This is a genomic window from Bacillus sp. z60-11 (genome assembly GCF_046464135.1).
In the GTDB taxonomy this organism is placed as follows: domain Bacteria; phylum Bacillota; class Bacilli; order Bacillales; family Bacillaceae; genus Bacillus; species Bacillus sonorensis_A.
The window spans coordinates 57,672-114,278 of the sequence record NZ_JBIYSN010000005.1 but is presented as its reverse complement, the minus strand read 5'-3'; the positions used below and the strand labels follow the sequence as shown (position 1 = coordinate 114,278).

The following is a 56,607-nucleotide window of genomic DNA, read 5'->3' as shown; positions in this document are numbered from 1 at the left end:
TTTAGTTTAACGTCATATTTGGCAGTGGGGTTTAGCGGATTTATTTTTTCACCGATTGTCAATCACAGTATTAAGTTGCCATTTATCATAACTCCATTGTTTTCATTGATATTTGCAACTGTCTTCGTATTATTCAGTAAGCCAGCAAAAAAGGCTCGTAATGAAAAATCGATGTGAGTACTTCAAAAAAATAATCATCAGGATATACAGTGATTCAACAAGTCCTGGTTGGAAGATCTGCTAAGAAAACAGAGTTGTGAGCTGATAACATGATATTCGAAAAAAACACCCTCTCCTATATAAATAAGAGCGGGTGCAAATCGTTACACTTTAAACTGCGAAATCTTCTCCTGCAAATCCTGCGCCATGACGGCCAGGTCTTCTGACGCCTTGGCGATTTCCGCCGTAATCGATGACTGTTCTTCTGTTAGAGCGGAAGAATTGTTAATATGCTCGTTTGTGTTGACCGAGTAGTCCTGCACCTGTTTGGCGATGTCGCGCATTTGTTTCGTATTTTGCGTCGCTTTTTGGACATCATCCGTCACCAGCTGAATATTGGAGGTGACATCGCGAATCGATTGATGGATGCTTGAAAAGGATTCTCCCGTTTGTTTGACTTTGGCGATGCCTGTATGGGCTGCTTGCTGGCTTGCCTTCATCGATTCGACAGAATGAGAGATTTCGTCCTGGATCGATTGAATTGTCGCTGTAATGTCTGTAGACGCATTTTTCGTTTCTTCCGCCAGCTTCCGCACTTCCTCTGCGACGACGGCAAATCCTTTTCCGGATTCGCCTGCTCGTGCCGCTTCAATCGCGGCGTTTAAGGCGAGCAGATTGGTCTGTTCAGAAATGATTGATATCAGGCTGGCCATCTTGTTAATATCCGCCGATTTTTGTTCAAGCAGTTCGATTTTTTCTGCTGTTTCCGTCATTTTTTCATGCAAATGTGTAATATCTTGTATGACTTCTTTGACCGTCTCACTTCCTTTGTTTGCCAGAGCGGTTGAGTGGGCGGATTTTTTGCTGACCTCCTGGACCGCTTCCGATATCGTGCTGATTTCATCTAGCAGCGTATCGCTTGTCGAAGACATCTCAAGTGCCAGATTGGTTTGCGAACCTGCGTCGTTTGCGACTTCCTGCATCGTGTTGGCTGTTTCATGGACCGCCGAGTGAATTTCTTCGGCGCTTGCGGACAGCTCTTCGGCAGTTGAAGCGACTGTTTCCGCCCCGCCGGCAACATCAGACATCATCGTTTGCAAGGCTGCTGCTGATTGGTTGTAGTATGCCGCCATTTGTCCGAATTCATCGTTGGTATCAGCTGCTGCGCGATGTGTCAAATCCCCTGTCGATAAATGTTTTAAATAACCGTTGATCATCTTGGCTTCTTTCGATACTCTTCTTCCGAGAAAGACGATGATGAGAATCATGATGATGATGGCACCCAAGCTCAGCAGGATCAGCCGCTGAACCAATTGTGACAGCGATTCGTACAGTTCCTCATCGGGAGCGACAAGAACGAGCTTCCAATTTGTTTTAGGGAGCGTGTTGTAATATAGCTCATATTTTTTCCCGGCTGAAGTGGAGACGATCATTCCTTGTTTCTTTTGCGCGGTTTCCTTCCATTGCTCCGCCGTGAGAAGATCGGAAGAAATCGACTGCTCGAGCCGTTTGTCTTTGTCAGGATTGGATAAATATGTGCCATTTTCATCAAGCAAAACGGCATAGCCTGTCTTTTGAACCTTGATGCCGGATACTAGCTGCTGGACTGAATCCAGAACATAGTCGCTTGTAATAACCCCTGTATTTTTTCCATCTGCATTTTTAAACGACAGCGCAGTGGTAATAAATGTTTGTTTTAGATTGTCGTCATAATAGGGAGCAGACCAAATGATGTCATCGGTTTTAATGGCTTCTTTATACCAATCCTGGCTGAAATAATCGTATGAAGGCTCTTCATAGTCCCGCGTGTATACAAGCTGATCGCCGTCTTTATATACGTAAGGTCCGGCAAACTTTTCTTTTTTGCTGTACGCATATGGTTCATACCAGATGCCGATTCCGAAAGTTTGTTGATTGAGGGGCAGCAAGTTTTCAAAGTAACGTTTGTATTCCGTTCGGCTCAATGGAGTGCGCTGTGCCTCGGCAGCCGCTTTAACCCCCGTCAGATTCCGTTCGTGTACGGTAAGACTCTTATCCATTTGCTCGATTGTCTTTGCAAGCGATTCATTCATTTGCTTCGAAATCATTGAATTCAGCTGTCTTTCCGATTCTTTATAGCTGATCAACATGATCACGGATAAAACCACAGCGAGGAGCGGTATCAAGATCATGATTTTCCAAAGAGTCGGCAAGTTTTTAAAGTTCATGTACTTCAATTTGTAACCTCCTTAACCCCCTTGATTATGATTAATATCGTCTATGTATCAGACGGTTTTCACTGGATAATCCCACCTGTTGGTCTGAAACGGTGCATGCGGGCGTTCTTGGCACTTAAAAGAAATTTTTGCGGAATGGATATTGACACTGCAGGGTGGATCAGATAATCTAAATGATAATGAATATCATTTAGAAAAGGAGATCATCGATGAAACGTCTGAAATGGATGACGCTGCTTGCTGTGCTTGTCCTCTTATTGGCCGCTTGCGGAAATCAAAATACAGATACGTCTGCGGACAAGGATGGCAAAGGGTCTTATACCGTAAAACATGCAATGGGGAACACAAAGATTAAAGGTACACCGAAAAAGGTTGTTGTATTGACCAACGAAGCGACAGAAGCAGTTCTCGCCTTAGGGATCAAGCCTGTCGGAGCTGTGCAGTCATGGCTTGGAGACCCGTGGTACGACCATATTAAAGATCAAATGGACGGCGTCGAGAATGTCGGAACAGAGACAGCGCCGAATATTGAGAAAATCGCCAGCCTCAAGCCCGATCTGATTATCGGCAACAAAGTGCGCCAGGAGGAAGTGTATGACAAGTTAAGTGCGATCGCGCCGACCGTCTTTGCTGAAACATTGTCAGGAGAATGGAAAAGCAATTTTGAACTGGCGGCGGAAGCCCTCAACAAAAAAGATGAAGGCGAAAAAGTCATCGCCGATTTCGATCAGCGGGTCAAAGACATTCATGACAAGCTCGGCGACAAAGTGAAACAAAAAATCTCACTCGTCCGCTTTACAGATGCCGATGCCCGCATCTATCATAAAGCATCTTTTGCGGGAACGATTTTGGACGAACTCGGTTTTGAAAGGCCAAAAAGCCAGCAGGCCAATGATTTGGGACAAATGGAAGTAACGAAAGAGCAGATCCCTGATATGGATGGAGACGTGCTTTTCTACTACACCTATGAGACAGGCGATGACAAGGCAAGCGCCATTGAAAAAGATTATGTCAATGATCCGCTTTTTAAAAACTTAAGCGTCTATCAAAAAGGTCGAGTACATAAGGTGAGCGATGCCATCTGGAATACAGCCGGCGGCGTCCTGGCGGCGAACTTGCTGCTCGATGATATCGAAAAATACTTTTTAAAATAGTCTTATTCGAAAAAACCAAACAGAGCTCTGAGCATCTGTTTGGTTTTTCTAATGTGATCCAGCAGCTAAAAAATAAATTCCTCCTTACGATAAATATAGTATAAAATGATTATGTGAGGTTTTTATAATAGGAGGAAAGTCATGAATTTTTGTAAAGAATGCGGCAGGGAATTAACTGCTAAAGCCCGTTTTTGCAAACATTGCGGGTTTCAGGCGGACGGCAGCGGAACATCTATATCTGAAGAATCCGCACGCCAAGACATACATAAGCCGAAGATGTCCAAGAAAAAAATAATCGTACTGGGTGCCATTGTCGCATGCTGTGTCCTGCTGTTTGCAGGCTATAAAACGGGTGAAGCCCTGACGTCAAAGGAAAAGTTAATCAGCGATTTTGAAAATGCGCTCGACCATGAAGATGCCGAGAAAGCGGCGCAGCTGCTGCAATCTTCAGATGTCGACCTGGCCATCACAAAAGAAAATGTCAAACCGCTGCTGACATATTTAAAAGAGAATCCAGATGATGAAAAGGAACTCATTTCTTCTTTGAAAAGCGATTCCGGCAATCAACTTGTCTCAATCGAAAAATCAGGCAGGCACTTTTTTATTTATGACCGCTATGTTTTAAATGTAGCCCCTGTTTATTTAACGATCAAGACGAACTATAAAGATACGGATCTATTTGTAAACGGCAAAAAGGTCATGACAACCCAAAAAGAGAACTTTGAGAGAAAGTTCGGGCCGTATGTTCCGGGTGTATATGAAGTTAAAGCCAAGCTGAAGAACGATCTGACCGAGCTGAAAAAGACAGAAAAGGTCGAGGCGTTGGAAAGCGATGTCAACGTTGATGTAGCTGTCGACGGTCACAAGGCGAAGCTGGTGTTCGAAGACGGATATGAAAAGCTGAAAGGGACGCTCTGGATTGATGGGCAAAAAACGAACATCGATCCATTTAAAGGAACATCCTTCGGGCCCGTGCTGACAGACGGTTCAATGTCTGCCGAAGTTGAAGGGGAATTTCCGTGGGGAACCTTAAAAAGCGCAAAAACGCCGATTGACAGTTCTGACATTCAAGTCAATCTTGCTTCAGATCAAACATTTATGGATCAGATGATGAAGACGCTTGTGAAGCATACGAAAGAAGAGATGAAGGCTTTGGCAAGCGGAAATGTCAACGATCTGACCGTTGCCGCCCCGTCGTATAAAAGCGATTTGAAAGAGATCATTGCCGGTTATAAAAGCTCTGGCACGTATTACAAAGGCACTTATCTATCCACCGTATTTGATCTCGATTCTTTCCGGCTGTACAACGAGGATGGCAAATGGAAAACCGATATTGACGGGGTTGAAAAGCACAAATCAGCCTATTTTGACGACTACAGCTCACCTGATATGGCAGAAAACGAAAACGGATTTACGTATACGCTGGTCTATTCCGGCGACCAACACAAGTGGCTGGTCGAACAAGCCGACCCCTCGAGCTTTATAAACATCGAAAACAAAAAAGAAATCAAAAACGACAAGCCGCAGGAATATACATCGGCATGGGCTTCTGAAAAAGGGGCTTCCAAAAATACTTCATCAGGCGAAGAGCTGACAGACCGCAAAGTCGAGTCAGCGATAGAAGGCTATTTGTATAGTTTGCAGGATGCCATCAATGAGAATGATTTTTCATTGGTCGCCGACAATTTGCAAAAAGGAAGCTCGCTTTACAATGATCAAAAAGAATTGGTGAAAAAATTAAACGGAAGCGGGACACAGGAGGAAGTCGTTGATTTCAGCGTTACCAGCTGGAAGCAAAACGGTTCTGCTGTCACGATCAAAACTGAGGAGAAAATCAATATTATCAAAAATGGCAAAGAGCAAGTGAAAACATACCATTGGACATACCAGGCCGTTGTTGAAGACGGCGAGGTGTTATTGACCTCGATACAATAGTAAAAAGCCTTTTTTCCCCACGTGGAAAAAAGGCTTTTTTTCTTAAAATATCCGGTTTAGAATAGAGCCGCCAATATTGGCGAAATAATCGAGAAACAGATTGCTCATCACCCGGACTGCAATCAATGTCATCAAATAAACGAGCAGTGTTGAATAAATCATATCGACGGCGCCTTTCGCCTTTTCATGGTAGCTGTAAAGAACGGCCGGCGGAATCAAAAAGACAATGCCGCAAAGCGCGAACAATAAAACACTTAAAAACAAGGCCGTTTTCATCAATGATAACAGAAAAGCGATAACGAGAAGCGCTGTAAATGGGACTAAGAGCGCCCCAAAACGTCCCATGACTTCTTTAAATGGCGCCTGAGCCCCTTGGATTCTCACACCTGCGTATGTAAAAACAAATAATAAGAAAATATAAATAGCAAAGGTAAAAGCGGGTTTGACTACGATATCAAAAAACGTCGGCATCATGTCAGAGCCGCTCCAAATCCCGGAATAGCGCCCTAAAGAATCGAAAAAGCCCTTTAACCCGAAATAAAATGTCAATGGAACGATAATCGCAAAGACAACCATCGTGATGATGCTGTTAGTGAAATGCTGTTCTCCGGCGTTTTTCATCTCTTTGTACGGGCGTTTCAACGCTCTTAAACAAAATGAAAAGTACATGGATGAAGCTTTTTTCGCCGCTTCCACATACATTTGCGTCTGCGCCGTCTCCGCTTTAGTCCCGGCGCTGTCACTCTCTGCGGACAGATTTGCACCGCAGTTCTCGCAAAATCTTCCGCCATCTGTTTGATGGCCGCATTTTGAACATGTCATTAAATACATTCTCCTTTAAACTAGTTATTTTGTCCTATCTGAAAATTCATTATAAATGAAAATGGAGCGGAATGTAATAGCTTTAAAAAAGTTTCAGCAAGCATCATCCGAGGTAAAAACAGAATATCTGTTGATGATTTTGTGTTCAGAAAGGAGCGACCTTATGTTTAGTTCTATCATTCATGTTTTTGTTTCCTTGTTCGCCGTCACAAATCCGATCGGCAACGTTCCCATCTTTCTTGCCCTTACGGAAGGATATCAGGCGGAGGAACGCACCGTTTTAGCGAGAAGGGCTGCCACATTATCCTTTCTCATTATGATCGGGTTTTTGCTTTTCGGTGAACTGATCTTTCAGGTATTCGATATTAACATTCACGCATTTCGGGTGGCAGGCGGGATTTTTATATTCGGAATCGCCTATAACCTGCTGAATGCCAAACAATCGCATGTTCAGACGCTCCATCATGAAGAACATCGGGAAAGCAGGGAAAAGGAGGATATTTCTGTGACACCGCTGAGCATTCCGATCATTTCAGGACCGGGAACGATTGCGACTGTCATGAGTCTCTCGGCCGGAAGCCGATCACTGCTTCATTTCGGCGAAATGATCATCGGCATTGCCGCCGTGCTTTTATTGACCTTTGCAGCGTTTCACTATTCAACATTGATCAGCAGCAAACTGGGCCGGACGGAAATGAATGTCATCACAAGGCTGATGGGACTGATTTTAGCCGTGGTGGCCGTTGGCATGATCGGGACGGGGCTGAAAGGGTTGTTTCCGATATTGGCCGGGTGAGGAAAAGTGAAAAGCTGCACGGCTGTGCAGCTTTTTGGCGATTATGATGGCTTTGGCACATATTTGAAAATGTCTTCGCTTTCGAAAAACTCGATCAAGTTGTCAAGCCACTGATAGTAGTCGAGCCACTGTTTTGTTTCTTTCAGAAGGTCGTTGATTTTTTCTTCCGTTTCAGGGGAAATGTGTTCCTCTTCAAGCGCTTCTAAAAGCTCTTTTCTGATCTTTTTTCCGATCATCCGGTTTTTTTTGACGACCTTGCTCCAGTTGGCGGCAAACAGTGAAATAAATGTCTGATAATAATCCTGTTCAACATCGTATAAGTCTTTGCGGACGCCTTTTTCAAAAACCTTTTCAGCGATATTCAAATCGAGCATTTCGCGGACGACCTGGCTCATTCTCGTTTTGCTCATCCCCGTTGCATCAGATAGTTCATTTAAGGTCATCGGCTTTCTGTTCATATAGATGATTCCCAGCACGCGGCCGACAGTTGATGATATAGCATATGTATTCATGTTTTCGGCAATTTTTTCTATAAAATATTCTTCAGCTTGTTTAATCGTTTTTAAAACGTTTTCTTCCAAAGCGCATCACCCCAAGGACAGCCAATTTTATTGTCAATATATCATAATTTGGTTAGCGGTTGAAAACAATAAAATGAAAGCAAAACTAAGGATTCGGCCGCTATCTTAAGAATAAGCGGCTTTTGAAAGAAGTAAACATATTTTTTTAAGCATTATTCATACATTTTAAACACTTTATAAACTTTTTATTTTACAAAGTGTATCCTATAATAAACGAGATGTTGAAATATTTAAATAATAGTTGGAGGTGTGCTGATTGCTAAAGCTAGAAAATGTATCCAAGGTTTATAAAGGCGGCAAAAAAGCCGTCAACAGCATTAACCTTGATATCGCAAAAGGGGAATTCATCGTTTTTATCGGGCCCAGCGGCTGCGGGAAAACGACGACGATGAAAATGATCAACCGGCTCATTGAGCCTACTTCAGGAAGCATTTACATCGACGGAGAAAATATTTTGGATCAGGACCCGGTTGAGCTGCGCCGCAAGATCGGCTATGTCATTCAGCAGATCGGCCTTTTCCCGCATATGACGATTCAGCAAAATATCACGCTCGTGCCAAGGCTGTTGAAATGGCCGGAAGAAAAAAGAAAAAAACGGGCAAAAGAGCTGCTCCAGCTCGTCGACATGGGGCCGGAATATTTGAGCCGCTATCCCCACGAGCTAAGCGGCGGACAGCAGCAGAGAATCGGCGTGCTGCGGGCGCTTGCGGCGGAACCGCCGCTGATTTTAATGGATGAGCCATTTGGGGCGCTTGATCCGATTACCCGCGATTCGCTTCAGGAAGAATTTAAGAAGCTGCAGAAATCATTGAACAAAACGATCGTCTTTGTCACGCACGATATGGACGAAGCGATTAAACTCGCCGACCGGATCGTTATTTTGCGCGCGGGTGAAGTCGTGCAGGTCGGTACGCCTGATGAGATTTTGCGCAATCCGGCGGACGATTTTGTCGAGGAATTTATCGGAAAAGAGCGGCTGCTTCAATCGCGCCCTGATGTCGAGCATGTCGAACAAGTGATGAACTCCAACCCGGTTACGGTGACAAGCGAAAAAACCTTGTCAGAAGCGATTCAAATCATGAGGGAGCATCGCGTCGACTCGCTGCTTGTCGTTGATGATAACCATGTCTTAGAAGGGTATATCGATGTTGAAATCATTGATCAAAACCGCAAAAAAGCCGGAACGGTCGGAGATGTTCTCAGCCGGGATATCTACTCTGTTCAGAAGGGCACAATGATCAGGGATACCGTCAGAAAGATTTTAAAAAGAGGGTTTAAATATGTTCCGGTTCTTGATGAAAAGGGACGCCTTGTCGGCATTGTAACAAGGGCAAGCCTTGTGGACATCGTCTATGACTCCATCTGGGGAGACGAAAACCATCTTGTCCAGAGTTAATGGAAGGAGAGGGCACCAATCATGAATGAAATCATTCAATTTTTGCAGAAGAATGGCGGAGAAATGCTTTATAAAACAGGTGAGCATTTATATATTTCGGTCATAGCCGTTCTGCTTGGCATCATCGTGGCTGTTCCGCTCGGTGTATTGCTGACGAGAATGAAAAAAGGGGCGGGCGTTGTCATCGGTGTTGTCAACATTGTTCAGACGTTGCCAAGTCTCGCGATACTGGCATTTTTCATTCCAATGCTCGGCGTGGGAAAGATCCCCGCAATTGTCGCGTTATTTTTCTATTCAGTCCTACCGATTCTAAGAAATACGTATACAGGTGTAAAAGGCGTCAACCAAAACTTGCTGGAGTCCGGAAAGGGAATCGGTATGACTGCATGGGAACAAATCCGCCTTGTCGAGCTGCCGCTGTCGGTTCCGGTGATCATGGCGGGTATCCGCACGTCAACCGTTTATTTAATCGGTTGGGCGACGCTCGCTTCATTCATCGGCGGCGGCGGCCTCGGCGACTATATTTTCATCGGGCTCAACCTGTACCAGCCTGAATATATCATCGCCGGCGCGGTGCCTGTCACGATATTGGCGATTCTGATCGATTACATTCTCTCGAAAACCGAAGACAAAGTCACACCTGAAGGATTGAAAGGGATGAAGGAAGTATCATAAGGAGTTGGCATTCATGCAGAAGAAAAAACGAAGATTAGTCACAGCCTTCGTGCTGGTGTTTGCGCTTTTATTAAGCGGCTGCAGCCTGCCCGGTCTCGGCGGGGCTTCCAAAAACACGATCAAAATCGGATCGCAAAGCTTTACGGAATCTGAAATTATGGCGAATATGCTCGCCCAGCTGATCGAGCATGACACCGATTTAAATACGGCGCTTGTCAAGAACCTCGGCTCAAACTATGTCCAGCACCAGGCGATGCTCGGCGGCGACATCGACATTTCGGCCACGCGCTATTCCGGCACAGACTTGACGAGCACGCTTGGCAGGGAAGCGGAAAAAGATCCGGAAAAAGCGCTTAAAATCGTCCAAAAGGATTTTAAAAAGAAATTTAACTATAAATGGTATGATTCCTACGGATTTGATAATACGTACGCGTTTACCATCACGAAAGAAATGGCTGAAAAAGAGCACTATGACACGATTTCCGATTTGAAAAAAGACGCCGACAAGCTGAAGCTCGGGGTGGATAACGCCTGGCTGAAAAGAAAAGGCGACGGATACCAAGGATTTAAACAAACATACGGTTTCGCATTTGGTTCAACCTTTCCAATGCAAATCGGTCTCGTTTATGACGCCGTCAAGAACGGCAAGATGGACATCGTCCTCGCCTATTCGACGGACGGCCGGATCAAGGCCTATAATCTGAAAATATTAAAGGATGACAAACATTTTTTCCCTCCGTACGACTGTTCTCCTGTCGTCCCGGAAAAAGTGCTGAAGGCCCATCCGGAACTTGAGGGTGTCATCAGCAAGCTGATCGGGAAGATCGACACCGAGACGATGCAGGAGCTGAACTATGAAGTCGATGGAAAGCTGAAAGAACCTTCTGTCGTCGCAGAAGAATTTTTGAAAAAGCATCATTATTTTGAGTGATCAGGGAGGGATGATTGAAATGGAAATGCTGAAACAGCTTTGGACGTACTATGCGCAAAACGGCGGCTATGTGCTGCACGAATTTTACCGCCATTTTCTCATGTCGGCCTACGGCGTCTTGTTTGCGGCGATCGTCGGGATTCCGATCGGGATTTTCATCGCCAGATACAGAAAGGCGAGCAGATGGATCTTTTCCATTACAAATGTGATCCAGACGATTCCGGCATTGGCGATGCTTGCCGTCCTCATGCTCGTGATGGGCCTCGGGGCGAACACGGTCATCCTTTCATTGTTTTTGTATTCGCTCTTGCCGATCATCAGAAATACGTATACGGGAATCGTCAGCATTGAGCACGCCTATCTCGAATCGGGAAAAGCGATGGGGATGACGAAGTTTCAAGTGCTGCGGATGGTCGAGCTTCCCCTGGCATTATCCGTCATTATGGCGGGTCTCAGAACCGCTTTGGTGATCGCGATCGGCATTACCGCGATCGGAACCTTCATCGGCGCCGGCGGTCTCGGCGACATCATCGTCAGAGGGTCAAACGCGACGAACGGAACAGCGATTATCCTGGCGGGCGCGATTCCGACCGCGCTGATGGCTGTCATCGCCGACCTGATTATGGGATGGCTCGAGGGCGTCTTGAGCCCGGTCAAAAACCGCAAAGGCCAAGCGCCGAATCCAGATGGTGTCTAGAAAAATAAAAGCCCGAGTTTCTGTTTAAAGGAAACTCGGGCTTTTTATGATTTCCGCTTCTCGGCTTCACTCACCAAAAAGTGAAAATACTGCTCAAGATTTAATATATCTTCTCGTGACAAGCTGTCCCATTTGCGCGCGTCAAACAGCCACAGGTCTTCCGCGTCGTGTTTTGCCGCAATATCATATATGGTGAGGTACTCCGGCTGCTCTTCACAGATTTCCCCCGGCGCCATATAACCGGCGATGTCCATCAGCTGTTCATATGGGATCTTCAAGGCAGCGGCCAACTTTCTGATCGTCGCCGGCTTCGGCACTCCGCGATGCCCGTTTTCGATTCTGGAAATGGTCGCGGCGCTCACCCCGGCGTACATCGCAAGCTGATTGACCGACAATCCTCTTTGTTCGCGCAGCTCTTTCAACTGCTCGCCGAATGTTGTTTTCATCACCATCACCTCGCCGTCATCGTGTTATGTAACATTTTAATACAAATGTTGACTAAAGGAAACAGTTCAGGTGGAAAAATATTGACAAAAGTTAACATAAGGTATAAAATAGCAGCAAGAAAAGTGTACAGGCTTACAAGAGGAAAAGCGGAGGGAGCTGGAATCAGGAGTTGTTCCGTCTGCGTGCTTCCTGCACGAGAAAATTGAAATATTTCTCGAGGTTCTCGATGTCAGCCTTTGACAGAAGCCTCCATTTTTCCGCGTCAAATAATGAAAGGTTCTCAAGCTGATATTGAGAAACGATGTTGTTGATGGTATCGTAGCCGCTTCTTGACTCATTGACGGCGGCCGCGCTGATATAGCCGGCTGATGCCATCAGCTCCTCATACGGAATTTTCAAGGCGTCGGCCAGCTTTCTGATCGTCGCCGGCTTCGGTACACCGCGGTGGCCGTTTTCGATTCTTGAAATGCCGGCGGAACTGACGCCGGAATACATCGCGAGCTGATTGACAGTCAGCTTTTTCCGCTCCCTTAACTCCCTCAATCGACTTCCAAAATCCGTCATCTTCAAAACCTCACAATCTCTTATATTCAATATTTTAGTATGAATATTGACTACAGGAAACATATGGATGATAAAAGTATTGACAAAAGTTAACATATCAATTATGGTTGATATAGATAAAAAGAAATATAAAACAAAAGGAAGGGGAGTCATAATGGTAAAAAAGATTCATATCAGGAGAGATTTTGTTCTTCAGTATATGGTTGAGCATAATCTTTCCTTAAATCAGCTTGCCATTGAAATCGGTGTATCCCCGGCAACACTTAGCAGAGTCCTTAATGGGGAAAGGAGGCCGGGTCAGCTTGTCATTGGAAAAATGATTCAGTATTTCAACAAAAAATTCGAAGATCTCTTCTATTACAAAGATGTTGACAAAAGTCAATGAAACAAGGAAAAAAGGAGGCCGCACAAATTATGAAAAATACGGGAATTGTCCGGAGAATCGATGAGCTTGGAAGGGTGGTGCTCCCGGTGGAAATGCGGAAGGTGCTGAACATCAATGAAAAGGACCCGCTGGAAATATACAGTGAAGGTGAAAGCATCATTTTGACAAAATACGCCGCCAACATGGCCTGCCTGATGACAGGGGAAATCACGACGCAGAACAAAACGTACGCGGGCGGCAAGATCGTGCTCAGTCCCCGCGGTGCAGAGATGCTTTTGCAAGAGATGAAGGAGGTCTTGAAACAGAAACACCATGCTGCATATTGAATTAAAGCGGAGCCTTTCCAATCATGTGTGTATACGCCTTTCCGGGGCTGGCAAAAAATAAACAAGACGGTCGATTCAGCCCGTGACAGCAACTTCGTTTTCATGTAAAATAAAACTATTGTCAGCCAGTTTGCCTGGAGGTGTAGGAAATGACCGCATTTTTAACGGTCTTATTAGTGATTGTTTGCGTTGCACTTATCGTTGTCGTGCTGCTGCAATCCAGCAAAAGCGCAGGATTATCGGGCGCGATTTCCGGAGGAGCCGAGCAGCTTTTTGGAAAGCAGAAAGCAAGAGGATTGGATTTAATTCTTCACCGGATTACGGTTGTTTTAACCGTGCTTTTCTTTTTCTTAACGATTGCGCTTGCTTACTTTGTATAAGACAATGAAGCATGAGGTCTGATGTTGAAGTCAGGCCTTTTTCCTATTTGCCGGCCTCTGTCTTGCGGCCGGTTCTATTTATTAAGTTTGTTTCCAGATCAAACGTGGAAGAATACATATGAAAAGGAGACAGTGAATCATGAAAATCGTCAAACCACAACCTTTCACATTTAAAGGCGGAAAAAAAGCCGTCCTGCTGCTGCACGGATTTACGGGAAACACAGCAGATGTGAGAATGCTCGGGAGATATTTAAATGAAAGGGGCTATACGTGCCACGCTCCTCAATATCAAGGACACGGCGTCCCGCCGGAAGAACTTCTTTCCACAGGCCCTGAAGACTGGTGGAAAGACGTCATGGACGGTTACGAATATTTGAAATCGGAAGGATATGAACAAATAGCGGCTTGCGGACTGTCTCTCGGAGGGGTTTTTTCTCTGAAATTGGGTTACACTGTACCCGTAAGGGGAATTGTTCCAATGTGCGCGCCGATGTATATCAAAAGCGAAGAGACGATGTATCAAGGTGTGCTTGATTATGCCCGCAATTATAAAAAATTTGAAGGCAAAACACCGGAACAGATTGACGCCGAAATGGAAGAATTCAAAAAAACGCCGATGAACACATTAAAGGCTTTACAGGAGCTTATCGCCGATGTCAGACATCATGTAGACATGATCTACTCGCCGACGTTTGTAGTGCAGGCCCGCCATGATCATATGATCAATACGGACAGCGCAAACATCATCTACAATGAAGTCGAGACGGATGATAAAAAACTGAAATGGTATGAAGAATCAGGGCATGCCATCACTTTGGATAAAGAGCGTGAAACATTGCACGAAGATGTGTATCAATTTTTAGAAACGTTGGATTGGCAGCCTTAAGGAGGTCTGGTTAGTGGAAAAAGAAGAATTTATGGATAAGCTTCTTTCCTTTATGAAGGAAGAAGCATATAAACCTCTGACAGTTCAGGAACTGGAGGAGATGCTTGAGATTACAGATGCAGATGAATATAAAGAGCTTGTCAAGGCATTGGTGAGCCTTGAAGAAAAAGGGCTTGTCGTCCGAACGAGAAGCAACCGGTACGGATTGCCGGAAAAAATGAATTTAATCAAAGGAAAGATTTCGGCGCACGCCAAGGGCTTTGCGTTTCTCCTTCCTGAAGACGCCGCGCTTGATGACGTCTTTATTCCGCCTTCCGAGCTGAATACGGCGATGAACGGAGATACGGTGCTCGTCCGCATGAGCACGGCAACCGGAGGCACAAAAAAAGAAGGCTCTGTCATCCGCATCATTGAGCGGAACGTTCAGAAAATCGTCGGTACGTATACGGAGACGAGAAATTTCGGGTTTGTCATTCCGGACGATAAAAAAATCACAAACGACATCTTTATTCCGAAACACGCCAAAAACGGCGCTGTCGAGGGCCATAAGGTCGTCGTCCGCCTGACAAGCTACCCTGAAGGACGGATGAGCGCCGAGGGGGAAGTCGTTGAAATTCTCGGCCATAAAAACGATCCCGGTATTGATATCCTATCGATCATTCATAAACACGGTCTTCCCGGGGAATTTCCGAGGGAAGCGTTGGAACAGGCCGGCGCCACACCGGAAACGATCGATGAAAAGGATCTTCAGAATAGACGCGATTTGCGCGATCAAACGATCGTCACGATCGATGGCGCGGATGCCAAAGATCTCGATGACGCCGTTACCGTTACAAAACTTGAGAACGGGCATTATAAACTCGGCGTTCACATTGCCGATGTCAGTCACTATGTAACAGAAGGATCGCCGATTGATCAAGAGGCGTATGAACGGGGAACGAGCGTTTATTTGGTCGACAGGGTCATTCCGATGATCCCGCATCGGCTCTCGAACGGCATCTGCTCTTTAAATCCGAAAGTCGACCGCTTGACGATGTCGTGTGAAATGGAAATTAACGGCCAAGGACAAGTCGTAAAGCATGATATTTTTCAAAGCGTGATTAAGACGACTGAACGGATGACATATTCGGACGTCAACAAAATTTTAGTTGATGATGATGAAGAGCTGAAGCAAAAATATGAAGCTCTTGTGCCGCTGTTTAAAGATATGGAAGAGCTTGCCGCCATTTTACGCGACAAGCGGATGAACCGCGGAGCCGTCGATTTTGATTTTAAGGAAGCGAAGGTTCTTGTCGATGAGGAAGGCAAGGCGAAAGACGTCGTGATCAGAGAGAGGTCAACGGCGGAAAAGCTGATTGAAGAGTTTATGCTTGTGGCCAATGAAACGGTCGCTGAGCACTTTCATTGGATGAACGTGCCGTTTATTTACCGGATTCACGAGGACCCGGATCAGGAGAAGCTGCAGAGATTTTTGGAGTTTGTCGCCACATTTGGCTATGTGGTCAAAGGGACGGCCGGCAGCATCCATCCGAAGGCGCTCCAGAACGTGCTCGATGAAGTGAGAGACCGCCCGGAAGAAGCCGTCATTTCTACGGTGATGCTCAGGTCGATGAAACAGGCGAAATATGACCCGCAAAGCCTCGGCCACTTCGGGTTGTCAACTGAATTTTACACCCACTTTACATCGCCGATTCGCCGCTATCCTGATTTGATCGTCCACAGGCTGATCAGGACATACTTGATTCAGGGCAAGACCGATGAAGCAACAAGGGAAAAATGGGCGGAGAAGCTTCCGGATATTGCCGAGCATACGTCAAATATGGAACGCAATGCCGTCGACGCGGAGCGGGAAACTGACGACCTGAAAAAAGCGGAATATATGATGGATAAGATCGGTGAGGAATTTGACGGCATGATCAGTTCGGTCACGAACTTCGGCATGTTTGTCGAGCTTCCGAATACGATTGAAGGACTGGTCCATGTCAGCTTTATGACGGATGATTTCTACCGCTATGATGAACAGCATTACGCGATGATCGGAGAAAGGACGGGCAATGTCTACCGGATCGGCGACGAGATTACGGTCCGCGTCGTCGACGTCAATAAGGACGAACGGAACATCGACTTTGAAATCGTCGGAATGAAAGGATCGCGCCGCAGGCCGAAACCTGAAGGCAAACAGAAGGGGAAAGATTCCAAAAAGACGGCGCCTGCTTCTGACAAAGGGGAATGGTTCACAAAGCCGAAAAAGAAAAAAGTAAAGAAAAAACGCGGTTTCCAAAACGCACCGAAGCAGAAAAGAAAGAAAAAGAAAAAATAATCCCGGCACGCGTCACAAAAGGGGCGGCGAAATTGTAAGAAAGGCGTTCATTTGGTAGAATAAAACGTATTCGCCGCCTTTTCGAAAATGAAAGACTTCAGGCGGGAGGAGGTTGCCGTATGCCAAAGGGAGAAGGGAAGGTTGTTTCCCAAAATAAAAAAGCAAACCACGATTATTTTATAGAAGAAACATATGAAACAGGCATTGTGCTTCAAGGGACCGAAATCAAATCGATCCGCGCCGGCCGCGTCAATTTAAAGGACGCGTTCGCCAAAATTGAGAGGGGAGAAGTGTTCCTTCACAATATGCATATCAGCCCGTACGAGCAGGGAAACCGCTACAACCATGATCCTTTGCGGACGAGGAAGCTTTTGATGCACAGAAAGCAGATCAACAAGCTGATCGGTCTCACAAAAGAACAGGGCTATTCGCTTGTACCGCTTAAGCTTTATTTAAAAAACGGCTTTGCCAAAGTGCTGCTCGGCCTTGGAAAAGGGAAGAAGAAATTTGACAAGCGCGAGGACTTGAAGCGCAAAGACGCCAAACGAGAAATTGAACGGGCGTTCCGCGACCGTCAAAAAGGCTTGATCTAAGCCTCTGGCCATGTTATTCTATATAAACGCGGTCACAAAGATTACCATTTGAATTGATGTGTAATCTTGATATAATAGGAATACAGCCAGTTTTTCCGACATCCTTCACAAGGGGACGTTACGGATTCGACAGGGATGGATCGAGCTTGAGTTGCGAGCCGAGAGGCGATCTCGTAAACACGCACCTAAATATAACTGGCAAATCTAATAACCAGAACTTAGCACTAGCTGCCTAATATAGCGCAGCGAGCTCTTGCCCGCATCGCCTATGTGCCGGTTAAGAGCCCATAACGAAGTAGGCTACGCTTGCGCTTCCGTCTGAGAGCGCAGGAAGAGACCCATCAGACTAGCTCTCTGAGGGCCCGCCCGCAGGCACGAAGATGAGCGAATCCAAATATGCAGGGCTACGCTCGTAGACGCTGAAGCAATCGACGTTTCTGGACGTGGGTTCGACTCCCACCGTCTCCACCATACATATGATGGTGGTTTTTTTGTTTTTTGGGGATTTTTTATGTTTGTGTAAGAGCGGTGAACGGCTTCATGAACATATGAATGATACTGCTGGAGGACGCCGGGCTCATGCCATGAGAAAATTCAAGGACGTTTTCCATATTGTAAGAGATTTTCAACATTCCCTGCACAGACATTACACCAAGATATATCAGGAACATTCATAAAGAGACAATTGACAGACAATGGACGGCAGCTTTGCCGATCAGCGTTGAAATGTATGTCGAAAAGACGGCGAGATTCACAGTGAAACGGTTTAAAATGCCGCTGAATTGATCGCTGAATCATCAAACAGAAAAAATCACCATACATGTCCGGCAATAAACCCGTCCTACAGATTTAGGAGGCGCTGGCTGCCCTTTATTACTAGGCGCCAAAAATAACGGTATTGATGGCTTTTACGGGCCGAAGACGGCTAAGACGGTCAAACGGTTCTAGCTGATGCACGGGCTGTCTCCTGACGGCATTTACGTTCCAAAGACAAAGGCAAAACTTGAATCACTATTGAAATAATACAAAAAGGCCCTCTTTCACGAGGGCTCAGCTTTTTAAAATTTAACTCGTCTATAGGTATTCATTAATGTCCAATTCCCATACTGTCTGACCATCTACTAAAATTATATTTGGCGGATCATCATAAAGAGAGATCTCAACCAAGGAGCTTTCCCCTTGACTTAACCAATCATATACACTGCCTTCGTTATTAGTAGGGTGGGATATAATGTTATTCACTCTAAAGGCAACTGCATAATATTCTGTGTAATTGATATCATCATCCTCTAATCCAGTATCTGTTTCGCTCCGCTCATTCAATCAAACCGTTGACGCTTTGGCGATGTTCTTATACTCCTTTTTCTTTCCGCGATTATGAACCACTTCTACTCAACATACGGATGTTTACAAAACAAACCTTTGTCCTGTTTTCTTTTAAATAAAATGAAATTAGTTCATAAGAATTAATTTTTAGATTTGTGAAAAAGAAATGATAAAAGACACTTAATAAGCTAAAAAAATTATGGTAAGTTTTTGAAGGTGTTAAATGTAAAAGTTTGTATGACTAACACTTATGACAGAACGGTGGTCAAAAACTTTAAGTCGGTTATTAAATATGAACTGCAGGAGGGGATGTGAGAAAGAAGAGCAAAGCGCCGGCAGATAAATCACCGGTCAGGTTACTGCGGTTGATTGAAGACGGCCAAGATTCAGAACGCGTTCTTCCGGAAGAGACTTATGCTCGGCTTCGCGAAGGAATGGAGCTCTGAAAGAAGCCGCTTCAAGATCAGAAATCGCCCCAAATCCGGATCACACTTTCCAAAGACAGGGGCTGCCGCCGGAAAAATCAGCAACTCACCTGATTTTATAGATAAAAGGAGGATGTTGGTTATGAAAATGAAGTGCAGTGCATGTTTATTGGTTCTGGCGCTATTCATAAGCTGTATACCTGGGAAGTCTGCACTTGCTGCCAGCACTACCATTGCAAAGCATGTAGGAAATTCAAATCCGCTAATAGACCATCATTTAGGAGCGGATCCCTTTGTGCTGACCTATAACGGAAGAGTCTACATCTATATGTCCAGTGATGATTATGAATATAACAGCGACGGAACGATTAAGGATAATTCATTCGCCAATTTGAACAAAGTGTTCGTCATATCTTCAGCGGATATGGTGAATTGGACAGACCACGGAGCCATTCCGGTAGCGGGTGCCAATGGCATCAATGGAGGCCGGGGGATTGCGAAATGGGCAGGCGCGTCCTGGGCCCCGTCAGTCGCAGTTAAAAAGATAAATGGTAAGGATAAATTCTTCCTTTACTTTGCAAACGGCGGCGGAGGCATCGGGGTTCTCACCGCAGACAGCCCGACCGGGCCGTGGACAGATCCGATCGGAAAAGCGTTGGTTACAACGAGTACACCAGGAATGAACGGCGTTGTTTGGCTTTTTGATCCGGCAGTGTTCGTAGATGACGATAGCCAAGGTTATCTGTATGCCGGCGGAGGCATCCCTGGCGGTTCAAATCCAACACAGGATCAATGGGCAAATCCTAAAACAGCACGAGTCATCAAATTGGGGGCCGATATGACCAGCGTTGTTGGAAGCGCGTCTGTGATTGATGCGCCTTTCATGTTTGAAGACTCGGGAATGCATAAGTATAACGGGAAATATTACTATTCCTATTGCATCAATTTCAGCGGTGCGCACCCGGCCGATATACTTCCGGGTGAAATCGGTTACATGACCAGCTCAAGCCCAATGGGTCCTTTTACGTATCAAGGGCATTTTCTGAAAAATCCGGGTGCATACTTTGGAGCCGGGGGTAACAACCATCATGCAGTTTTCAATTTTAAAAATGAGTGGTATGTGGTGTACCATGCTCAAACTGTCAGTTTCGCTTTGTTCGGAGCCGGCAAAGGATACCGTTCTCCCCATATTAATAAGCTGGTGCATAATCTGGATGGGTCCATTCAAGAGGTTGCAGCAAATTATAAAGGTGTAGGACAGCTTGCCAATCTGAATCCATATAACCGGATAGAAGCTGAAACGTTTGCCTGGAATGGACGCATTTTGGCAGAGAAATCTTCAGCATCTGGTGGGCCGGTAAATAATCAAAACATCACAAGCATTCATAACGGAGACTGGATCGCTGTAGGAAATGCCGACTTCGGCGCGCGCGGAGCCAGGACGTTTAAAGCAAATGTGGCATCCGCTGTAGGCGGGGAAATTGAAGTGCGTCTTGACAGTGTGACCGGAAAGCTTGTGGGAACGCTGAATGTACCTTCAACAGGAGGAACGCAAACCTGGAGAGAAGTCGAAACTGCTGTAAGCGGCGCGACCGGTGTTCACAACGTCTACTTTGTATTTACCGGAAACAGTTCAGGCAACTTGTTTAATTTTGATTACTGGCAGTTTACACAAAATTAGCACCGGTGCCGGCAAAAAGGCGGTTTCAGAGGTGAGAAAAACTTTCGGCTGCAGTGAAAGAGTCATATACCGCAACCGAAAACGAAGTTTCAAAAGACATCGTTTTATGGAGAATATGTTGTTTATGAGAGGATGAAAGCGTGTGAAAAAATGTATTTGTGTATTGTTGGCATATGTAACGATGCTGTCGCTCATGTTAACCGGGCCGGCCGCTGCTGAAGTTTTAGCAGCCAGTGACGCGAAAGTTAATTTATCAGCAGAAAAACAAGTGATTCGCGGTTTTGGAGGAATGAACCACCCGGCTTGGATTGGGGATCTGACAGCAGCTCAAAGAGAAACCGCTTTTGGTAATGGAGGGAATCAGTTAGGATTTTCAATCTTAAGAATTCATGTGGATGAAAACAGAAATAATTGGCACAGAGAAGTGGAGACGGCAAAGAGTGCGATTCAACATGGAGCAATCGTTTTTGCTTCCCCCTGGAATCCTCCAAGCGATATGGTTGAGACCTTCAATCGTAATGGTGACACATCCGCTAAACGGCTGAGATACGATAAGTATGCCGCATACGCGCAGCATCTTAACGATTTCGTTACCTATATGAAGAATCATGGTGTGAATCTGTATGCGATTTCCGTACAAAACGAGCCCGATTACGCACATGATTGGACGTGGTGGACGCCGCAAGAAATGCTCCGCTTTATGAGAGAAAATGCCGGCTCGATTAATACCCGTGTCATCGCGCCTGAGTCATTTCAATACTTGAAAAATATGTCGGACCCGATTTTGAACGATCCGCAGGCGCTTGCCAATATGGATATTCTTGGCGCACATCTTTATGGTACACAGCTTAGCAATTTCGCTTATCCTCTGTTCAAACAAAAAGGCGCGGGAAAAGATCTTTGGATGACGGAAGTATACTATCCGAACAGTGACAACAACTCTGCGGATCGCTGGCCAGAGGCATTGGATGTCTCCTACCATATTCACAATGCGATGGTAGAGGGGGATTTTCAAGCCTATGTTTGGTGGTACATCCGCAGATCATACGGTCCTATGAAAGAGGACGGCACGATCAGCAAACGCGGTTACAATATGGCTCATTTCTCAAAATTTGTTCGCCCCGGCTATGTAAGGGTTGATGCAACGAAGAACCCTGATACAAACGTTTACGTATCTGCCTATAAAGGTAACAACAAAGTCGTTATTGTTGCCATTAACAAAAACAACTCAGGGGTCAATCAAAACTTTGTTCTGCAGAATGGCGCTGTTTCACAGGTTTCCAGATGGATAACGAGCAGCAGCACCAATCTTCAGCCTGGAACGAATCTCAATGTAACAGGCAATCATTTTTGGGCTCATCTTCCAGCTCAAAGCGTGACAACATTTGTAGCTGACCTCCGCTAACTTTCACGACACTACGTATGAAGCGGAGCCGAAACCTGTTATTCGGGCTAAACAGGTTCTGGTTATACGACTGAATCTGATGCAGCCATTGCGTTGAAGATAGGAGCAGGCAATCAGGGCATTGATGTTAATGAGAGAAGGTGCCGCTTTCACTGGCGGCGCCTATCCCGTAAATTTAGGTTTATTTTTTCGGAAACTTCACCTCCGGATATGACGGATTCGGCTTCTTGAGCAAATCCCCGCCGACTCCTTTTAAATGCTTATTAAAAAAATCCAAAACATACTGATTGACGATGTCTGCGCCTCGTCCGCCATCGATTTCTCCCGTCATGCCGATCCATTTCAAAACCTTTGAAAATAGCTGAAAGTCGGTGAAATTGTAATGCTCCGTTCCTTTTATATATACCATTGATGCGTTGTCGATGATGCTGTATTCCTTTTTTCTTTCCTCAATCATGTTGTGAAACGCTTCTTTCGTTAACCCCGAATTTTTGATTTCTTCCTCGGATATATTGCCGCTCAGAGCCTTGTTCCTTATCGTGATAAAACTGCTTGATTCCATAAACAAAAACGGTTTTGAAACGGCTTGTTTATCGCCTATATTGTAAAGCGACCCGTCCATATTGATTCCGGCTTTAATGTTTTGATTCGAATAAGCGGTGTTAAAAGCGGTGGCTCCGCCAAATGAATGTCCCATCATGCCGATGTTGTCGAGATCGATTTTTCCTTTGAAGCTTCTGCCGTTCAAGTTCTTTAACTGATCGATGACAAATTCGGCGTCCTGCGTCCAAATGTTTCCGAGCTTTGCGCTGTTCTCGGAAACACCGTTCATGTATTGTTCCGTTGTTAAGCCTGTGACCCGTCCGTCGGGAAAAGCGGTCGCCATCGTGCTGTATGTATGATCAATCGCGACTGCGATAAATCCGTGGCTGGCCAGATTCTCGGCTTGTGAAGCGTGCAGCAGCCGGCTTGTTCCGAATCCGTGGCTGATCACGACAACCGGATAACGATTTTCCGATGAGGAGATTTCAGCATTATCATATGAGTTGGTTCGAATGTAGCGCCAATAGTCCAAAGCAAATGCAGGCACGTGTAATTGCTCAGCGAAATTTCCGATATACTGATCGAAAAAACGATCTTCAGGGAAGAGGGGCTGTAGCTTTTCGCCATTCTGCTGTTGTGCCGGATACCAGACCTGAATCATCAGCTCTCTTTTGTCATCGGGATCTTTCGTCAGCACTTCATCTCTGTTCTGATCGACCAAATGAAATGTTTTCGTCCCAACCGCATATGCGCCGTCAGGCTTCGGCAGGTGAAACACAGGGAGATAAACAGCCAGAAAGACAGAGAGGAGCAGCAGGGCGAACATGAGAAAAGACAAACCGTATCTTAACGGCTTCCACATGCTCATGCGCAGCTTTTTACCAAAAAACACAGTGAGCGAGAGGAAAAGGGCAATCAAATAAACAAACACCATTTGCCATCTATAGCCTTCGAAAACGAGCTGTCCGGCTAAGAGACCGATGCTGGCCACGGCGAGTGGAAACGCCCATTTTTTCGGCATCTTTTGCTGAAAGAACAGCAGAAAAGCGGAGAGAGTTAATAATATTTCCAATATTCTCATTATGCTTCTCCTTAAATTGATTATTTTGTCTTATATATAACGGATTTCCCATTCTTTTGGTTGCAGTGATATTTTTGTACACAAAAAAACGCCGGATGACCCGGCGGCTACAGCTTATATTTGACGAGCTTTCTAAAAATGAAAACCAAAGCACATACAGCAGCGAACGACAAAAGGAATTTGAGGAAGAAAACAGAAGCAAGCCATTCTTTGTTTAAGATTGCGAGTATTACTTGACCCGCAAACACGGCGGCAAATATTGATAAAATGATTCTCAAACCTTTCCCCTCCTGAAAATATGCTCCATTTTCCTCAATATAACATATTTTTTCATTTTGGACATTAGGTCTGTTTGATCTGTTTGATGGCTGCGACAATCGGTTCTCTGGCCGTTTCTTCTAATGTGTCAATCTTCGGGGCGAGAGGTACATCAAATCCGGCATGGGAGTGATAGAAATCAAACAGCAGCGTGCCGACCGGATGTTGTTGCTGATCACCGATGACCGTCCAAAACACTCTGGAGCGGCAGTTTTCAGCTCCCCATTTTTCCATGGATTGTCTGAAATTCAGTCCTTTCCCAATGAAAAAATCGCCTTTTTTCGCGGTTTGAATCATTGTAAAGCCGGACTGTTCGAGACTTGCAAATACAGGCGGAAGCAGTTTATCCAAGTAAAGTCCGTAAGTCGCATCCTCCAATTCGGGAAACGCTTTTAAGAATTCGTCCCGATGATCTTCAAGCGTTTGTTTCCAATGGGCATCCACATAGCTTTGCACTTGTTCGCCGATTTCTTTCATCGACATGTCCTGTCTGAAACGAATTGTTTCCATCAACGAAAACCTCCTTTTCATCACTGTATATTCAGTTTATAACATTCATGCAAATGATAAAGTTTGTCAGAATATTGATTCCTGCGATGAAGAAAACTTTATCATGCGGTTTAGAATGGATCGTCAATATGAGAGCGAACCGGACCTCTGCCGCGGATAAAGGATTTTATCGATTGTAAAAAAGGAAACGGCAATCATGATTTCCGCCGAAGTCGTCAGCAGAACGTCGTCCAGCAATTCGTCCGCTGTATAAATGGCGGCCCATAAACAGCCGATTGTGATCATTTCGGCGGCAAAAAACGTGATCCTTCGATTGAAGCGCAATAATTGAATGCTCTGGATGAGCAGCTTTTCGGCCGGTTCCATGACGAAGGTCAGCACGATATAAAAAAGGGTAAACATTAGCAGGGACCCGACCGTTTGGTAAAATGCGCCCGACAGATGAAACAGAATCGAGATCCCGAGAAAGTGGGCGAAATAAACGAATATAACCGATAAGCAGCAAATAACGAAATGTTTCATGACACAGCTCCTTTACGATATGTACACACAGCCGTAGGCTTGCAGGATATGTCTCCTGCAAGCCTGGCTGGTTATTTCTTAGCAAATTTCACGACCGGATGCTTTTCTTTAGAGAGCATTTTTGTAAACTCGCTGCCAACGTCAAGATGCTGGCGGACAAGCTCTTCTGGTACGAGGGCAAGCCACTGGTTTAAAGAAATGTCAGCATAATGGTCGTCTTTAAAGATTTCCAGGAAGCGAAGCGGTTCGTCTCCTGTATTTTGGATATAGTGCCCCATCGCAAACGGCACATAGCCGACATCACCGGCCTGATAATTAAATGTTCTGGCATGTCCGTCAGCCGCGAAAACCGTCATTTTCGCTTTGCCGGAAATATAGTACTGCCACTCGTCTGTATTCGGATGCCAGTGCAGCTCCCGGACGCCTCCGGGTTCGACTTCCACCAACGCCGAGGCGATCGTTTTCGACGCTTTAAAATTGGTGGAATCGGCAATCCGTACTTTGCCGCCGCTTGAGACGATCGGTTCCTGTTCAAGCAATTTGTAGCTGAAAGATTCCGGAACCGTTCCGTTCGGGCTTTCAACCTTGTCTTTCTCAAGCGAGCCCGGAACCGCTTTTTGGAAAATATATTTTTCCTCAGGCGGAAGTGATGCGACGACGTCTTTAGAGATGCCGAAGTTTGCGGCAATGACATCATCTGGTGTATGGGCGAGCCAATCTGTCACCTGGAAGGTGCTGTTTTCAGAGAAGGAGCCGTCATCGAAGACGAGCAGGAATTCACAGCCGTCTTCAAGGCCTTGAAGCGAATGCGGAATCCCGGACGGAAAATACCATAAATCGCCCGCCTTCACATCATCAATAAAGTTTCTGCCGTCCTGGTCGACAGCTGTAATTCTTGCTGATCCATAAATTACATAAGCCCATTCGGCTTCCTTATGCCAGTGCAGTTCTCTGATGGCACCCGGTTTCAGCCTCATGTTGACAGACGCGATATTATCGGAGATCGGCAGCTCGCGGACGGTGACTTCCCGTGCGTATCCGCCCTTTTCGAGACGGTTATGGACATCGGAAAATGAAAATTTCATGTTTGGTACTGTTCCGTGGTCGGTTTCAGGCGGCACGAGCATGTCCGGATTTTGCCGGTCGCGCTCAACGTTGTGCGGAATTTTCGTTTCCGCTCCTTCTTCTCCTCTGATCGGCTGCGGAATTTGTTTGTTTTTTTCCATGTGATATCCCCTCTTTCTAAAATGTAAAGGAGAGCTGAAAGGCCTTTCGTTTTCCCCTTCTGTCATGTTAAGTGAAAAAAGTGAGGCCGATGTCAATCCTCGGTGTCATTTTTTTCTTTGATCAATTCGATCAGTTCATCGATCTTCTTTTCAAAACGCGTGAGCAGGTAAATTGCCAATACAGCGGGAAAGCCGACATTGCCGATTTGCTTCGCTGCTTCCTCAATGAATGTGCTGTCCATATATACCACCTCCTATCTTATGAAGTGACGAAAGTTTAAAAAATGTAAGCAAAGAACTATTTTCTCTAGATGGGAACTTATGTTTGCATGTTAATAGAGGAGATGAGTTTACTTTTTTTTCATTTCTTTCATCTAAATAAATAGGAGGCGGTTTTTATGATTGATCAAACGTTACTGCGTTCGAAAATCAAGGAGATCACAAGGCATCCGCTTGTGAAGCATTTTTTGAGCAACCCCCGGTATGAACGGCTTTTCAACCACGTATTGGACCATCCGGATTCAAAAGAGGCAGAATGTCTCGATCGTGAATTTAAACGGTTTTACAAAAACATCCGCATGATCAAATACATCAACTCGATGATCCGGATTTTCTCCGTTGACTTTGATAAAAGAGTCCGGAAAAACCGAGAACGCTTTCCGCTGATGATCGACGACAGTCCAACCTTGCCTGAGCCGCCCCACGGGGACCTGTTAGATGACGTTTTGGAACACGAAGAGGATTTAAGCGAGCATCTGCAGGACCGGTTGCTTTACGAGGCGTTTTTACAATTGACGGACAAGCAGAAACAAGTGCTGGCGCAAGTTTATCTTCACGGGAAATCCATGCAGGAAATTGCTGACTCCTTGGGAGAATCGAGGCAAAATATTTCGAGAATTCATAAGAGGGCGATCGAAAAAATAAGAATGCTGCTGAATTCTAAGGCAGAGGGGAATGATAACAGTGAGTCTGCACGATGAAAAAGATATTGAAAAATTGCTGGAAAACTTCACACCGATGATCAAAAGCAAGTTAAACAACACATCCTATCAAGAGAGGGAAGATCTTGAGCAGGAGCTGAAGATGAAGATTTGCGAAAAAGCGGAGATGCTTTTAGGTCAAGAGGTGCCTGGTTTTTGGGAGTTTATCGCGGAATTGCTGAAAGTCCTTTAATCTGAGCTGTTTTGCTTGCGTTAAGCGGTCGGAAGTGATAAAATTTTTAACATTTGATTAATGGAATGTCCAAGCTGCTTTCATTGAAATCATGGTGATGATTTGTTTTCATATGACTGAAGGTTTAACAATGTAAATGGATGAGGGTTCCATTTTTTATCTTATAAAAACATGGATCAGATAGGTGGTAAGATATCATGAAAAATCAATACCGAGTATTGTTGTACTATAAATATGTTCATATCGAAGATCCCGAACGGTTTGCACAAGAACACCTTGAGTTCTGCAAAAGCCTGGGATTAAAAGGTCGCATCCTTGTCGCAGAAGAAGGAATAAATGGCACCGTATCGGGAACGGTTGAGCAGACAGAGGAATATATGAATGCCATGAACAACGATCCGCGCTTTGCAGATATGGTCTTTAAAGTGGATGAAGCCGATCAGCACGCTTTCAAAAAAATGCATGTCCGCCATCGCGATGAGCTTGTGACACTGCGCCTTGAAGATGATATTGACCCGAATGAATTAACGGGGAAATACCTCGAGCCAAAGGAATTTTATGAAGCGATGCAGAATGAAGACACGGTCGTCGTCGACGCCCGAAATGACTATGAATATGACTTAGGCCATTTTCGCGGGGCGATCAGACCCGACATTAAAGCATTCCGCGATTTGCCTGAATGGATCCGTGATAACAAAGAAAAGCTCGAAGGCAAGAAAATTTTGACCTACTGCACGGGCGGAGTCCGCTGTGAGAAATTTTCCGGCTGGCTGAAAAAAGAAGGCTTTGAAGATGTTTCCCAATTGCACGGGGGGATCGTAACTTATGGCAAAGATCCCGAGGTTCAAGGAGAGCTGTGGGACGGCAAATGCTATGTCTTCGATGAAAGGATCAGCGTTCCGGTCAATCAAAAGGAACACGTCGTGGTCGGACGGGACTACTTTACCGGAGAACCTTGCGAGCGCTATGTCAACTGTGCCAATCCGGAATGCAACAAGCAGATTATCTGCTCAGAAGAAAATGAGCACCGCTATTTGCGCGGCTGCACACATGAATGCCGGGTCCATCCGCGAAATCTGTATGTAAAAGAACATGGGCTGTCTGATGAAGACGTCCGGATGAGACTTGAAAAGTTAAAAGAGGAAGAACATACAGCAAAGGGATAAAAGAGCAGATCTTTTATCCCTTCTTTTTTACCTTGCGGACGGATCCTCTCTTGGATCAAGCAGTGAACTGCATTCCCGGCCTCTTGGAAAAGGAATCACCTGTCTGTAAGGCGGCGGAGGGAGATCAGCGTCGCGGTCTTCCAATTCCGGTATATCGATTCTGACCATGTCCGAATCGCGCTGACTTTTCAGTTCATTGACGATGATCCGGCCAATTTGCCTTCCAAGTCTGAGGCCGCCTTCACCGTTTACATTGTAATGTACCCCGCCGTATACCCTTGACATCGCGTTTTCCTCGGCGAGCTCTCGCAATCTTTCCGCTTCCGTCGGGAAGTAATAGCTTAAGACGACTTCCGCACATCCGGAAATACCGGCATGGCCTGAAGGGTATGAAGGAAACTTCGGTGTGCAAATGATGGTCCGTAAGCTTTGATCAAACTGATTCGGCCGCGGAATCTCCCAAAGATATTTGAAGTACCAGACGACAACAAATGTATCATTGATGGCCGCATGGACATTCGCGAGCAACCTGGCCGCTCTCGCCGGCGTTAAGCCGTACGTATCAATGAGACGGTCGATGATCGGCGTCCATTGCTTTGTGGCCGGACCTGATCCCCAATACTCGGCGATCGTGATCTGTTCAGGGGTGAGGTTTCGCAAGATTTGCCTCACATTGTCAAGCTCTTCACCTTCAAAATCGATCGTATCGGGGTGACGGATGTCAAAAGCGATCGGACATCCGCCCGGATCGAGAAAATCGCCGGATGGACTCCGTTTTAAGAAAAAGGTCGGCCAGGAGCCTGCGGTCGAATCGACCGGCTGAGGAACACGCTTTTCTCCTGCATAGGCTAATTCAGACCATAGACGCGGCAGGTTTTTGCACTCATTTTTGCATTTTAGCATCGCAAAACTTCCTTTTTGTGTAAAATATTGGAACGTTATATTATATAAAATAAAATCGGTGATGCAATGGACAAATTCTATCAAAGGAATGCCTTTTTTTTCGGCTACCCGAATATTTGTCCTGCTGTTTTCCATACTAACAAACAACAAACGAAAGGCAGGTAGCAAAAATGGCAAAGACTCTTTATATCACAGCACATCCTCATGATGAGAGAGCATCGTACAGCATGGCCGCTGGAAAAGCATTTATTGATTCCTACAAAGAAGCGCACCCGGATGATGAAGTGACTCACCTTGATCTCTATCGGGAAAACATTCCGCAAATTGACGCGGATGTTTTCAGCGGATGGGGAAAGCTTCAGTCAGGTTCGGGTTTTGATCAGCTTTCCGATGACGAAAAGGCCAAGGTCGGCCGTCTGAACGAGCTGAGCGAACAATTTATCGCACAAGATCAATATGTCTTCGTCACACCGCTGTGGAATTTCTCTTTTCCGCCGGTGATGAAAGCTTACTTTGACGCGGTCGCTGTGGCAGGGAAAACATTTAAGTATACAGAAGAAGGTCCGATCGGACTGTTAACAGATAAAAAAGCGCTCCACATTCAAGCGAGAGGCGGTTATTATTCAGAAGGACCTGCGGCAGAACTGGAAATGGGACACCGTTATATCAGCGTCATGATGCAGTTTTTCGGCGTGCCGTCATTTGAAGGCTTGTTTATAGAAGGCCATAATGCAGAGCCGGATAAAGCCGAAGAGATCAAACAAAATGCGATCGCCCGGGCGAAGGAATTGGGACGGAGATTTTAAAAAAACCGCGGAGATATTTCCGCGGTTTTCTTTATTCGTTGAAGAAAATGGTTTTGTTCAAGTTGCTGCTTTTTTGCGCGGCTTCGATGATCCGGATGACGGCGAGGCCATCCTCGGCAGAGACCGGCGGTTTGCTGCCTTCAAGGATGCTTGAAGCAAGCTGTTTGTAAAAGGTAACATAAGAGCCTTTCAGCGTCTCAACGGTTTCTTGTTTGACTTCATCCCCGTCGATCACCGTCAGCTCTCCGAAATTCTCGGCGGCATCTTTTCCCCAATCATCGCCGGCCGGTTGTTTTCCTGCTCTCAGCGCATCTTCCTGGCCGTCAATTCCGTATTTGATAAAGCTGCCTTTTGACCCGTGCACTAAGTAGCGGGGGCCGTTTGCCGCAACGATTGAGCCGGAGTGCAAAACCGCCTGAAGCTTGCCGTAATGCAGGACGACATGAAAATAGTCGTCTGTTTCCGCATGGTCCCGTTGAGCTGTCACTTGAGCGGTGATGCTGGCCGGCATACCGAATAAATGCAGAGCCTGATCGATCAGGTGCGAGCCCAAATCATAAAGCGCACCGGAACCCGGTCCTTTCTGCTCTCTCCAGCGCTGTCTGACATTTGGCCGGAAGCGGTCCCAATAAGCATGGAAGGTGTTGACTTCTCCGAGACGGTCGTCCTTGATCAGCTGCTTGATCGTCAAAAAGTCATTGTCCCATCGTCTGTTGTGGTATACGCTGAGGACGACGCCTTTTTCTTCAGCTATTGCAATCAGTTCTTCCGCTTCCTGAGGCGAGGCCGTCATCGGCTTTTCCAGGACGACATGCTTGCCGGCGAGAAGGCATTCCTTTGCCATTTCATAATGGAGTCCGCTCGGCGTTGTCACGATGGCGAGGTCAATGTCGGGATCACCGGCGATCTCTTCGATTGAACGGACGGTTTCCGCCTCCGGAATGTCCTGCTCGACTTGTTCTCTTCTTGATGTCATCACTTTTTTGATCGCAAATTCCTCTAATACCGAAAGTAAAGGCGCGTGAAAAACAGAGCCTGACAACCCGTATCCCAACAAGCCTGTGCGAATTTTGTCCACTTTCATTCTCCTCCCTTTATGTTTGTGTGATATGTAATCAACTGTGTCTCTCATATTTATTTTACCCTGTTTCCGCGGATGAACAAACCGTTCCGCATTCCTTCTAAATGCCCTTCAACTTTCAGACTTTAGTTGGTGGACAGCAGCTGGTTTTAATCTGTAAAATTTTACATAGTGAAAGGAGTGAGAGAGCATGGCAAACATTTTAATGATCAATGTTCCGGCAGAGGGGCATGTGAATCCGACTCTCGGCATCGCCAAGGCTTTTGCAGAAAGAGGTGACAATGTTCACTATATTACAACAGAGAAATTTAAAGAAAGGCTTGAAGCCCTCGGTGTCAACGTTCACCTTCAGCCTGATTTGATGGGGATGCTGGAAGGCGAAGAATCAGTGCTGAAGCTTTTTATTCGGATCGCGCAGGATACTTTGCGTGCCGCTAAGGAATTGGCGGGAGAGATCGATTTTGATTTTGTTTATTATGATACATTCGGCGCGGGCAAGCTGGTGCGCGACTACCTGGGGATTCCGGGTGTTTCTTCGTCAGCCTCATTTTTATTCAGCGAAGAATTTATGAAATCCCACGGTCCGATCAAAGCCGCCCAGGGAAACACGGAAGTTGAAGCTCTCATCAGGGAGATCAAAGACGAGTACGGTGTAGAACCGGAAAGTCCGGCACAATTCATGAGAAATGACGGCGAGCTAAACATCGTCTATACAAGCCGCTATTTTCAGCCGGACAGCAGCCGTTACGGCGGCCAATACGTCTTTGTCGGCCCGAGCTTTCCCGAGCGAAAAGGTTCACGCCGCGGCTTCCCGTTGGAGGAGCTCCGCGGAGAGCGGGTCCTTTATATCTCAATGGGGACCGTTCTGGACAATAAAGAAGACTTTTTCAATATGTGCATTGATGCATTTTCGGACTTTCAAGGGAAGGTGGTCATCGCCGCCGGGGAAAGGACCGATCAAAGCAAGCTGAAAGAAGCGCCTGACCATTTTATGATTTCCGCTTATGTGCCTCAATTAGAGGTGCTGAAAGCTGCCGACGTCTTCATCACACACGGTGGAATGAACAGCGTGAATGAAGGGATTCATTTCGAAGTGCCGCTCGTCGTCATTCCGCACGACAAAGACCAGCCCATCGTCGCCGGCCGTGTAACCGAGCTTGGCGCCGGCTGTGCACTGAGCGAGGATGAAGTGAACGCTGAAACCTTAAAGAAGGCTGTACATGAAGCATTGGCGAATGAAGCCTATTTACAGGGCATTCGAAAGATCAAGGACAGCTTTCAAAACGCAGGCGGAGTCGAGCGGGCGCTGGAGGCTATTGACCGGTTTGTAGAAGAAAAGAAGCTCGGACGATCGGCTGACCATTCTAGCATCTCTTAAAAGCCATGGAATATTTCTTCCTGAAAATCTAAAATGGAAGATTTTATCACCATTTTGTTTCCTCAACTGTCTGCCGCAGGTTATCGTTGAAGCAGGCTTGCTGAAGGGGGATGTCAGATGGAGAAGCATTGGGATGCATTTATAGATGAGAAGCTTGAAATGGCACCAGAGAACAGCGCTGGAAGCTTAAAGAATACGATTTTTGCGGTTAAGGACGTTTTTGCCGTAAAAGGTCATGCGAATGCCGCGGGAAATTCGGATTGGCTGAGGACGCACGGTCCTTCTGAAAAAAATGCCGCAGTGATTGACCTTCTGCTTATGGAAGGGGCGAGGCTGAAAGGGGCGACACATACAGATGAACTGATGTACAGCCTGAACGGGGAAAATGCCCACTATGGAACACCGGTGAATCCAGCAGCCGAACAGAAGATTCCCGGAGGCTCATCAAGCGGTTCTGCCGTAGCGGCCGCTAGCGGTTTGGCCGATTTTGCCCTCGGTACGGATACGGGCGGCTCTGTCAGGATTCCTGCGTCATACTGCGGCATCTTCGGATTTCGACCGACTCACGGAGCGGTATCGACAGAGGGTGTGATCCCGCTTGCCAAAAGCTTTGATACAGTTGGCTGGATGGCGAAGGATATCGGCGTCTTGCATACTGTAGGCCGCGTCCTGCTGGGCGGAGGAAACAGCGTCCGGAAGGGGTTTGACAGACTTTATTTTGAAAAAGAGGCATGGGGGATGCTTGAAGATCAAGATTTGGCGCAAGTCTATGCGTACGCCAAGGATTTGATCGGCGGCGAAATGGCTTGGATCAATGCGGCGGACCATGGGCTGCCTGAGTGGCAAGAGATGTTCAGGGTGTTGCAAGGCTTGGAAATTTGGGAAGAACACGGAGAGTGGATCACACGTGAAAAGCCGGTGTTCGGCCCGGGAATAGCAGAGCGGTTTCAATGGGCCGCAACGCTAAAAAAAAGCGATCATGAACACGCGTTGACAAAAAGAGAAGCGATCAAAAGAAGGCTTTCTGATTTGCTCGGAGACACCGGCCTGCTTGTCATTCCGACGGCACCCGGCACTCCGCCGCTCCGGGGATTGCAGGAATCAGAATTAGAGGAAAGAAGGGCCCGCACCATTCAGCTGACATGTATAGCCGGACTGGCCGGGCTGCCGCAGATTACGATCCCTTTGTCCGCCAAAAATGGAGAGCCGCTCGGATTATCATTGATTGCCGGTTGGAGACAAGACTTAAAGCTTCTGTCGTGGGCGGAAAGGCTCGTGTTGTCGCTTCAACCGTGAATTGAAAGCATATGATGCCTCCGCATCATATGCTTTTTTTGTCAAGATGCTTGCGGAAAACATTGTTAACTGGTAAACTATAAAATAGTTAACCGGTTAACGATAAAGAGAAAGGAAATGAAAAGAGTGGAAAACAGCACATATGAACAGGCATTTCAAGCCGTACAGGAATTTATCCTGAAAAGGGAAAAGCGGGCTCAGCACGAACAGCAGACGCTTGCGAAGGAAGCTTTTCAAAATGATGAAGTGATGCACAAGAATTGGACGCTGACACAGCTTCACATCGTCTCGATCATCAATGAGAGCGAAACCCAGGTCAACAATGCTTTACTTGCCGCACAATTGCATGTGTCAAAGGCGGCCATTACAAAAGCCGTCAATGTTCTGATGAAGCACAACATGATCGAGTCGCACAAAAAACCAAACAACAACAAAGAATTATATTACACATTAACAGAGGAAGGAAAAAAGCTGGCTCGTGTCCATGACCGCATGCATGAAATCGCCAAACAGCGCTACAGCAGTCTGTTTGCGCAGTTCTCAGAATCTGAGCTGCAAACGGTCATCCGCTTTTTATATGAATGGGCAAAACACATCTGACAGCGAGAGAGGTATTCTGATGAATAGAGAAGAAGCAAAACAATTTTTAAGCCGAATGTATCAAGATATCGTTTCAGAAATGAATATTGAAAAGATTCCTGCGTACTTCAGCAGCGGCTATGTTCAAGTGACAGACGGCAAAAAAATGGATCTTGGCGAATTGACAGAGCACATGCTGACATTAAAGGAAGTGACCCGTTCGATATCGGTTTCACCTTTTCAGCTATTTTTATTTGATGAGGATCTACAAAGTGCAACATTGAGATATATGGTCGAGGTCGCCAAAAAGGATGGAAGCAGCGGGAAGATCGAATTAATCGCCATTTTCAAGCTGGACAATCATCAAATCATTTCCTGCCATGAACTCTCAAAGGTAATGGAAGGAGGAGGCGGTTTTGCCGGGATGGCCAGTATAAATGAAGGGAAAGCCTCCCCGTGGGAGGGGGAGGCCTTGTCATAAGCTAACGTTTTTGATCAAACAATATTCGAAGTGAGACGGGGCCGCGCGTATACAGACCTGTCTCGCGGTAAACGAAGTCTTTCTCCAGCTTAATGTTCCGCATATGGTCCAGGACGATGTTTGCGACAATCTCGATTTCCGTCTTGGCAAAACCGGCTCCTACACAATTGTGGACGCCTGAACCAAATGCGAGATGCCGGGCCGCGCCGCTGAATGCGCTTTTGATATCAAGATCGCCGCGGTGGATGTTGAATTCATCCGGCCGTTCAAATGCCTCAGGATCGCGGTTGGCGGCGCCGATCATACAGAATACAGTCGTTCCTTCCTTCAGTTTGACACCGCCGATTTCCGCGTCTTGAGACAACTGCCGCGGTATCAGCTGAACCGGCGGCTTATAGCGCAATGTCTCGGCAATCGCTTTCGGCAAAAGTGTACGGTCTAAAAGGACAGCGTCCATTTGCTCGGGATGGTGCAGCAAATGGTAGATCATCAGCGCGAGCGTCTTGTCAGCCGGTTCTGTAGCGGCAAGCAGGATGTTGAGGATCAGCGCGCGGATATCCCTGTCCGACATGGCCACACCTTCGTAATCTGAAGTACAGAGAATGGATATTAAATCTTGTCCGGGATTTTCGCGCCTTTCCGCGATGATTGGATTCAAATATTCAGCAAGCTGTTCGCTGCAAGTCAGGGAATGCTTGCGGTCTTCCGGCGACTGATTCAAACTGGTGATGAAATCGGCGACCCCGCTGTGCCAATGTCTGACCGTTTTATGATCAGTCTTGTCCAAACCTAAAATGTCCATTGTGACGCAAACAGCGAAGGTTTTGCCAAAATCGTTGACAAGGTCGATCCGCCCTTTGTCCAAATGCGGCGCCAAAAGCCTTTCGGCGTTCTCTTTGATGAGCGGAGTAAGGTGATCAAGGGATTTGCCCATAAAACGGCGCAGCACAATTCTGCGTTTCGCCGCATGTTCTTTGCCTTTCATCTGCGCCAGTACAGGTCCGCGCATCACAGGCTCCGCCCGTTTGGCGAGCGATTTCGTCGTAAAGACGTCCTGATTCTGAAGCACGTGGCGGACATCCTGATATCGGCTGATGAAATAGCTGTCAAGCGATTCTTCATAATGCACGGGATCTGATTCGCGAAGGTATGAGAAATATTTGTACGGATCCTCATGGTATTGTTCAGACAACACGCTGAATGTTTTAAGCGATTGATTCATACTCGTTCCTCCTGCATGTTTTTAGATTCCATGCTGCCGTCCGGTTCGGAAACCATCAGATACCCTTGATTCGGGCGCATTCTGACGGCAAATTCATTTCTTGAAATCCGTTCACCCAGCTTCCAGGGCCGGTGGTAAGCAAGAAGTGTTTCTTCCACGCCTAAAATATCCGGAGCGCCGATGAAAAACGGAAGCTCGGCAATGACGTATTCAACTGCAAGATTCAGCATGGCGTCATTCACATCTCCAATGGCAAGCTGAGTCCCGCGGGCTCGTCCAAGGATCGCCGCATGGGACATGTCCAAGCATGCCTGGCGGAAATGCGGCTGCTCGCTAAAGGCGTGCTCAACTTCCTGACGCAGGCTAATGTATGCGGTCTGTTCTGCAAAATCCGAGAATGTATGGATCGCTTCCGGGTTTCCGCCGTGCGCCACGAGCGCTCTTTCAGCAAATCTTCTGTTTCGGGAGACCTCTTTTCTCACCTTTCGTTCGGCTTTTCCTTTTGGAGTGCCGAGCGCTTCAAGGAGGTTGGCGGCTTCCTTACCCGCCAGAAGGACGGAAACATCTTGAAATTCATCGAGCGCCCAGCCGATGAGACGGTATATATAGTCGTCAGAGAATCGGCTGTTAAAAGGGCTGATCCCAATTAAAACATGGCGGCGGCGCGTCAATATTTCATGGCAGTTTTGAGACAGCGTCTCTGTTTTGAATAAGCTGTGCTTGCTCTCAATCATAAGCTCTGTCATTGATTTCCTCCTTAGCGGATATAAGATTTTAAAATCAATGATGCATCGTCATACGGCTGATCGAGCTGGGAATAGGCTGATTTCGTTTCGGCATAAATCATGAAGAAAGTGTGGGGGTATGGACATTTGTTCAAGTGAAACATAAAGGTTTACTAGTAAACAATAGTCATTTTATCCCTAACTTTTCCAAGTGTCAACACGATTCTATGCAAAAATATGAAAATATTCGCAATATACCTCATTGAAACTGAGCATATGTAATTAGATGTAAAGCGGGATTCTTCATGATTCAAGGTGTCTTCGCTTGAAGAGGACGCAAATATAAAAGGTATGTAAATAGACGTAAAAATTGTTAAAAATCCCATCGTTGACATTTATTATTGGGGAGGTTACAATTAATTTTGTTAACTGGTAAACAAAAGTTGTGAAAGAAGATCATATTGTTCACGAATAAACAAAATAAGGCAGGCGGTTTTCAAATGAAACCCTTGAAATTAAATTCTTCTTTTGTCTTGTATTTAGTGTGTATGAGCGCGTTTTTTGCTTCATTAAATCAAAATATTTATTCACCTATCATTCCTTTGATTAGAGATTCGTTTCACGTTTCGGTTGCGATGGTGAATTTGTCCGTTTCCCTATTTATTTTCATTACAGCGGTGATGCAGATCATTCTTGGCTCGCTTGTCGATTTTAAAGGTGCGAGGTTTGTTGTGATCGCAAGCATTATCCTGACCGTCATCGCCACGATCGGCTGTGCCGCCGCTCAGGATTTTACTTCGTTTCTTATCTTCAGGGTGCTTCAGGCTGTCGGGACGGCAGCGCTTCCTCTCGTCGCAGCCACGACGATCGGCCGATTGTTTGAAGGAACGAAGCGGGGCAGTGCAATGGGTACTTATCAAATGCTGCTTTCCGTAGCGCCCGCAGCGGCGCCGATTCTGGGCGGCTTCATCGGCGAACGCTTTAACTATCCGGGTATTTTTTGGTTTTTGGCCGTGCTGTCCGTCATTTTGTTTTTGGCGAACGCGTTTTTCTTTCCGCGGGAGAACGGAAGAAAGAAGACGAACCTGACCGTAAACAAACTATTGTCACACTACAGGGACATATTCAAAAACAGGACGGGGAACGCGATTCTCATTTTAAGCTTTTTCATTTTTTTCATTTATTTCTCCATCATCGTTTATTTGCCGATTTTATTAACGGACAGGTATCACCTTGATCTGAACATCGTCGGTCTTCTTTATTTGCCGGTAGCGGTCAGCACGATTGTCGGCAGCATACTGTTCAAATCGATTCAAAAGAAAGTAAAGCTCGGACGCCTGTTTTTGTACGGCAATTTAACGGCGGCCGGAGGCATCGTGTTTTTCGGCTTTACGCATACGTTCTCACTTGTTTTCATGTCCGTCGCCCTGGTCCTTTTCGGCATCACAATGGGGCTCATCCCGCCGCTGTTCTCGACGATGATGACGAACGAATTTGAGGAAAGCAGAGGCAGTGCGATGGGGCTGTTTAATTTTATCAGATATACGGGTATGGCCGCAGGACCTGTCCTGTCGGGGATTTTTTTAGAAAGGCTGTCATCGGTTTTTGTATTTGGCTGTTTCGGAATCGCATATGCGGCCGTCAGTCTGGTGATGTTGATGGCTGTGCTGAAAACGCGGCAAACAAACACAACAAAACAGCATGAAAAAGCTGCCAGATCATGAGTCTGGCAGCTTTTTTTGTCACATTCGCTCTGTTTCCCACATCGCTTTCGTCTGTCTTTTTTCAGACGCATAAGCAAACATCGTCAGCATCAGGCCGCATAAGGTCATCAGCGCACCGCCTGTGGCAAGGTATGTGTAATAGCCGGACGCATTGAGAATGAGTCCGCCGATCCATGCCCCAAGCGCATTGGCCAAATTAAAAGCCGCAATGCTGACAGAAGTGGCAATCGTTGTTCCGTATTCGGACGCGGCCACGACTTTTGTTTGCAACAGCGGCACCGTTCCAAAGGCACCTGCCCCGAATAAAAAGGTAACGATGATGGCGCCGGCCGGATGTCCGGTTACAAAAGGAAAGACGGCAAGGATCGACATCAATGCGATCATCACGCCGATCATCGTGCGGGTTAATAAATGAAACGGAACTTTCCCCGCATAGAAATTGCCGACGACACCGCCAAAGCCATAAGCAAAAAGGGAAGCGGTAATCCCAAGGCTCCCAAAGCCGGCTGAGTGCCTCAGCATCGGTTCGATAAACGTATACGCGATGAAAACGCCTGAATAGCCGAAGATCGTAATGGCAAAAGAAAAGAGAACCTGTTTATTTTTAAACACACCCCATTCGTGGATCAGTTTTGGCACTACTTTTGGCTTTCTGTGCGGCACGGTCATAAGAATGCCGATAAAACCGATCAACCCGAGGCATGCGACCATCGCAAAAACAACCCGCCAGTTGAAAAGGTCGCCCAAAAAAGAACCGAAAGGAACGCCCAGCATCAGTGCGATGGTCAAGCCGCCATTCATGGAGGCTGCGGCGGCAGCGCGTTTTTCAGGCGGCACCATTTCGCTGACGAATACCATTGTCGTCGCAAAAAATGCGCCATGGATGGATGCGGATAAAATTCTGGATATCAATAAAACGGTGAAATTTGGCGCAAATATACTGAGTGTATTGGCTATTATAAAAATCCCCATCAAGCCCAGCAATACCGGTTTGCGCGGCAGTTTCACCGATAAGATCGTCACGATCGGCCCCGTCAGACAAACGCTTCCCGCATAAGCCGTGACCAAAAGGCCGGTGGAAGAAATCGGGATAGAGAGATCGTTTGAAATAGAGGTTAATATGCCCATCACAACGTATTCCGTAAAGCCGATGGAAAACGTGCAGATCATAAAAATCATGATGATCAGTTTGACTGGTGTGTTGTGTTTTCTGTTCATCGCTATCCCTCCTCTTTAAAAACATGAATTTATATATTAAAAAATGAAAAGGAGGATTTCAAGAGCCTTATGCAGCCGAATGTCTTCTGCCGAGCTAACGGCTGGCGGCAAAAAAAGCACTGACAAGAATGTCAGCGCTTTCCGCGAATTTCAATTTTTTTATTTTGGCTGCTTGGTCTTCTTTACATGCCCGTCTTTAGATCAATTCGATCTGACCAGGACGGAAGACACTTCATCATTCCACGTTCTCGATCCGTCGCCGACCGGCCCCAGCAGATTATACAGACCGCCGGTGTTGGCGAGCGCAAGGGCATTGCCGCCGCCATTGGCATCGATGTAAACATATGTGTAATTGCCGTGAGGATGGGTTCTGACAGATGAAACGGCATCATTGGCGTTTCCGGCAAGGTTGGTCATGACATTGGCATATGCCTGAATGGACCATCCTCCTCCGTTGATGTTTTCATAAAGTGTACTGTAAATCCGGTCTGCCGGGAAAAATTTGTGTTTCGGTTTTACGGGATGCTGTTTGACATATTGGTCAAATGCGATTTTGTTGTTAAAACTAACGGCCGTCTGTGTGCCATCTTCATCTTGAGTAAGTACTTGATAATGTGAAATCTTCTTGTTCCCCTCTTTAGCCTGTGCGCTGTGTTGGACGCTTCCGAACAGCACGAGACCGAATAGGCTGAGAAAAGCGAGCAGTCTGACAGCAATTTTCATGTTTAAAACCTCCTTATTTTCCACACGTCTTTGGTGTGGTCTATGCAAGGTTACTATAAGTAATGATAGATTACAATATATACCATGTAAAATAATTCTATTTTCTTACGGAAATATAAATTATGATATGTTGTTCCTTGTTTAACAAAATCGCGCGTTAAAAAAACGCTTACAAAATAAATCAATATATGATACTCTAAAAACAAAAATATTCAAAAATAAACAAACGAAAACGGAGTGATTGATATGGTGGAATATTTATGGTCTGATGAGAAAGCTGCCGAATGCACCGGTCTTGCTGAACTCGTGTACCGCTCCAACCTGATCGGCTCTGACCGTTCGGTTTGCAACTGGGGCGGCGGCAATACTTCGATGAAAACGGTAGAAAAAGATTTTCGCGGCCGTGACATTGATGTGATGTGGGTCAAGGGCAGCGGATCAGACTTGGCGGCCATGACAGCCGAGCAGTTTACCGGATTGAAACTCGACGACATTCAGCCGCTGATCGAGCGCGAGCATATGACTGACGAAGAAATGACAGCTTATCTATCCCATTGCATGATCGACGGCAGACACCCGCGGCCATCGATTGAAACGCTTTTGCATGCTTTTCTGCCCTTTCCGCACGTGGACCACACACATCCGGATGCCATCATCAGCATTTGTTGCGCTGAAAACGGGAAGCAGCATGCAGAAGAGATTTTCGGCAGCCGTTTTGTATGGGTTCCTTATGTACGGCCTGGATTTGCTTTATCCAAAATGATCGCCCAAGGGGTGAAGAACAACCCGAATGCGGAGCTTGTGCTGATGGAAAAGCACGGTCTTGTCACATGGGGCAAAACGGCAAAAGAAAGCTATGATCAGACAATTGCCGTGATCAGGGAAGCGGAAGCGTATATTAAACGGCGGTCAGCCGAGACTCAACCGTTCGGAGGCAAGGCGTGTGATGCGCTTCCGGCTGATGAACGAAAGCGCATCTTTGCAGACATCATGCCCGTTATCCGCGGCCTTGTCAGTGATCAAAAAAATCTGCTCTTGACATGGAGCGATTCGGATGAAGTGCTGGAATTCGTGTCAAGCAAACATGCTCCGGCGCTTTCACAAATCGGCGCCGCCTGCCCGGATCACCTCGTTCATACAAAGCGCGTTCCGGCATACATCCCGTGGAACCCGTCTGAAAACGACTCAAACCGCCTGATTGAATTGATCAAAACAGAGATCGCCAGATTTAAAGATGAATATAAAGCCTATTTTGAGCGAAACAAGCAGGAAGGAGACCGCATGTTTGAACCGGCGCCGCGCGTCATCCTCATCCCGGGACTCGGTATGGTCACAACCGGAAAAAGCCTGGCGATGGCGAAGGTGACCAGGGATTTATACCATCGGGCGATCGCCGTCATGAAAGGGGCGGAAGCCCTTGGAAACTTTGTTTCTCTTCATGAAGAAGAGTCCTACAATGTTGAATATTGGCCGCTTGAACTTTATAAGCTGACACTTGCTCCGCCGGAAGCCGAATTTTCCCGCAAGACGGCCTTTGTGACGGGAGGAGCTGGAGGAATCGGCAGTGAGACGTGCCGCCGCCTTGCTGCTGAAGGAGCGCACGTCATCGTCGCTGATATTAATCAGGAAGGTGCAGAAAAAACGGCGGCGGAGATTAATGAACAGTACGGAGGGGAGCGGGCGGCGGCCGTCCGGCTCGACGTGACGAAAGAAGAGGAAGTGCGGCAGGCTTTCAAAACAAGCGTCCTCAAGTACGGGGGAATCGACATTCTTGTCAATAATGCGGGGCTTGCCACATCAAGCCCGCTTGATGACACGAGCCTTGAAGAATGGAATCTGAATATGAATGTGTTGGGAACAGGATATTTCTTAGTCGCCAGAGAAGCTTTTAAACAAATGAAAAAACAAAATAACGGTGGAACCATGGTGTTCGTCGGCTCCAAAAATTCCGTCTATGCAGGCAGGAACGCTTCGGCATACAGTTCCGCAAAAGCGCTGGAAGTCCATCTGGCGCGGTGTATCGCCGCCGAAGGCGGAGCGTACGGAATCCGCGTGAACTCCGTTCTTCCTGATGCCGTTCTTCAAGGATCGGCGATCTGGGATTCGAAATGGCGTGAAGAAAGGGCGGCCGCTTACGGGATTGAGCCGGACCGTCTTGAGGAGCATTACCGGAAGCGGACGGCTCTGTCCGTCAATATTTATCCCGCTGACATTGCTGAAGCGATCGCTTATTTTGCTTCGGATAAGGCGGCAAAAACAACTGGGTGTATGCTGACGGTTGACGGAGGCGTACCGGCTGCATTTTCAAGATAATCGAAAAAGCGGCCTGAGGGCCGCTTTTGAAGACAAAGGGGGAAAAGGGAGATGAAAGGTGAAAGGCATTGGATCATACCGGACGGCTTTATCCCGCCTCAAAGCTCCGGGAGTCTCACCAGCCATGAATCGATTTGCGTTTTGAATTGCCATGAGGAGGATGCGGAGCTTCACATCACAGTCTATTTTGAGGATCGGCCGCCGCTTGAGGGGATGGTGGAGACGGTTGGCGGCAGAAGAACAAAACATATCCGCACAAGCTCGCTGGAGACATCGGGAGCGCGTATTCCCGAAAATGTTCCTTATGCCATTGAGATTGAAAGCAATCTGCCCGTTATCGTCCAGTACAGCCGGATGGATACAACACAGCCTGAACTGGCTTTAATGTCGACAATGGCGTATCCGCTACCAATAAAATAAAGGGGATGGGTGTACAATGAGTGATCAATCTTACGCTTTATTTGAACAGCAGCAGAAAGACAGGGGGATCAGCCTGACGGAAGCAATCGAAAAAATGAAAGCGCTTAAAATCGAAACGCCTTCATGGGGGTACGGAGATTCGGGCACACGTTTTAAAGTGTTTCAGCAAGAAGGTGTGCCAAGAGATCCTTTTGAAAAAATGGAGGATGCCGCAGTTGTCCATAAGCTGACTGGCGTTTGTCCGTCCGTTGCCATCCATATTCCATGGGACAGGGTCGATGATTATGCAAAGCTGAAAGCACACGCCGAAGATCTGGGTGTTGCGATCGGGGCCGTCAATCCGAACCTGTTCCAAGACGATGACTACAAATTCGGCAGCATTACCAATGTAAAAACGGAGATTCGCAAGAAAGCGACAGACCATCTGCTTGCATGCGTGGACATCGCAAAACAAACCGGCTCAAAGGAAATCAGCCTCTGGCTTGCCGACGGAACCAACTATCCGGGGCAGGCTGACATGAGAAAGAGGAAAAGCTGGATGTATGAATGCCTGAAGGAAGTGTACGCGGCGCTTGCTGATGATATGCGGCTTCTGATTGAGTATAAATTTTTTGAGCCGGCTTTTTACCATACCGATTTGGCGGACTGGGGCATGGCCTTCAATCTGGCGCAAAAGCTCGGTCCAAAGGCTGATGTGCTCGTCGATACCGGCCACCATCCGCAAGGAACGAACATTGAACATATTGTTGCCTATTTACTCGATGAGCAGCGTTTGGGCGGCTTTCATTTCAACAGCCGCAAATATGCGGATGACGATTTAATCGTCGGCGCCCACAATCCGTACGAATTGTTTCTCATTTTTTATCAAATTTTAGACGCCTCCCGCGATACTGACCCACATGTGAGGAGGAAAGCGGAACAGATTTCCTACATGCTTGACCAATGCCATAATCTTGAGCCGAAAATCCCGGCTGTGCTGCGCTCGGTCGTCAATGTACAGACCTATTATGCAAAAGCGCTTCTCATCAATTTTGAAGAAGTCAAAGAAGCGCAGGAAAACCACGATGTCCTTGCTTGTGAGGCGGCGGTGCGCGAAGCTTTTGAACTGGATGTGAAGCCGCTTCTTCATGCCGTACGCGAGGAGATGAATGTCCCGGCCGATCCGCTGAAAGCCTATCAGGAAAGCGGATATGCCAAAGAAATCCTCGTGCGCGGCAAAGGCGGTGCAAGCTGGTGACAATCTTGGCATTTGATCTCGGGGCGGGCAGCGGAAGAGCTTTTGCAGGGTATGTTGACGACAGCCTGATCAAAGTGCGGGAAATTCACCGTTTCGCAAATGAGCCCGTTCAAGCGGGGAAGCATCTGTATTGGGACATTCTCCGCCTCTTTCATGAAATCAAACAAGGGGTGTTGAAAGCGAAAAACGGCTGCGGCCGAATCAGCTGCATCGGGATCGATTCCTGGGCGGTTGATTTCGGCCTCCTTGATCAAAACGGAGAATTGCTGGGAAATCCTTATCATTACCGCGATCCCCGCACAGAGGGTGTGATGGAGGAAGTATTTGAAAAAATAAGAAGGGAAAAGATATTTGCACATACGGGCATTCAGATGCTGCCCTTCAATACGATGTTTCAGCTTTACGCGCTGAAACGGGCGAATTCTCCACTCCTCGAGCGCGCTGAGACGCTTTTAATGATCCCCGACTTGCTCCGTTACTTCTTGACAGGCGAGAAAAAAAGCGAATGGACCAATGCGACAACCACCCAGCTGTTTAATCCGACAATCTCCGGCTGGGATCGTGAACTGATCAGCCGCCTCGGTCTTCCGGCTGCGATTTTCCCAAACGACATCCTCAAACCCGGAAGTGAAGCAGGGCGCCTTACATCATCTGTATGCGCAGAATTGGATGTTCCGGCAGTGCCGGTGATCGCGGTCGGTGAACACGATACGGCTTCGGCGGTTGTCGGCGTTCCCGCGGAAACGAAAGACTTCGTCTACTTGATCTGCGGGACGTGGTCGCTGATCGGAACGGAGCTCGACAGGCCGATCATGAGTAAGGACGCTTTAGACTGGAACTTTACAAATGAAGGCGGTGTCGGCGGGACATTCCGTTTCCTGAAAAACATTATGGGATTATGGCTTTTTCAGCGCTGCCAAGCCGATTGGGAAAAAAGGGGGCTTATGTTTACGAACGAAGAACTTGTCAGGCTTGCCGGACGGTCCGCTCGTTTTAAAGCGGTGCTCGATCCTGATGACAGCATGTTTCTCAATCCCGTCAATATGCCTGAAGCGATTCAGACCTACTGTCGGAACACAAACCAGGAGGTGCCGGAAACGCCTGGAGAGATCATCCGCTGTGTCCTGGAAAGCCTTGCGTTCAAATACCGTTTTACCTTGGAGCGGATCGAGCGGCTGACCGGAAAACAGTACGAAGGGCTTCACATGGTTGGGGGAGGCATTCATAATGAGCTGCTCTGCCAGTACACGGCGAATGTATTGGCCAAAAAGGTCTGGGCGGGGCCTTCCGAGGCGAGTGCGATCGGCAATGTTGCCGTTCAGGCGATGGCGCTTGACATGTTTTGGGATGTTCAGGAAGCGCGTCATGCCATTAAAGCCTCCTTTCCGCAAAAAACGTACACACCTGAAGATGTGCGGGCCTGGGAAGCGGCTTATCAACATTATTACGAACATATTCTGTAGCGTCTCTTCCCGCTGAACCGCTGATGCGCTATCATGGAGAAAACAGTGATTTTTCAATAGAGGAAGGAAGTAAACGGATGCTTGTAGCTGAAAGACACCAAAAAATCGTTGAGCTTGTCAATCTGCGTTCGAGCGTGCGCGTCACCGAGCTGAGTGAAATTTTCTCCGTCACGGAGGAAACGATCAGGCGCGATTTAGAAAAGCTTGAAAAAGAAAACAAGCTGAAAAGAAGCCATGGGGGCGCCGTCAGTGTACAGACCGAGGAAGCCGAGATTCATTTTCGAAAACGGGAGATTACAAACGTCGCGGAAAAGAAAATGATTGCCTATGAAGCCGTCAAGCTTGTGGAAAGCGGGGAACGGATCATCCTCGATGCCAGCACGACGGCGTGGTATATGGCCAAAACGCTCGGAAACATCCCGCTGACCGTCATTACGAATTCAGTCAGAGTGGCGATGGAGCTTGCGAAAAAAGAAAAGATAACGGTGATTTCCACCGGAGGGATGCTGCTTCCTGAATCGATGTCATTTGTCGGGCCTCTGGCGGAACGTTCCCTTGATTTGTATCACGTCAACAAAACGTTTCTCTCATGCAAAGGCGTCGATCCCGAGAGCGGCTTAAGCGATTCAAACGAATGGCAGGCCCTCTTGAAAAAGCGTATGATCGACATCGCCGACCAGACGATTTTAATGGCGGACAGCAGCAAATTCGGCAAGCGGGCATTTTCGCAGATCGACCGGCTTCACGACGGATATCACATCATCGCGGATTCAGGGATCGATCAAGGAAGCCTCGAAGAGCTGAAGGAGAAAACCGAACAGATCACCATTGTCGGCTAAATCAGGTCTGAGCACTTTGGTTTTAAATTACAGCCCGATTCAGATAAAATAGAAGAGTAAAAAAAGAAAGGAGATGTTTTTGATGGCGAAGAAAGTGTTGATTGTAACAGGTGACGCTGTGGAGGCATTAGAGGTGTATTACCCTTATTACCGCTGTCTTGAAGAAGGTTTTGAAACAACGATTGCCGCGCCTAAAAAGAAAAAAATCCATACGGTTGTTCATGACTTCTTAGATTGGGATACATATACGGAAAAACCGGGCTATTTAATTGATGCGCACGCTTCATTTGACGAGGTCGACCCTTCCGAGTATGACGGCCTGATCATCCCCGGCGGACGAGCGCCTGAGTTCATCCGGATGTATGATTCCTTATTAAAGATCGTCGCCCATTTCTTTGAAGAAAATAAACCTGTCGGTGCCATCTGCCATGCGAGCCTGATTTTCACAAGCCTGAGAGAACATCTGAAAGGCCGTGAGCTGACGGCTTACATTGCCTGCAAACCTGAAGTTGAAGCGGCTGGCGCGACATACATCGAAGAAAAGCTGCATGTGGAAGGAAACCTTGTTTCAGGACACGATTGGTCGAATCTTCCTGAGTTTATGAGGGAATTCTTCAAAGCATTAAACAAATAAAAGCGAAACAGACACACCCCGCAGTCAATGCGGGGTATCTTTTTTTAGACATGTTTCCTTTTGCATTTTATAATGGTAACAAGGTTGTGGCAGACTATAACTGAAAGAGAGGTGTTCCGATGTCAGAACATCATGATGATCATATGCTTAACCCTAAAAGTTCCAAAGAAAAGGAACAGATCAAAAACCGCTTGAAAAGAATCGAGGGACAAGTCAGAGGTATTCAAAACATGATTGAAAACGACCGCTATTGCGTCGATATTTTGGTGCAAATCTCCGCCGTTCAGGCGGCCATGCAAAAGGTGGCTTTCAGCCTGCTGGAAAATCATACACACCACTGTGTAGCCAACGCCGTGAAAAAGGGCGAGGGAGATGAAGCCATTGAAGAGCTTCTCGATGTATTTAAACGGTTTTCAAAATCATAACGTATTGAAATACCCTACAGGGGTATGGTAATATAAAATCAAGGAGGTTTTCAATATGGAACAAAAAACGTTGAAAGTCGAAGGAATGTCTTGCAATCATTGTGTTCAAGCTGTTGAAGGAAGCGTCGGCGAGCTTGGCGGCGTTGAAGCGGTAAAGGTGGATCTGGGCGCCGGCACTGTCGAAGTTTCTTTTGACTCTGACATTGTATCGCTGAAGGAGATCGTTGATACCATCGAGGATCAGGGGTATGATGTCGCAAGCTAGGAAAAACGTTCGCGCTTTATCAAGCGCGGTTTTTTCTGCACTGAATATACCTGTTAGGGGTATATAAGGAGTGATAAACATGGATGGACAAAAGGAGGCCACACTGCAAATATCCGGCATGACGTGTGCAGCATGTGCAGCGCGGATTGAAAAAGGGCTGAAACGGCTTGACGGAGTTGAAGACGCAAATGTGAATTTAGCTTTGGAAAAATCCAAAGTCGTCTATGATCCCGCTCAAGTCGATGTCGGACAGCTGGCTGAAAAGGTGGAGTCGCTCGGTTATCAAGTAGCTGTCGAAAAAGCCGAATTTTCCATCTCGGGCATGTCATGTGCGGCTTGTGCAAACCGGATCGAAAAGCGCCTCAACAAACTGCCTGGCGTCAAAAGCGCCGCCGTAAATTTCGCGCTTGAAACGGCTGCAGTCGAATACCATCCCGGCGCGGTTTCTCCGGAAGATATGGAAGAAGCTGCACAAAAGCTCGGCTACAAGCTGGAGTTGAAAAAGGACCGCACCCGGGACAGCTCGGCCGAGCAAAGAGAAAAAGACATTGAAAATCAAACAGGCAAATTGATTTTTTCCGTGATCTTGTCTTTTCCTCTCCTTTGGGCAATGGTCAGCCATTTCAAATTCACGGCTTTTATCTGGCTGCCGGACATGTTCATGGATCCATGGGTGCAGTTCGCTTTGGCTACACCGGTGCAGTTTATCGTCGGCAGGCAGTTTTATATCGGGGCCTATAAAGCGCTCCGCAACAAAAGCGCAAACATGGATGTGCTGGTTGCGCTGGGGACGTCGGCCGCTTATTTCTACAGCTTTTATTTAAGTATTGAAAGTCTAGGACGCGGCCATCACGCCGAAGGCCTCTACTATGAAACGAGCGCCATTCTTCTGACACTGATTATTTTAGGAAAGCTGTTTGAAGCGAAAGCGAAAGGCCGCTCATCAGAAGCGATCAAAAAGCTGATGGGGCTGCAGGCGAAAACGGCGACCGTTGTCAGAAACGGCGCGGAAATCACGGTGCCGATTGAAGAGGTTTTAGCCGGTGATATCATGCATGTCAAACCGGGGGAAAAAGTTCCCGCCGACGGAGAAATCGTCGAAGGACGTTCAGCCTTGGATGAATCGATGATTACCGGTGAAAGCATCCCTGTTGACAAAACGGTTGGAGACACGGTGATTGGCGCCACCATCAATAAAAACGGATTTATCAAAGTCAAAGCCGAAAAAGTCGGCAAAGATACCGCTTTAGCGCAAATTATTAAAGTGGTGGAAGAGGCGCAAGGATCAAAAGCGCCGATTCAGCGCCTGGCCGACCGGATTTCAGGAGTATTCGTGCCGATCGTTGTGGCGATCGCCATTGTGACGTTTATCGTTTGGTACCTTTTGGTGAGCCCCGGAGAATTCGGGACAGCGCTGGAAAAATTGATCGCGGTGCTTGTAATCGCGTGTCCTTGTGCGCTCGGGCTGGCGACGCCGACTTCGATTATGGCGGGGTCCGGCCGCGCCGCTGAATACGGCATTTTATTTAAAGGCGGCGAACATTTGGAGACGGCCCACCGTTTGGAGACGATCGTGCTCGATAAAACAGGAACCGTAACAAATGGAAAGCCGCAGCTGACCGATGTCCGTCCGGCACCGTGGATTGAGGAAGCACAATTTCTCAAACTGGCCGGTTCGGCGGAAAAAAACTCCGAGCATCCTCTTGCCGAAGCGATTGTTGAAGGAATCAGCGAAAAAGGGATTGAGCTGACAGGTCCTGAAAGCTTTGAAGCGATACCCGGATACGGTATTGAGGCGGTTGCCGGCGGCCAACCGATTTTGATCGGTACAAGACGCCTCATGGAGCGGCATGATATTGACATTCATGAAGCAAGCACCGAGATGGAAAAGCTTGAAAGCCAAGGAAAGACGGCGATGCTTGTCGCTGTTGACGGACGCTATGCCGGGCTGATTGCCGTGGCTGATACGATCAAAGATACGTCAAAAGCGGCTGTCGAAAGGCTGAAAAACATGGGGCTGGAGGTCGTGATGATGACCGGCGACAACCGGAAGACGGCTGAGGCGATTGCGGCTGAAGCGGGGATTGAGCATGTGATTGCCGAAGTTCTCCCGGAAGGAAAAGCAGATCAGGTGAAAAAGATCCAGGCGGAAGGCAAAAAAGTCGCCATGGTTGGCGATGGAATCAATGATGCTCCGGCACTGGCGGCGGCCGACACCGGAATGGCGATCGGAACCGGAGCAGACGTCGCCATGGAAGCAGCCGATATTACCTTGATCCGCGGCGATTTGAACAGCATTGCGGACGCGATCGGCATGAGCAGGCTGACGATCAGAAATATTAAACAAAACCTTTTCTGGGCGTTTGCTTACAATAGTGTCGGCATTCCGTTTGCCGCTTTGGGGCTTTTGGCGCCGTGGATCGCCGGAGCGGCGATGGCCTTCAGTTCAGTGTCGGTCGTGCTGAATGCGCTCAGGCTGCAAAAGGTGAAACTGGAATGGAGGAACCCGTCGTGAACAATAAAAGAGTGCTCATCTGGGCGGTTTCAGCGATTGTATACGTCGGCATCGTCATCGGCGTATACACCATCTTCTTCAGCCAGAATTCCGCTCCCGCAGAACATTCGAGCCATCAATCAGAAATGAAATGACATCTGGATGTTGAACCGGACGCCTGCAAATCAGGAAGGCGTCCGGTTTTTTGTGATTTAATATTTGCCATCACTCATGCACATCAGAATTTTTTCTTCTGCGATTTTTTCATCTCTTCTTTGGTTTTCTCGGGTCGTTTGCATCGGGATGCTCCTTTACATAGCGCCGCAGCTGATTGGAAAATGCCGTTCAGAATCGCTGAGCGTCTGATATATGTCAGAAGTCATTTGAAACAGGCCGCCTTTCATCTGAAAACCTCCTTTTATAGTTCTATTGTATCGGTTTGCGAGAGAGGATGAAGAAAAAATCAGGATACGCTATTTTTGAGGGGCAAGCCTGGCAAGATCGTGGGGCGGGCTCTGAAAGAGATGGAAACAAGCATAAAAAACTGCTGTACTTGATGTACAGCAGCGCAAGTTTATTCGGCGAGCCCTTGATGGATCCGGTCGAGGTTTTCTTTCATCATATCATAATATGAATCTCCGGCTTCCCCCGGTTTTCCGATGGAGTCTGTGAAGACTTTTCCTTTGATCGGCACGCCGGTTTCCGCGGACAAGCTTTCCATGCTTCGCGGGTCAACGCTTGTCTCAACAAATAACGCCGGAACGTCCCTTTTCTTCACCGTGTCGACGATTCTTTTCATCTGGCCCGGTGTCCCTTCATTTTCGGTATTAATCTCCCAAATATAATTGGCGTCGACACCGTAGGCCGAAGCGAAATATTTAAAAGCGCCTTCGCTTGTCACGAGGATGCGGCGTTCTTTCGGGATGTCTTTGAAGCGGTTGACGGCATCGTCATGGAGCTTTTGCAGTTTTTCGATATAGGTTTTCGCGTTTTTTTCATAGTCTTCTTTATGATCAGGATCGTTTTTGATCAGCGCGTCTCTGGCATTTTCGGCATATCGAATCCCGTTTTCAATATCGAGCCAGGCATGCGGGTCTTCTTCCGTTTCTTTTCCTTTAGAGGTGAGGTGCTTTGCTTTGACCCCTTCGCTCAGCTTGTAGACTGGGGCGTCATCGCCCGCTTTTTCAGCCGTTTCAAGCAGCTTGTTGAACCAGCCGTTGCCCGTTTCCAGGTTCAGTCCGTTATAAAAGACGATATCGGCATCCGTCGTTTTTTGGACGTCTTTTGGAAGCGGATCGTATTCGTGCGGATCTGTGCCGACCGGTACAATGCTGTAGACATCAATGTGGTCACCGCCGACATGTTTGACGATGTCATAGAGAATGGAGTAGGTGGTGACGACTTTCAATTTTCCGTTTTCACCGCTGCTTTCCTTCGATGAGCAGCCGGCGGCAAAAAGCATGACCACAGCCGCCAAAATCGCAAATGTTCGCAAGGTTTTCATGAATTGTTTTCCCCCTTTATGTTCGATTAATGTTGAAGCTCTGCCCTTTTTCTTCTTGACTTCAAAGATCTCCACAGCACGCCCTGTTTTGGTGAAAACGTAAAGGCAAGACCGAAGAGAATGGTGGCCACCAGTACGATCGCCGCTCCTGATGAGAGGTTGTACGTGTAGCTTAAACCGAGACCGATGACGGCTGACAATGCGCCGAAGAATGCGGCCATATAGATCATCACCCAAAGCCGGTCCGTTAATAAATAAGCGGTGGCGGCCGGTGTGATCAGCATCGCGACGACGAGAATAATGCCGACGGTCTGGAGAGACGCGACGGTGACCAGTGTTAAAAGCGTCATTAAAAAGTAGTGGATCAGCCGGTTCGGCAACCCGTAGACGGCAGCCATCGTCGGATCGAAAGACGTGATGAGCAGTTCTTTATAAAATAAAAAGACCGCTGTGAGAATGATGATGCCGATGACGAGCGTGGTCCACATGTCTGATGAACGGACGGCCAGGACGTTGCCGAACAAAATGTGGTACAGGTCGCTTGAGCTTTTCACAAGTGTGATCAAGATAATGCCGATGGCGAAAAACGCCGTAAAGACGATGCCGATGGCCGAGTCGTTTTTAATCCTGCTGTTTTGGCTGACATAGCCGATTCCAAGTGCCGTCAGAACCCCTGTAAAGACGGCTCCGAAAAAGAAATTGACGCCGAGCATATACGAGATGGCGACACCTGGGAGGACGGCGTGGGAAATGGCGTCACCCATCAGCGCCATCCCCCGTAAGATAATAAAGCAGCCGATCACACCGCAGATGATCCCCACCATCATCGAAGTGAACAGCGATTTTTGCAGAAAGGTGTAGTCCATCAAGCCGCTGATAAATTCCATCAGATGGCCCCCCTTTCTGTTTGCAGAAACGGAAGCTGCGATTCATAAGCTTTCATCATGACCTCGGGCTTGAGAATGTCGGTGACAGGGCCTGTTTGAATCAGCTTTTTGTTCAGCAAAATTAATTCGTTGAAATAGCTGTCCGCCTTGCTTAAATCGTGATGGACGACAAGGACGGTTTTTCCTTCGTCACGCAGTTCCTTTAAGATGGCGATAATCATGTCTTCGCTTGTGACATCAATGCCGACGAATGGTTCATCAAGGCAAAACAGCTCCGCATTTTGGGCGAGGGCCCGCGCGAGGAAAACGCGCTGCTGCTGTCCGCCCGACAGTTCGCCGATCTGACGCTTGGCAAATGACGCCATCCCGACTTTTTCCAGGCAGTGGTATGCCAAGTCTTTATGGCGCTTTTTCGGGCGGCGGAGAACACCGAGTTCAGGGTATGTTCCAAGCAGAACCGTATCGAGCACATTGATGGGAAACGTCCAATCCATGTCATTCCGCTGAGGGACATAGGCGATTTTTTTGCGAACGTCTTTAAGCGGTTTTCCCAGCAGGCGGATGTCGCCTTTATCCTTCGGAATCAGCTCCAGTACGGCTTTTAATAGCGTTGATTTTCCGGCGCCGTTCGGTCCGATTATACCGGCCATTCTGCCCTGGCTGATTGAGAAAGTGATATTGTGGAGCGCTTCAGTGCCATGGTATGAAACATATAAATCTTTTACAGTGATTGCGGGTTTCATAGTGTTCATTAACCCCTTTCTATGTCTATATCAAATTTGACCTAAATACAATATTTTTATCTTAGTAACTTTTTATTACCTTAGGCTATTTTTTTTACCTAATGCAACTTTTCTAGAATTCTAATACATATCTCCCAAAATGTAAAGCGTGAAAATACACAAAAAATGACGAAAGCCATGCAGAATCCTCTGCATGGCCTTTTTTATTTTGTCAGCGTTGAAATTGAAAGGTATCGATCGAAATGCTTCCTTGGAAAACGAAATAAATATGGTGTGTTCCTACTGTTCTTTTGACGGGTGTTTCGAGTGTTTTCCAGTTTTGCAGTCCCGATGTGTCAGGGATCTTTAAAGAACCGATTTTTTTGCCTTTTCCCGGATGCCCAAGGTAGATGCCGACTTCTCCGCCTCCGCTGCTTGCGGCTCTGATTTTCAAATGCTTTTCACCTTTGAAGCGGACATCTTTATAGGAGATCCATGCGCCGTTTTCGTCATTTTTGACCGCATCACCGCCTGATTTGGACTCTTCGGTGATCTGTACGCCTTTGTAGTCGTCATAGTTTTCGGCTTTTGTTTTTTGCGCCGGGTTCCGCTTCGGAATTGTTTCTCCGTCAACAAGGATCGGCTTTGTCCGGCGGATATCTGTTGATGAGCTGCCGACGGCGATTCGGTAAGGGCCTTTTTCAACGGCAAACTTTTCTCTTGTCACATCCCAAAAGGCAAGGTCTGTTTGCTTCAGCTTGAAAGACACGGTCTTCGTTTCCTGCGGAGAAAGCGTGATCCGCTTGAAGTCTTTTAAATCTTGTTTTGCCTGCTTAACCCGTGTTTTAAACCGGGGGGAGGTATAGAGCTGGACGACTTCATCACCTGTTTTGTTTCCCGTATTGGTGATCTTGACTTGAACCGTGACGGCTCCCCGTTTTTTTAAGGTGTTTGAGGAAACGGATAAGCTTGAATAGCGGAATGATGTGTATGATAAACCGTGTCCGAACGAATACAGGGGATCGCCGTCAAAATATTTGTACGTTCTCTTTCCTTTGATGATGTCGTAGTCCGTCATATCAGGGAGGTCCCTGGCAGATGTGTACCACGTTTGTGTTAACCGTCCCCCGGGATTTTTATCACCGAAGAGGATGTCGCTCAGAGCGCTTCCCGCTTCCTGTCCCCCGTGGGAGGTATACAAAATCGCGGGGATGTGTCTGTCGGCCCAATTCAGTGCGAACGGATAGCTGCTGATGACGGCTAGCACTGTGTTCGGATTGGCTTGATGGACGGCTTTGATCAGCTCTTCCTGGGCGAAAGGAAGCTTGATATCCTCTCTGTCTTCGGTTTCCCGGCCGTTGATGTAAGGGTTGTTTCCGACGAAAACGATCGCTTTGTCAGCCGATTTCGCCAATTGGACGGCTTCATCTATTCCGTTTTTGACGATGGTTTTTGCAAACCTTTCTGCCGCTGAAGCCGGTTTTTCCGCGGAGGCCGTTAAGGTGCCGTCTGTTGCGGCGGAGATGTATTTGCCGTTGGCTTTGTTTTTGATAGCGAACGTTCCGTCAGACAGCTTTTCGAACTGAAAGGTTTCGCGAACCGTCCAGCCGTTCGGCTGTTTTTGATTGGCGATTAAACGACCGTCGTCTTGAAGCGAGACATAGCGGCGATTCGCTTGGGCGCGCAGTGTGTATACATCGCCTCCCCAGTCGGCCAAGTCGAATGTCTCATTGTGCTCAAGCTTCTCCGCTGCGGCTGCTAGCGGCTGTTTGCCGCCGCGCCCGGCCGTTACATATTTTCCGGTCAGTATGGATTTGAATCCGGCATGTTCGAGGCCTTCTGCAAAAGAGACACGCTCTTCGCCGATTTTGTCTTTGATTCCGTCAAGCGGGGTGATTTGATAAGGCATCGTACCGCTGTACCAATCTTCATAAAGCGTATTCCCGAGGTGGCCGATGACTGCAATCTGTTCTTTTTTCCGCTTATTGAAGGGGAGAAGCTGTTTGCTGTTTTTTAATAAAACGATTGATTTTTGCGCGGCTTCTTTCGCAAGCCTTTGGTGCTTTGGACTGTTGATGACGTCATCAGTCAGGCGGCTGTACGGATTGCGTTCATCGGGGTCAAATTCGCCTGTGCGAAAGCGGAGGCTGAATACGTTTGCCAATGCCTGATCCAGGTCTTTTTCGGAAATTAGCCCTTTTTTTAACGCTCCCGTGATGGCGTTCTTTGTCAGCTCGGGATTTTGATCCTGATCTGTGAAGCTGTCAACGCCTGCTTTGACAGCGTGGGCATGTGCTTCTTCATGGTTGTCGTAGTAATGGTGGTCATTGACAATCCCTGACGGATCATAAGCATCGCTTACGATAAAGAAATCGTCCCCGGCCCATTTTTGTTTGACAGTGCTTTGAAGGAGCGGGCTCAAAATCGCGGGCTTGTCGTTGATGGAATGGTAAGCGGGCATCAGGCCGAACGCCGCTTTTTCGGTAATGGCCGATTCAAACGGCTTCAAATAATATTCCTGCATATTCCTCGGGTCAATGCTCGCTGAACTGAAGCCCCGGTTCGTTTCCGTATTGTATCCGAGAAAGTGTTTTAAAGTTGGAATCGTTTTCAAATAGAAGGGGTCATC

56 protein-coding genes, 1 other RNA gene and 4 pseudogenes (2 of these 61 running past the window's edge) are annotated in these 56,607 nt (G+C 47.1%); 38 read left to right on the top strand and 23 right to left on the bottom strand.

The window, feature by feature from the left end; all coding sequences use genetic code 11:
- Positions 1–177 carry the end of an MFS transporter gene (locus tag ACINLD_RS15230; protein WP_142246081.1) on the top strand. It extends 189 nt beyond the left edge of the window, so the window shows 177 of its 366 coding nt (coding positions 190–366); its start codon lies beyond the left edge, outside the window; its stop codon occupies positions 175–177.
- A 146-nt stretch (positions 178–323) separates the two neighbouring features.
- On the opposite strand, the pseudogene ACINLD_RS15225 reads toward ACINLD_RS15230, so the two are convergent.
- Together ACINLD_RS15225 and ACINLD_RS15220 are read right to left on the bottom strand one after the other, a co-directional pair.
- Positions 324–959: pseudogene (locus ACINLD_RS15225) on the bottom strand (methyl-accepting chemotaxis protein); the annotation flags it as partial.
- A gap of 306 nt (positions 960–1,265) precedes the next feature.
- Positions 1,266–2,198, bottom strand: a pseudogene (locus tag ACINLD_RS15220) (cache domain-containing protein); the annotation flags it as partial.
- 386 nt (positions 2,199–2,584) lie between these two features.
- Between ACINLD_RS15220 and ACINLD_RS15215 the strand changes: the two are divergent.
- Both ACINLD_RS15215 and ACINLD_RS15210 read left to right on the top strand, forming a co-directional pair.
- Positions 2,585–3,529: an ABC transporter substrate-binding protein gene (locus tag ACINLD_RS15215; RefSeq protein WP_077736123.1), complete on the top strand. Its 945-nt coding sequence runs from the start codon at positions 2,585–2,587 to the stop codon at positions 3,527–3,529.
- A gap of 141 nt (positions 3,530–3,670) precedes the next feature.
- Positions 3,671–5,464: a zinc ribbon domain-containing protein gene (locus tag ACINLD_RS15210; protein WP_077736124.1), complete on the top strand. Its 1,794-nt coding sequence runs from the start codon at positions 3,671–3,673 to the stop codon at positions 5,462–5,464.
- Between the two features lie 42 nt (positions 5,465–5,506).
- Here ACINLD_RS15210 and ACINLD_RS15205 read toward each other — a convergent pair whose 3' ends face one another.
- Positions 5,507–6,286 carry a zinc ribbon domain-containing protein gene (locus tag ACINLD_RS15205; RefSeq protein WP_077736125.1) on the bottom strand — a complete coding sequence of 260 codons (780 nt, stop codon included), beginning with the start codon at positions 6,284–6,286 and terminating at the stop codon, positions 5,507–5,509.
- A gap of 133 nt (positions 6,287–6,419) precedes the next feature.
- Between ACINLD_RS15205 and ACINLD_RS15200 the strand changes: the two genes are divergently transcribed.
- Positions 6,420–7,082, top strand: coding sequence for a MarC family protein (locus ACINLD_RS15200; RefSeq protein ID WP_256860318.1), 663 nt, complete (start codon positions 6,420–6,422; stop codon positions 7,080–7,082).
- A gap of 41 nt (positions 7,083–7,123) precedes the next feature.
- On the opposite strand, the gene ACINLD_RS15195 is transcribed toward ACINLD_RS15200, so the two are convergent.
- Positions 7,124–7,663, bottom strand: a complete 540-nt coding sequence (locus ACINLD_RS15195; RefSeq protein WP_026588810.1) for a GbsR/MarR family transcriptional regulator — start codon at positions 7,661–7,663, stop codon at positions 7,124–7,126.
- A 256-nt stretch (positions 7,664–7,919) separates the two neighbouring features.
- Here ACINLD_RS15195 and ACINLD_RS15190 point away from each other — a divergent pair, with 256 nt between their 5' ends.
- From ACINLD_RS15190 to ACINLD_RS15175, 4 genes are read left to right on the top strand one after another with little or no spacing between them, the layout of a single operon-like run.
- The gene (locus tag ACINLD_RS15190; protein ID WP_026588809.1) at positions 7,920–9,059 is read left to right on the top strand and encodes a betaine/proline/choline family ABC transporter ATP-binding protein; all 1,140 of its coding nucleotides are present in this window, start codon (positions 7,920–7,922) and stop codon (positions 9,057–9,059) included.
- Positions 9,060–9,080: 21 nt separating this feature from the next.
- On the top strand, positions 9,081–9,734 hold the full coding sequence (locus ACINLD_RS15185; protein WP_077736126.1) for an ABC transporter permease: 654 nt from the start codon (positions 9,081–9,083) through the stop codon (positions 9,732–9,734).
- A gap of 13 nt (positions 9,735–9,747) precedes the next feature.
- On the top strand, positions 9,748–10,665 hold the full coding sequence (gene opuCC, locus ACINLD_RS15180; RefSeq protein WP_026588807.1) for an osmoprotectant ABC transporter substrate-binding lipoprotein OpuCC: 918 nt from the start codon (positions 9,748–9,750) through the stop codon (positions 10,663–10,665).
- Positions 10,666–10,684: 19 nt separating this feature from the next.
- Positions 10,685–11,362: an ABC transporter permease gene (locus ACINLD_RS15175; protein WP_026588806.1), complete on the top strand. Its 678-nt coding sequence runs from the start codon at positions 10,685–10,687 to the stop codon at positions 11,360–11,362.
- A 44-nt stretch (positions 11,363–11,406) separates the two neighbouring features.
- Here the strand turns inward: ACINLD_RS15175 and ACINLD_RS15170 are convergent, their stop codons facing one another.
- Both ACINLD_RS15170 and ACINLD_RS15165 read right to left on the bottom strand, forming a co-directional pair.
- Positions 11,407–11,808, bottom strand: a complete 402-nt coding sequence (locus ACINLD_RS15170) for a helix-turn-helix domain-containing protein (RefSeq protein WP_026588805.1) — start codon at positions 11,806–11,808, stop codon at positions 11,407–11,409.
- 163 nt (positions 11,809–11,971) lie between these two features.
- A complete protein-coding gene (locus ACINLD_RS15165; RefSeq protein ID WP_026588804.1) occupies positions 11,972–12,373 on the bottom strand; it encodes a transcriptional regulator in 402 nt (133 codons plus the stop codon).
- A gap of 151 nt (positions 12,374–12,524) precedes the next feature.
- On the opposite strand from ACINLD_RS15165, the gene ACINLD_RS15160 reads away from it, so the two are divergent.
- The 8 genes and pseudogenes from ACINLD_RS15160 to ACINLD_RS15125 form a co-directional block, all read left to right on the top strand.
- A complete protein-coding gene (locus ACINLD_RS15160; protein ID WP_142246090.1) occupies positions 12,525–12,758 on the top strand; it encodes a helix-turn-helix domain-containing protein in 234 nt (77 codons plus the stop codon).
- A gap of 29 nt (positions 12,759–12,787) precedes the next feature.
- Entirely contained in the window at positions 12,788–13,084 is a 297-nt protein-coding gene (locus ACINLD_RS15155) for an AbrB/MazE/SpoVT family DNA-binding domain-containing protein (protein ID WP_026588802.1), read from the top strand.
- A 149-nt stretch (positions 13,085–13,233) separates the two neighbouring features.
- Positions 13,234–13,464 (top strand): preprotein translocase subunit SecG, encoded by a 231-nt coding sequence (secG, locus tag ACINLD_RS15150; protein ID WP_026588801.1) that lies wholly within the window; start codon positions 13,234–13,236, stop codon positions 13,462–13,464.
- A gap of 139 nt (positions 13,465–13,603) precedes the next feature.
- A complete protein-coding gene (locus ACINLD_RS15145; RefSeq protein WP_409444298.1) occupies positions 13,604–14,350 on the top strand; it encodes an alpha/beta hydrolase in 747 nt (248 codons plus the stop codon).
- Positions 14,351–14,363: 13 nt separating this feature from the next.
- Entirely contained in the window at positions 14,364–16,670 is a 2,307-nt protein-coding gene (gene rnr, locus ACINLD_RS15140; RefSeq protein ID WP_026588799.1) for a ribonuclease R, read from the top strand.
- A 119-nt stretch (positions 16,671–16,789) separates the two neighbouring features.
- The gene (gene smpB, locus ACINLD_RS15135) at positions 16,790–17,263 is read left to right on the top strand and encodes an SsrA-binding protein (protein WP_026588798.1); all 474 of its coding nucleotides are present in this window, start codon (positions 16,790–16,792) and stop codon (positions 17,261–17,263) included.
- Positions 17,264–17,374: 111 nt separating this feature from the next.
- Positions 17,375–17,734, top strand: a transfer-messenger RNA (tmRNA) gene (gene ssrA / locus ACINLD_RS15130).
- 408 nt (positions 17,735–18,142) lie between these two features.
- Positions 18,143–18,286: pseudogene (locus ACINLD_RS15125) on the top strand (peptidoglycan-binding domain-containing protein); the annotation flags it as partial.
- Between the two features lie 51 nt (positions 18,287–18,337).
- Here the strand turns inward: ACINLD_RS15125 and ACINLD_RS15120 are convergent.
- Positions 18,338–18,571, bottom strand: a pseudogene (locus ACINLD_RS15120) (hypothetical protein); the annotation flags it as partial.
- A 329-nt stretch (positions 18,572–18,900) separates the two neighbouring features.
- Here ACINLD_RS15120 and ACINLD_RS15115 point away from each other — a divergent pair.
- The 3 genes from ACINLD_RS15115 to ACINLD_RS15105 all read left to right on the top strand — a co-directional run bounded on the left by ACINLD_RS15115 (position 18,901) and on the right by ACINLD_RS15105 (position 22,100).
- Positions 18,901–19,035, top strand: a complete 135-nt coding sequence (locus tag ACINLD_RS15115) for a hypothetical protein (protein ID WP_256860191.1) — start codon at positions 18,901–18,903, stop codon at positions 19,033–19,035.
- Between the two features lie 121 nt (positions 19,036–19,156).
- Positions 19,157–20,695, top strand: coding sequence for a glycoside hydrolase family 43 protein (locus ACINLD_RS15110; protein ID WP_409444296.1), 1,539 nt, complete (start codon positions 19,157–19,159; stop codon positions 20,693–20,695).
- A gap of 181 nt (positions 20,696–20,876) precedes the next feature.
- Complete coding sequence (locus ACINLD_RS15105) at positions 20,877–22,100, top strand: glucuronoxylanase (RefSeq protein WP_051290454.1); 1,224 nt, start codon at positions 20,877–20,879, stop codon at positions 22,098–22,100.
- Between the two features lie 181 nt (positions 22,101–22,281).
- Here the strand turns inward: ACINLD_RS15105 and ACINLD_RS15100 are convergent, their stop codons facing one another.
- The 6 genes from ACINLD_RS15100 to ACINLD_RS15075 form a co-directional block, all read right to left on the bottom strand.
- The gene (locus tag ACINLD_RS15100; RefSeq protein WP_410207055.1) at positions 22,282–23,724 is read right to left on the bottom strand and encodes an alpha/beta hydrolase family protein; all 1,443 of its coding nucleotides are present in this window, start codon (positions 23,722–23,724) and stop codon (positions 22,282–22,284) included.
- Positions 23,725–23,831: 107 nt separating this feature from the next.
- A complete protein-coding gene (locus ACINLD_RS15095) occupies positions 23,832–24,002 on the bottom strand; it encodes a hypothetical protein (protein WP_163170545.1) in 171 nt (56 codons plus the stop codon).
- 64 nt (positions 24,003–24,066) lie between these two features.
- The gene (locus ACINLD_RS15090; RefSeq protein WP_026588794.1) at positions 24,067–24,552 is read right to left on the bottom strand and encodes a DUF6022 family protein; all 486 of its coding nucleotides are present in this window, start codon (positions 24,550–24,552) and stop codon (positions 24,067–24,069) included.
- Between the two features lie 123 nt (positions 24,553–24,675).
- On the bottom strand, positions 24,676–25,074 hold the full coding sequence (locus ACINLD_RS15085) for a YrvL family regulatory protein (protein ID WP_026588793.1): 399 nt from the start codon (positions 25,072–25,074) through the stop codon (positions 24,676–24,678).
- Between the two features lie 71 nt (positions 25,075–25,145).
- Positions 25,146–26,300 (bottom strand): oxalate decarboxylase family bicupin, encoded by a 1,155-nt coding sequence (locus tag ACINLD_RS15080; protein ID WP_026588792.1) that lies wholly within the window; start codon positions 26,298–26,300, stop codon positions 25,146–25,148.
- A 92-nt stretch (positions 26,301–26,392) separates the two neighbouring features.
- Positions 26,393–26,542 (bottom strand): YvrJ family protein, encoded by a 150-nt coding sequence (locus tag ACINLD_RS15075; RefSeq protein WP_077735585.1) that lies wholly within the window; start codon positions 26,540–26,542, stop codon positions 26,393–26,395.
- Positions 26,543–26,698: 156 nt separating this feature from the next.
- Between ACINLD_RS15075 and ACINLD_RS15070 the strand changes: the two genes are divergently transcribed.
- The 3 genes from ACINLD_RS15070 (at position 26,699) to ACINLD_RS15060 (ending at position 28,639) form a co-directional block, all read left to right on the top strand.
- Entirely contained in the window at positions 26,699–27,280 is a 582-nt protein-coding gene (locus ACINLD_RS15070; RefSeq protein ID WP_026588791.1) for a sigma-70 family RNA polymerase sigma factor, read from the top strand.
- Positions 27,264–27,473 (top strand): sigma-O factor regulator RsoA, encoded by a 210-nt coding sequence (gene rsoA, locus ACINLD_RS15065; RefSeq protein WP_026588790.1) that lies wholly within the window; start codon positions 27,264–27,266, stop codon positions 27,471–27,473. Before ACINLD_RS15070 ends, rsoA begins: the two co-directional genes overlap by 17 nt.
- Positions 27,474–27,670: 197 nt before the next feature.
- Entirely contained in the window at positions 27,671–28,639 is a 969-nt protein-coding gene (locus ACINLD_RS15060; RefSeq protein WP_026588789.1) for a rhodanese-related sulfurtransferase, read from the top strand.
- A gap of 27 nt (positions 28,640–28,666) precedes the next feature.
- On the opposite strand, the gene ACINLD_RS15055 is transcribed toward ACINLD_RS15060, so the two are convergent.
- Positions 28,667–29,542, bottom strand: a complete 876-nt coding sequence (locus ACINLD_RS15055; protein WP_051290453.1) for a vanadium-dependent haloperoxidase — start codon at positions 29,540–29,542, stop codon at positions 28,667–28,669.
- Between the two features lie 170 nt (positions 29,543–29,712).
- Between ACINLD_RS15055 and ACINLD_RS15050 the strand changes: the two genes are divergently transcribed.
- On the top strand, positions 29,713–30,348 hold the full coding sequence (locus ACINLD_RS15050) for an FMN-dependent NADH-azoreductase (protein WP_277691668.1): 636 nt from the start codon (positions 29,713–29,715) through the stop codon (positions 30,346–30,348).
- Between the two features lie 31 nt (positions 30,349–30,379).
- Here the strand turns inward: ACINLD_RS15050 and ACINLD_RS15045 are convergent, their stop codons facing one another.
- On the bottom strand, positions 30,380–31,432 hold the full coding sequence (locus ACINLD_RS15045) for an oxidoreductase (RefSeq protein ID WP_277691667.1): 1,053 nt from the start codon (positions 31,430–31,432) through the stop codon (positions 30,380–30,382).
- Between the two features lie 187 nt (positions 31,433–31,619).
- On the opposite strand from ACINLD_RS15045, the gene ACINLD_RS15040 reads away from it, so the two are divergent.
- The 4 genes from ACINLD_RS15040 (at position 31,620) to ACINLD_RS15025 (ending at position 35,163) form a co-directional block, all read left to right on the top strand.
- Positions 31,620–32,807, top strand: coding sequence for a macrolide family glycosyltransferase (locus tag ACINLD_RS15040; protein ID WP_026588786.1), 1,188 nt, complete (start codon positions 31,620–31,622; stop codon positions 32,805–32,807).
- A 117-nt stretch (positions 32,808–32,924) separates the two neighbouring features.
- Positions 32,925–34,103, top strand: a complete 1,179-nt coding sequence (locus ACINLD_RS15035) for an amidase (RefSeq protein WP_409444288.1) — start codon at positions 32,925–32,927, stop codon at positions 34,101–34,103.
- Positions 34,104–34,220: 117 nt separating this feature from the next.
- Positions 34,221–34,703 (top strand): MarR family transcriptional regulator, encoded by a 483-nt coding sequence (locus ACINLD_RS15030; protein WP_409444286.1) that lies wholly within the window; start codon positions 34,221–34,223, stop codon positions 34,701–34,703.
- Positions 34,704–34,722: 19 nt separating this feature from the next.
- The gene (locus ACINLD_RS15025) at positions 34,723–35,163 is read left to right on the top strand and encodes a hypothetical protein (RefSeq protein WP_026588783.1); all 441 of its coding nucleotides are present in this window, start codon (positions 34,723–34,725) and stop codon (positions 35,161–35,163) included.
- Between the two features lies 1 nt (position 35,164).
- On the opposite strand, the gene ACINLD_RS15020 is transcribed toward ACINLD_RS15025, so the two are convergent.
- Together ACINLD_RS15020 and ACINLD_RS15015 are read right to left on the bottom strand one after the other, a co-directional pair.
- Positions 35,165–36,385 carry a cytochrome P450, cyclodipeptide synthase-associated gene (locus tag ACINLD_RS15020; RefSeq protein ID WP_026588782.1) on the bottom strand — a complete coding sequence of 407 codons (1,221 nt, stop codon included), beginning with the start codon at positions 36,383–36,385 and terminating at the stop codon, positions 35,165–35,167.
- On the bottom strand, positions 36,382–37,131 hold the full coding sequence (locus ACINLD_RS15015; protein WP_026588781.1) for a tRNA-dependent cyclodipeptide synthase: 750 nt from the start codon (positions 37,129–37,131) through the stop codon (positions 36,382–36,384). Before ACINLD_RS15015 ends, ACINLD_RS15020 begins: the two co-directional genes overlap by 4 nt.
- Positions 37,132–37,610: 479 nt before the next feature.
- On the opposite strand from ACINLD_RS15015, the gene ACINLD_RS15010 reads away from it, so the two are divergent.
- Complete coding sequence (locus ACINLD_RS15010; protein ID WP_026588780.1) at positions 37,611–38,834, top strand: MFS transporter; 1,224 nt, start codon at positions 37,611–37,613, stop codon at positions 38,832–38,834.
- A gap of 18 nt (positions 38,835–38,852) precedes the next feature.
- On the opposite strand, the gene ACINLD_RS15005 is transcribed toward ACINLD_RS15010, so the two are convergent.
- The gene (locus tag ACINLD_RS15005; protein ID WP_277691664.1) at positions 38,853–40,052 is read right to left on the bottom strand and encodes an MFS transporter; all 1,200 of its coding nucleotides are present in this window, start codon (positions 40,050–40,052) and stop codon (positions 38,853–38,855) included.
- A gap of 201 nt (positions 40,053–40,253) precedes the next feature.
- Positions 40,254–40,775, bottom strand: coding sequence for a hypothetical protein (locus tag ACINLD_RS15000; protein ID WP_026588778.1), 522 nt, complete (start codon positions 40,773–40,775; stop codon positions 40,254–40,256).
- A 246-nt stretch (positions 40,776–41,021) separates the two neighbouring features.
- Here ACINLD_RS15000 and ACINLD_RS14995 point away from each other — a divergent pair, with 246 nt between their 5' ends.
- From ACINLD_RS14995 to ACINLD_RS14950, 10 genes are all read left to right on the top strand, one after another.
- Entirely contained in the window at positions 41,022–43,088 is a 2,067-nt protein-coding gene (locus tag ACINLD_RS14995; RefSeq protein WP_410207054.1) for a bifunctional aldolase/short-chain dehydrogenase, read from the top strand.
- 51 nt (positions 43,089–43,139) lie between these two features.
- Positions 43,140–43,508 carry a sensory rhodopsin transducer gene (locus ACINLD_RS14990; RefSeq protein WP_026588776.1) on the top strand — a complete coding sequence of 123 codons (369 nt, stop codon included), beginning with the start codon at positions 43,140–43,142 and terminating at the stop codon, positions 43,506–43,508.
- A 16-nt stretch (positions 43,509–43,524) separates the two neighbouring features.
- Positions 43,525–44,745 carry an L-rhamnose isomerase gene (gene rhaI, locus ACINLD_RS14985; protein WP_026588775.1) on the top strand — a complete coding sequence of 407 codons (1,221 nt, stop codon included), beginning with the start codon at positions 43,525–43,527 and terminating at the stop codon, positions 44,743–44,745.
- A complete protein-coding gene (locus ACINLD_RS14980; RefSeq protein ID WP_410207053.1) occupies positions 44,742–46,208 on the top strand; it encodes a rhamnulokinase in 1,467 nt (488 codons plus the stop codon). Before rhaI ends, ACINLD_RS14980 begins: the two co-directional genes overlap by 4 nt.
- A gap of 77 nt (positions 46,209–46,285) precedes the next feature.
- The gene (locus ACINLD_RS14975) at positions 46,286–47,047 is read left to right on the top strand and encodes a DeoR/GlpR family DNA-binding transcription regulator (RefSeq protein ID WP_409444279.1); all 762 of its coding nucleotides are present in this window, start codon (positions 46,286–46,288) and stop codon (positions 47,045–47,047) included.
- An 82-nt stretch (positions 47,048–47,129) separates the two neighbouring features.
- A complete protein-coding gene (locus ACINLD_RS14970; protein ID WP_026588772.1) occupies positions 47,130–47,681 on the top strand; it encodes a DJ-1/PfpI family protein in 552 nt (183 codons plus the stop codon).
- 119 nt (positions 47,682–47,800) lie between these two features.
- Complete coding sequence (locus ACINLD_RS14965) at positions 47,801–48,106, top strand: metal-sensing transcriptional repressor (RefSeq protein ID WP_026588771.1); 306 nt, start codon at positions 47,801–47,803, stop codon at positions 48,104–48,106.
- A gap of 55 nt (positions 48,107–48,161) precedes the next feature.
- Positions 48,162–48,371: a copper chaperone CopZ gene (gene copZ, locus ACINLD_RS14960; RefSeq protein WP_409444277.1), complete on the top strand. Its 210-nt coding sequence runs from the start codon at positions 48,162–48,164 to the stop codon at positions 48,369–48,371.
- Positions 48,372–48,450: 79 nt separating this feature from the next.
- Entirely contained in the window at positions 48,451–50,886 is a 2,436-nt protein-coding gene (locus ACINLD_RS14955) for a heavy metal translocating P-type ATPase (protein ID WP_410207052.1), read from the top strand.
- Entirely contained in the window at positions 50,883–51,020 is a 138-nt protein-coding gene (locus tag ACINLD_RS14950; protein ID WP_179115647.1) for a hypothetical protein, read from the top strand. The genes ACINLD_RS14955 and ACINLD_RS14950 overlap by 4 nt, the downstream gene beginning before the upstream one ends.
- Before the next feature lie 419 nt (positions 51,021–51,439).
- Here the strand turns inward: ACINLD_RS14950 and ACINLD_RS14945 are convergent, their stop codons facing one another.
- The 4 genes from ACINLD_RS14945 to ACINLD_RS14930 all read right to left on the bottom strand — a co-directional run.
- Positions 51,440–52,369 (bottom strand): metal ABC transporter substrate-binding protein, encoded by a 930-nt coding sequence (locus ACINLD_RS14945; protein ID WP_077735583.1) that lies wholly within the window; start codon positions 52,367–52,369, stop codon positions 51,440–51,442.
- Between the two features lie 26 nt (positions 52,370–52,395).
- Positions 52,396–53,256 carry a metal ABC transporter permease gene (locus ACINLD_RS14940; protein WP_026588767.1) on the bottom strand — a complete coding sequence of 287 codons (861 nt, stop codon included), beginning with the start codon at positions 53,254–53,256 and terminating at the stop codon, positions 52,396–52,398.
- Complete coding sequence (locus ACINLD_RS14935; protein ID WP_026588766.1) at positions 53,256–53,999, bottom strand: metal ABC transporter ATP-binding protein; 744 nt, start codon at positions 53,997–53,999, stop codon at positions 53,256–53,258. The genes ACINLD_RS14940 and ACINLD_RS14935 overlap by 1 nt, the downstream gene beginning before the upstream one ends.
- 211 nt (positions 54,000–54,210) lie before the next feature.
- Positions 54,211–56,607: the 3' portion of a glycoside hydrolase family 3 C-terminal domain-containing protein gene (locus ACINLD_RS14930; RefSeq protein WP_077735582.1), read on the bottom strand. Its footprint extends 540 nt past the window's final position; the window shows 2,397 of its 2,937 coding nt (coding positions 541–2,937); its start codon lies off the right edge, out of view; its stop codon occupies positions 54,211–54,213.

Coding starts and splice junctions, on each gene's coding strand:
- ACINLD_RS15055 (WP_051290453.1), bottom strand. CDS start 29,542: ATGCTAAAATGCAAAAATGAGTGCAAAAACCTGCCGCGTCTATGGTCT.
- ACINLD_RS15010 (WP_026588780.1), top strand. CDS start 37,611: ATGAAACCCTTGAAATTAAATTCTTCTTTTGTCTTGTATTTAGTGTGT.
- ACINLD_RS14940 (WP_026588767.1), bottom strand. CDS start 53,256: ATGGAATTTATCAGCGGCTTGATGGACTACACCTTTCTGCAAAAATCG.
- ACINLD_RS14990 (WP_026588776.1), top strand. CDS start 43,140: ATGAAAGGTGAAAGGCATTGGATCATACCGGACGGCTTTATCCCGCCT.
- ACINLD_RS14945 (WP_077735583.1), bottom strand. CDS start 52,369: ATGAAAACCTTGCGAACATTTGCGATTTTGGCGGCTGTGGTCATGCTT.
- ACINLD_RS15085 (WP_026588793.1), bottom strand. CDS start 25,074: ATGAAACATTTCGTTATTTGCTGCTTATCGGTTATATTCGTTTATTTC.
- ACINLD_RS15100 (WP_410207055.1), bottom strand. CDS start 23,724: ATGAGAATATTGGAAATATTATTAACTCTCTCCGCTTTTCTGCTGTTC.
- ACINLD_RS15050 (WP_277691668.1), top strand. CDS start 29,713: ATGGCAAAGACTCTTTATATCACAGCACATCCTCATGATGAGAGAGCA.
- ACINLD_RS15075 (WP_077735585.1), bottom strand. CDS start 26,542: ATGGACAGCACATTCATTGAGGAAGCAGCGAAGCAAATCGGCAATGTC.
- ACINLD_RS15020 (WP_026588782.1), bottom strand. CDS start 36,385: ATGAATCAATCGCTTAAAACATTCAGCGTGTTGTCTGAACAATACCAT.
- ACINLD_RS15080 (WP_026588792.1), bottom strand. CDS start 26,300: ATGGAAAAAAACAAACAAATTCCGCAGCCGATCAGAGGAGAAGAAGGA.
- ACINLD_RS15110 (WP_409444296.1), top strand. CDS start 19,157: ATGAAAATGAAGTGCAGTGCATGTTTATTGGTTCTGGCGCTATTCATA.
- ACINLD_RS15040 (WP_026588786.1), top strand. CDS start 31,620: ATGGCAAACATTTTAATGATCAATGTTCCGGCAGAGGGGCATGTGAAT.
- ACINLD_RS15005 (WP_277691664.1), bottom strand. CDS start 40,052: ATGAACAGAAAACACAACACACCAGTCAAACTGATCATCATGATTTTT.
- opuCC (WP_026588807.1), top strand. CDS start 9,748: ATGCAGAAGAAAAAACGAAGATTAGTCACAGCCTTCGTGCTGGTGTTT.
- ACINLD_RS15015 (WP_026588781.1), bottom strand. CDS start 37,131: ATGACAGAGCTTATGATTGAGAGCAAGCACAGCTTATTCAAAACAGAG.
- ACINLD_RS14965 (WP_026588771.1), top strand. CDS start 47,801: ATGTCAGAACATCATGATGATCATATGCTTAACCCTAAAAGTTCCAAA.
- ACINLD_RS15025 (WP_026588783.1), top strand. CDS start 34,723: ATGAATAGAGAAGAAGCAAAACAATTTTTAAGCCGAATGTATCAAGAT.
- ACINLD_RS14935 (WP_026588766.1), bottom strand. CDS start 53,999: ATGAAACCCGCAATCACTGTAAAAGATTTATATGTTTCATACCATGGC.
- secG (WP_026588801.1), top strand. CDS start 13,234: ATGACCGCATTTTTAACGGTCTTATTAGTGATTGTTTGCGTTGCACTT.
- ACINLD_RS14995 (WP_410207054.1), top strand. CDS start 41,022: ATGGTGGAATATTTATGGTCTGATGAGAAAGCTGCCGAATGCACCGGT.
- ACINLD_RS15155 (WP_026588802.1), top strand. CDS start 12,788: ATGAAAAATACGGGAATTGTCCGGAGAATCGATGAGCTTGGAAGGGTG.
- ACINLD_RS15205 (WP_077736125.1), bottom strand. CDS start 6,286: ATGACATGTTCAAAATGCGGCCATCAAACAGATGGCGGAAGATTTTGC.
- ACINLD_RS15200 (WP_256860318.1), top strand. CDS start 6,420: ATGATTTTGTGTTCAGAAAGGAGCGACCTTATGTTTAGTTCTATCATT.
- ACINLD_RS15175 (WP_026588806.1), top strand. CDS start 10,685: ATGGAAATGCTGAAACAGCTTTGGACGTACTATGCGCAAAACGGCGGC.
- ACINLD_RS15060 (WP_026588789.1), top strand. CDS start 27,671: ATGAAAAATCAATACCGAGTATTGTTGTACTATAAATATGTTCATATC.
- ACINLD_RS15210 (WP_077736124.1), top strand. CDS start 3,671: ATGAATTTTTGTAAAGAATGCGGCAGGGAATTAACTGCTAAAGCCCGT.
- rhaI (WP_026588775.1), top strand. CDS start 43,525: ATGAGTGATCAATCTTACGCTTTATTTGAACAGCAGCAGAAAGACAGG.
- ACINLD_RS15090 (WP_026588794.1), bottom strand. CDS start 24,552: ATGGAAACAATTCGTTTCAGACAGGACATGTCGATGAAAGAAATCGGC.
- ACINLD_RS15070 (WP_026588791.1), top strand. CDS start 26,699: ATGATTGATCAAACGTTACTGCGTTCGAAAATCAAGGAGATCACAAGG.
- ACINLD_RS15045 (WP_277691667.1), bottom strand. CDS start 31,432: ATGAAAGTGGACAAAATTCGCACAGGCTTGTTGGGATACGGGTTGTCA.
- ACINLD_RS15030 (WP_409444286.1), top strand. CDS start 34,221: ATGAAAAGAGTGGAAAACAGCACATATGAACAGGCATTTCAAGCCGTA.
- ACINLD_RS14970 (WP_026588772.1), top strand. CDS start 47,130: ATGGCGAAGAAAGTGTTGATTGTAACAGGTGACGCTGTGGAGGCATTA.
- smpB (WP_026588798.1), top strand. CDS start 16,790: ATGCCAAAGGGAGAAGGGAAGGTTGTTTCCCAAAATAAAAAAGCAAAC.
- ACINLD_RS15105 (WP_051290454.1), top strand. CDS start 20,877: ATGCTGTCGCTCATGTTAACCGGGCCGGCCGCTGCTGAAGTTTTAGCA.
- ACINLD_RS15215 (WP_077736123.1), top strand. CDS start 2,585: ATGAAACGTCTGAAATGGATGACGCTGCTTGCTGTGCTTGTCCTCTTA.
- ACINLD_RS14975 (WP_409444279.1), top strand. CDS start 46,286: ATGCTTGTAGCTGAAAGACACCAAAAAATCGTTGAGCTTGTCAATCTG.
- ACINLD_RS15145 (WP_409444298.1), top strand. CDS start 13,604: ATGAAAATCGTCAAACCACAACCTTTCACATTTAAAGGCGGAAAAAAA.
- ACINLD_RS14955 (WP_410207052.1), top strand. CDS start 48,451: ATGGATGGACAAAAGGAGGCCACACTGCAAATATCCGGCATGACGTGT.
- ACINLD_RS15035 (WP_409444288.1), top strand. CDS start 32,925: ATGGAGAAGCATTGGGATGCATTTATAGATGAGAAGCTTGAAATGGCA.
- ACINLD_RS15170 (WP_026588805.1), bottom strand. CDS start 11,808: ATGAAAACAACATTCGGCGAGCAGTTGAAAGAGCTGCGCGAACAAAGA.
- ACINLD_RS15185 (WP_077736126.1), top strand. CDS start 9,081: ATGAATGAAATCATTCAATTTTTGCAGAAGAATGGCGGAGAAATGCTT.
- ACINLD_RS15000 (WP_026588778.1), bottom strand. CDS start 40,775: ATGAAAATTGCTGTCAGACTGCTCGCTTTTCTCAGCCTATTCGGTCTC.
- copZ (WP_409444277.1), top strand. CDS start 48,162: ATGGAACAAAAAACGTTGAAAGTCGAAGGAATGTCTTGCAATCATTGT.
- ACINLD_RS15165 (WP_026588804.1), bottom strand. CDS start 12,373: ATGACGGATTTTGGAAGTCGATTGAGGGAGTTAAGGGAGCGGAAAAAG.